Genomic DNA, 57,671 nt, shown 5'->3' on the forward strand with positions numbered 1-57,671 from the left:
ATGCCTGCGTGTTGCAGCCGATGATCATCCCGAAGTCGGGCACCCACTCCGTCGGGGTCGCCAGGACCTTTTCCTGGGAGCGGGGCCAGGCGGTGACCGCACAGCAGGTGGTCGGCGTGTGGGCGGTGTCCGCCACCACGGCGAGCCCGGTCAACTGGCGGCTGCACCTGCCCCCGACGCGGTCGCGCGGCCGGGGCGAACGGGATTCGTCCGGGCCCGAGACGGGCTACGACACGCCGGAGGATTCGATGGTCCGGGCATATCTGGAAACCGCCATGCGGCACCGAATACCGGATTGTCCGGTGGTGTTGAATGCGGAGCGGCTGGACGGCATCGGAGTCGTGTCGAAGCTGAGTGCGGCGGGCGTGTCGCACATATCCAAAATCGCCGAGGACACCTGGCTGCTCCCCGCCGACCCGGCTTTACCCGGGTGGGGCGACGAACCCCTCCAGGCAAGTCGGATCGCGCGGCTCGTCAAGGTGGGCCGGAAGCGTATGTTCCTCATTCCGTCGGGCACCGACGAGGCCGCCGAACTCGTCGCCACCGTCCGGGTCCGACTGCCGGCCGTCCCCGACGCAACCCGTCGTTCCCGCAGCGGGATCGGGGACTTCCTGTTGCTCGGTGTCGGCGGTATCGGCGGACAGTGGCCGGCGGAACTGTGGCTGACCGATCTGACCAACGCCGACCACGCCTCGTTGTTGCGCCTGATCCGGCTCAGTCGGCGGGTGGAGAGCCTCGGCATGCCGCGTGCCGAGCGGGTGGGGATCCGGGACTTCGCCGGACGATCATTCGCGGGCTGGCACCGCCATGCCACCCTCGCGTCGGTCGCGCACGCGGTCACCGAACTTGCCGAGCACAAGCTGAGCATTGCCTGACGTACGGCCGATTCGCCGTGCCCCCGGCACCGGTGCTTCCACGTGTTCGCTCCCGAGGCGGCCTCGCGGAAGTCACCGGCGCCGTCGGCGCGCAGGCGACCACGGCACACGTCCCGCAGCCGGCGCCTCGGCATGGAACGGCGCGCCGGCGGACACCAGGCGAGCAGGAACACCGGGCGAGCCCCGAATACCACCGGGCGAGCCCGCACATCGCGCGAGCCCGACCACCAGGCGAGCCCGAACCACCCCGACCGGACCGGAGAATTCGAGCACATGCGCGCAGCCTTCATCGACTCGCTGGGACCGGCGGAGAACATCCGATACGGCGACCTCCCGGCGCCCACACCGGGACCGACCGATGTCCTGGTGGACGTCCTCGGCACCACCGTGAACCCGGTCGACATCCTGCTTCGTTCCGGGGTCTTCCGCACGCCCGTCGGGTTTCCGCTGGTGATCAGCCGCGACCTGGTCGGCACCGTGGCCGCGACCGGGCCGGGCGCGCCGGGCTTCGCCGTCGGCGACCTGGTGTGGGCCAACAGCCTCGGCCACGGCGGTCGGCCGGGCGCGGCGGCCGAACAGGCGGTGGTGGCCGCCGACCGGCTCTACCACCTCCCGGCGGGCGTTGATCCGACGACGGCGGTCGCGGTGGTACATCCCGCCGCCACCGCGTATCTGGCCCTGTTCACCCACGGCCGGGTCACCGCCGGCGACACGGTCCTGGTACTCGGCGCGGCCGGGAACGTCGGCAGCGCCGTGGTGACGCTGGCCGTCGAGGCCGGGGCCCGGGTGATCGCCACAGCCGCCGCCGCGGACCTCGACCACTGCCGGGCCCTCGGCGCCGACGCGGCCTTCGACTACCGGGACCCGAAACTCGTCGACCTGATCGCCGCCGCCTGCCCCGACGGGGTCGACGCGCACCTGGACTGCTCCGGCCGCAACGATCTCACCGAGGCGGTCGAACTGCTCGCCCCGCGCGGCCGGATCGTGCTCCTGGCGGCGACCGGCACCGATCCGGTGTTGCCGGTGCGCCGCCTCTACATGAAGGACTGTTCGATCGCCGGCTTCGTCATCTCGCATGCCACGTCCGGCGAACTCGCCGAGGCGGCGGGCACCATCAACCGCCTCCTGGCGAACGGCCGACTGCGGGCCCGCACGCTCGAACGACAGCCGCTGAGCGCCGCCGCCGAGGTGCACCGGCGGATGGAGCAAGGCCGGTTGCACGGCAGACGGGTGGTACTCCTGCCCGGCGGCTGAACCGGTCGCCGGCCCACCTCACAGGAGACCGAGGCCGCGCAGGTCGGCGACACACTTGGCGAGGTAGTCCGGCGTGATCGACGGGACGGGCTCGCCGCCGACGGCGGCCAGCGCGGCGGTGAAGCGGGCGTTGGGGACGGCGCCCGCCGGTCGCGGTTCGCTCGGTCGAGCATAGGCCGGGAGCAGCGGGAGCAGTGAACCCCGGCGCTGCTCCTCGGGCAGTCCGCGCAGGGCCGCCTCGAACCGCATGCGCCACTGCTCGTAGTCGGCGAACCGGCGGATCGGGTGTCCGGCGGTGATCAGCCAGTCCACCATCTGGTCCAGGGAGACGCCGTCGTCGTTGGCGTTGACCGCGTGGTAGGTGCGGTAGCCGTCCGTGGCGTCGGCGCCGAGCGCGGCGATCGCCGTCGCGGTGAAGTCGACGGGCAGACCGCTGTAGTGCGCTCGGCGGCGTCGCCCGTCCGCGTCGAGGTGGTGGAAGGAGAGCGGCGCCATGCCGGTCGCCACCACGCTGAGGATCAGCCGGGTGAACCGGTCGGGCAGGTTGACCACACCCGGCAGCCGGCGGTGGGCCAGGATCATGTCCGGCCGAAATACCGTCACCGGCAGGCCCGTTCGCTCATGGGCGGTGCGCAGCAGCCCCTCGCCGGCCCACTTGCCGGTGGCGTATCCGTTCGCGTCGGAGCCGTCCAGCCGGCGCACCGGTGCCGCGGTGCGTACGTCGACGCTCTCGTCGAGCACCGATCCGTCGGGCTCCAGCGCGGCGGCGATGGTGGACACGAACGTGAACGGCTTCGCCGGGCCGGTGAGCGCGAGTTCGATCAACTCGGCCGTGCCGACCACGTTCGGGCCGAACAACCGGCCGTACGGCAGCACGTGGTTGACCAGGGCCGCGGCGTGCACGATGCGATCCGTCTCGGCGGCCAGCCGCCGCCAGGTCGACGTGTCCAGGCCGAGGCGCGGCGCGGACACGTCGGCGGCCGGCACCTCCAGATGCGGGGCGGCGACCTCGTCGAACCAGCCGGGCCGATCCGCCGACGCGGCACGCAGGCAGCGCACCACCCGCTCCCGGGCCGCCGCGTCGTCGTCCGCGCGGGTCGGACAGATCAGCCGGCCGCCGGTGTCGGCCATCCGCCGTAGCCACTCCACGGCCAAGAACGCGCCCAGATAGCCGGTCGCGCCGGTGAGCAGGACGTTCGCGGCCGGCGCCGCGGACGGCCGGCTCGCGGGGCGGCGGATCAGTCCCGCGTCCATGAACCGCTCGGGGGTCAGCTCGCTCGCGCGCACCTCGACGGCATCGCGGCCGTGGATCGAGGCGAAGGTGGGCCGGACCGGGTGCGATTCCCGGGCCGCGCCGAGATGGTCCGCGATGCGGGCCAGGGTCGCGGTGGGGCCGAGGACGAGCTGAACCGGGACCTCCACGTCGAAGATCTGCTCCAGCACGGTCGCGAAGGTGTGTGCGGACAGCGAGTCGCCGCCCAGCTCGGCGAATCCGGCGTCCGGGCGCAATGCCGACGCGGGATGCCCGAGGGTGACCTGTACCGCGGCGAGGACCGCGTCCAGGGGCGCCGCGTGCGGCCCGGCGGCCCGCAGTGCGGCGAACCGACCGGCCCGACCCGCCGCGATGTCCGCGTACAACCGCTCCAGGCGGGCGCCGTAGCGGGCGACGAGGGCGGGGCGCAACGGCTTGCCGATCCCCGACAGCAGCCCGTTGGCCACCGTGAACGGCTCGGGTTCCAGGATCACGTCGTGCGGGATTTCGTACGCCGCCAACCCCGCGTCGCGGGCCAGTTCGCGCATCGCGTCGAGGATCCTCGCCCGGGTCGTGTCGTCGTCCGCCGGCTCCGAGCTGTGGGCGGGGACCACCACGGCGAGCAGGAACGCCTGTTCCGGGCTGCCGTAGACGTGGATCTGCGCGATGTGCGGGCTGCTCGCGTACAGCGCCTCCAGCCGGGAGATCGCCACGAACTCGCCCTGGGACAACTTGACCACGTTGTTCGTGCGGTCGACGTAGACCAGGTGATCCGGGGCGAGTTCGGCGAACACGTCGCCCGTGCGGTAGTAGCCGTCCGCGTCGAACGCCCGGGCGTCGACCTCGGGTTGCCGAAAATAGCCGGGCACCATCCCCACCGACTTGAGCCGCAGTTCGCCGCGCGGGTGGGGCTTGTCCGTGCCGAAGTAGCCCAGTTCCGGGACGTCCACCAGTCGGTAGTCGAGCACCGGTGGCCGCCGTACGCGCCCGTCGACGACCACCGCCCGGGTGGTCTCCGTCGAGCCGTAGCAGTCCACGATCCGGGTGCCGAGCACCCGGGCCATGAACGTGTGCATCGCGGCCGACAGCGGCGCGCTGCCGCACAGGGCACTGATGATCCGGCCGCCGAGCATGCCGTCCCGGATCCGGTCGCGCGCGGTCGCCTCGGCGCTCGACGCGTCGGTGTCGGCGCCCGTTTCGGTCACGGCGCGCGAGACGCGGTCGACTTCGAGCAGGTAGCGCTGATGCACCATGTCGCAGATCCTCGGCACCAGACTCAGCACGGTGGGCCGGGACAGCCGGATGTCGTCGAACAGGGTGGACATGTCGCCGCGCGCGGCGAAGAACCCGATGCCGCCCGAGGACAGTCCGGAGATCAGCCAGGCCCGGCCGTTGACGTGGCTCATCGGCATGTAGTGCAGCACGATCGTCGGCAGCGGGGTGTCGGGGCTCGCCCCGGCGTTGGTCATGCCGCCGCGCCCGTTCTGCCACATCCGGGTGATCATCGACGCGGTGTAGATCGCGCCCTTGGGCGTGCCGGTGCTGCCGGACGTGTAGATCAGGCCGACCAGTCGATCCGGATCGCCGTCGTCCCGGGCCGGCACCGTGGGCAGCGTTTCCCCGCGCCGCAGTTCGTCGGCGAGCGAGACCACCGCGGCGCGCCCGGTCAGCTTGTCCGCGGCGGCGCGCAGCGCTTCCCGATGCGCGTCCACGCGGGCATCGTGGTCGAAGACCACCAGGCGCTCGACGGACGCGGATCGCAGTACGGTTTCGACCGCCACGTCGATCGCGTCCAGATCGGCCGCGAGGATCCGGGGCGCCGTCTCCGCGACGATCGGCGCCAGCCGCACGGCGGGGGAGCCGGTCGGCAGTGGGACCGCGACCGCGCCCAGGTACATGCAGGCCAGGTCGATCGTGGCATGGTCGACGCCGGTGAACCCGACCACCGCGACGAAGTCACCCATGCGTAGGCCGCCTTCGACACTCTCGGCCCACGCGCCGGCGAGCGCCACCACCCGCCGCCACACCTCGGCATAGCCGAACATCTCGAATTCCGGCAGCAATTCCAGCGTGGCGCGGCCGGTGTCGGGATCGTGGACGAGCCGTTCGGCGCGTCGGGCCAGCGCCGGTCGGTCCGCGTATCCGCGCATCGCGGCGGCGATGGTGCCCACGAGGCTGCCGTCGCACCCGGCGATGGCGTCGGCGACGCTCGGCGAGGGGATCGCGCGGGCGAATTCGGGGTCGTGCGCCCGAAGCGCGGTGACCCGGGCCGCGAGGTCGTGATCCGTCTGATGCTCAGGCATGAGTGCTCCGATGGGTGACGAGTCGGATGAATCGGCGGCCCGAGAGGCGGGAAGGACGCGGTTTCGGCTAGCCGGTGTGTGCGGGCAGTCGCCGCCCGCCGACGGCCGTGGCCACCGCCATCAGCAGGTAGACCACCACGGCCGCGGTGGCGGGCGCGGCGATCGTGTCGCCGGACTGGAGACCTCCGATCAGCGCGACGCCGATCATGGTTCCCGAACTGCGCGCCGCCGAGAGCAGTCCACTGGCGATCGCCGTGCGGTGCTCCGGGGCGGTCGCCATCACCAGGGTGATCTGCGGCACGGTCGCCAGACCGAAGCCGAGTCCGATGAAGGTGAGCCCGACACCGACGCCGATCGGGGTCTCGCCGCCGAGAAGGATCAGCAACACGCCGCCGATTGTGGTCGATACGGTCGCGATGGCCAGCACCCGGAAGGCACCCAGTCGGGCGTTGACCCGCCCGGCGACCAGGGGCATGAAGGTGATCGGCAATGCGGAGGGCAGGAAGCACAGTCCGGTGGCGACCGGCCCGTAGCCGTGCACCTGCTGGAGGAACACGCTGATCGCGAAGACCAGTCCGTAGTAGCCGACGAACAGCAGCAGACCCACCAGCACGAATTCGCGGAACCCCGGGGCCCGGAACAGATCGCCCGGAATCATCGGGAACGTACACGCCCGTTGCCACAGCACGAAGGCGACGAGCCCGACCAGCGCGATGCCGGCCGCCGTCACGGGCAGCGGATGGGTCCAACCCAGTTCGTGCCCCTCGGTCAGCGCCAACGCGACGCCGCCCAGTACGACGATGGCGAGCAACTGCCCGAGCAAATCCTGGGGTTCCCTGGCCGCGGGCGCTGCGTCCGGCCCCTTCTCACGCCCGGGCATGTGGCGGGCCGCGAGCCACAGCGTGATCACCACGATCGGCGCGTTGACCAGGAAGATGCTCCGCCAGCCGATCGCGCCGACCAGCGCCCCGCCCAGAACGGGACCGAACGCGACCGGACTTCCGGCCACCATCGCCCAGACGGCGACCGCCTTGGCGCGTTCGTTCGCCTCCTTGTAGGTATCGCTGAGCATCACCAGCGACGCGGGCACGAGCAACACCGCGCCCAGTCCCTGGCCGGCCCGCATCGCCACCAACACCGCGCCGTTCGGGGCCAGTCCGCACAACACCGAGGCCACCCCGAACACCGCCGTGCCCACACGGAACACGGACACCGACCCGTAGCGCCCGACCGCCGCGGCGCCGGCCAGCACCAGACTGGCCAGCACGATCACGTACGCGTCGACCACGAGTTGCATCGTGGCCAGGCTCGCGTGCAGGTCGGTGCGGATCGCCGGGATCGCCACGTTCACGATGCTGATGTCGATGACCATCATCCCGTAGCCCAGGCTGACCACCGTCAGTACGCGGCCGGGACGCGGCGGTGCGTGAGCCGTCCCGGGCGTGCGGTGGTCGGAACCGGTCGAGTTGGCCATGAGGTTGCCGTTTCGCATGAGGCGACGAGTGCGGGCGTGCGAACCGACGCGGTCTCGCGGACCGCCGAGCGGTGCCGGGCAGGGTCGATCGGTGCGCCGAAATCCTATCCGGGGGCAAACCGGGGACGTCAACCTGGAAATCTGTCGGACCCGCCCGAATGCGCGCCATTGATCCGATTCCAGGGTTCGCTCTAGAGGTTCCTCTGATTTCCGCGGGGCCCGCCGCCGGCTACGTTCGGGGCGCCGCCAACTGCGAGAGGAATTCATCGTGGGAGTGAGTGGAACGGGCTCACCATTTTCTGCGCCGAGACGGATCCCCGGTTTTCCGCAGCGTCCCTCGTCGATGCCGTTTCACCGCTACACGCGGGACGACCCGGTGTTGCCGACGGGCCGGGACGGTGGGGCGAGGGCATGGCCGGACCGGGTGCTCGACCGTGCGCCGGTGTGGGCTTCGGTCGACCTCAGGGACGGGAACCAGGCCCTGGCCGAGCCCATGGACCTGCGCCGGAAGAAGCGCATGTTCGACCTGCTGGTCGGGCTCGGTTTCAAGGACATCGAGATCGGATATCCGGCGGCGAGCGTCGACGATTTCGACTTCGTTCGCGAACTGGTGATCAAGAACGGAATTCCGGACGACGTCACCGTATCGGTTTTCACCCCGGCCAGAACCGAACTCGTCGAGCGCACCTTCGACGCCATTCGCGGCGCGGAACGTGCGGTGGTGCATTTGTGCCACGCGACCGCGTGCCTGTGGCGCGACGTGGTGTTCGGCATGTCGCGCGCCGAGGTGTTGCGGATGGCCGTCACCGGCGCGGAGGACCTGGTACGGCTCGCCGAGCGGGAGACCGGCGCGGACATCCGCTTCGAGTACTCGCCCGAGACGTTCAACGTCACCGAGCCGGACTTCGCCCTGGAGATCGCCGACCGGGTCGCCGCCGTCGTCGACGCGTGTCCGGACCGGCCGCTCGTGCTCAACCTCCCGACCACCGTGGAGACCCACTCGCCCAACGTCTTCGCCGACCAGATCGAGTGGATGCACCGCAACCTGGACCGCCGCGACTCGATCGTGTTGTCCGTGCATCCGCACAACGACCGGGGTACCGCCGTCGCCTCCGCCGAACTGGCCCTGATGGCCGGGGCGGACCGGGTCGAGGGCACGCTGTTCGGCAACGGCGAGCGCACCGGCAACGTGTGCCTGGTGACCCTCGCGCTCAACCTCTTCGGCCGTGGCGTGGATCCGGAACTGGAACTCTCCGACATCGACGCGGTCCGCGAGATCGTCGAGGACTGCAACCGCCTGCCGGTGCACCCGCGACACCCGTACGCCGGCGACCTCGTCTACACCGCCTTCTCCGGCACCCACCAGGACGCCATCGCCAAGGGCCTGGCGGCACTGGCCGCGCGGGCCGGTGGGGACCCGACGAACGCGCCGTGGCAGGTCCCGTATCTGCCGATCGACCCCCGGGACGTCGGCCGCGACTACGAGGCGATCATCCGGGTGAACAGCCAGTCGGGCAAGGGCGGTATCGCCTACGTCCTCAAGGCCGGCTGGGGGCTGGACCTGCCGGTCGGACTGCGTCGCGACTTCGCCGGCGTCGTGCAGGACGTCACCGATGCCACGGGGCGCGAACTGGACCCGCAGGACATCTGGCGGCTGTTCCGGGAGACCTACTGCGCCGAGCCGAGTGCCGTCTCCCGGGGCGCGGCCGACGAGCACGAGGTGATCGAGGAACTGACCGCCGCGTACGGCGTCGAGTTCACCCGGGTGCTGGTCGCCGACGCGAAGGACTCGACCGTCTGCTTCGTGGAACTCGGCACGGCGAGCGCCGCGTTCTGGGGTGTCGGCCTCGCCGGCGGGGCCACGGACGCGGCCCTGCGCGCGGGCCGCTCCGCGCTGCGCCGCGCCGGCGTGGACGCGGAGGCGGGCGGGGGAGCCGTCGTCGACACGGGCGGGACAGCGGCCCTCGACACCGGCGGCGCCGAGAGCGGACGAGGAGGATCGCGATGAGGACGAACGCCTTCCACACCGTCGCCCCAGGGACCTACCGGGAGGACGGCGGCCTGGAATACGAGGACTTCGTCCCCGACGAGGTCGTCGAACACCGACCCGGCCGCACGATCACCATGACCGACAACGTGTGGAGTTCGCTGCTCTGCCTCAACCAGCACCCGCTGCACATCGACGCCGTATACGCCGAACAGACCGGCTTCGGCCGCATCGTGGTCTCCAGCCTGGTCACCTTCGGCATCGTCAACGGGATGACCGTGGCCACGATCAGCGCCAAGGGCGTGGCCAACCTCGGCTGGGACAAGGTGCGGTTGTCCGCCCCCGTGTTCGTCGGCGACACCCTCTACGCCCGGACCCGCATCCTCGCCAAACGCGAGTCGAAAACCCGCCCCGACGAGGGGATCGTCACCGTGCACACCACGGGCCTGAACCAGGACGGCGTGACCGTGATCGCCTTCGACCGGACCATCCTCGTCCCCCGACGGAAGGAAGACCGATGATCCCGGTCGTCGACCTGACGGCAGCTCGCACGGACGCCGACGCCGAACGCGCCGTCGCCGAGGAGATCTCCCGGGCCTGCAAGGGCACAGGTTTCTTCATCGTGCGCGGCCACGGCATCGCCACCGACGTGTTCACCGACGCCTACGCCGCCTCGCTGCGCTTCTTCGGGCTCCCACTCGAGACCAAACACGAGTTCGCGATGCGCACCAGCACGGTGCGCGGCGACAACGACTACAGCCCCTACGGATACAGCGCGCTGTTGTCCGAGAACGCCTACGCCTACACGGGCCGGGCCGGCATGCCGTCGGACTACGTGGAGAAGTTCAGCGTCGGCCGACTGATCCTGGACGACGACGAGGAACTGCCGTTCCCCACCGACCCGGACGGCACGGCGCTGCGCGGCGCGCTGAAGCGGTACTTCGCGGCCTGCGAGAGTGTGTCCGACCGGATCGCCGAACTCCTCGCGCTGGCCCTGGACCTGCCCCGCGACTTCTTCGCGATCCGCACCGACACCTCGAACGACTCGCTCCGCTCGCACCTGTACCCGGGCATCGCCCCGGAGTTCGTCAATGACCAGGGCATGGGGCAGCACACCGACGGCACGCTGATCACCCTGCTCACCCAGGACGGCCCGGGCCTGCAGATCCGCGACCGCGCAGGCGAGTGGCTGGACGTGGACGTGCGCGAGCAGGACACGTTCATCGTCAACATCGGTGACCTGATGGCCCGTTGGTCCAACGACGAGTACGTCTCCACGCCGCACCGGGTCCGGCTGGACGTACGCCGCAGGCAGTCGATCGCGTTCTTCAAGCTGGCCAACGACGACACCGTCATCGACTGCTTCCCCGCGTTCGTCAAGGACCGGCCCGCCCGGTACGAACCGATCCGCTACGAGGAGTTCTCGCTGCGGAAGATGAATCTGCTGTTCGGAAGGGAGAGCGCGCGATGAGAGCGCACGCGAGCCTGCTCTACACCCCCGCACTGCGCGTGGCGTCGGTGGCCGAACCCGGCCGGATGCGCGCGGACATGCTGGTGTTGGACCTGGAGGACTCCATCCACCCGGCCCGCAAGGTCGAGGCGCGCGAGGCCCTGGCCGGCGCCGACCTGACCCGGGCCGAACTGCCCGCCCTCGGACTGCGGGTGAACACCATCGCCACGTACGACGGCCTGGCGGACATGCGGTTCCTGCTCGACGCCGACGCGATGATCGGCGGCGTCCCGGTCGACGTGGTCTTCATCCCGAAGATCGCCGGGGCGGGCGACGTGGCGGTGTATCGCTCGCTGCTCTCGCACACCTCGCGCCCGCCCAGTGTGTGCAGCTTCATCGAGACCGTCGACGCGGTGGAGAACGCCCTGGAGATCGCCGAGGTCAGCGACGGGCTGTGCTTCGGACAGGCCGATCTGACCGCCGAGTTGTACGCCCCGAGCGAGGTTTACCTCGACCACGCCCGGGCCCGGTTGTGTGCCGCGGCGTCCCGGTACCGGGTGCCCGCCATCGACACCAACTCCTTCGAACTGCACGACCCGGACCTGGTCGAGGCCCAGTGCCGGGCCGCCCGAAGCATCGGATTCACCGGCAAGGCGGCGATCCACCCCCGCCAGGTGGACGTGATCGCCGCGACCTTCGCGGTCGGCGCCGACGAACTCGCCGAATACCGGCGCGTGGTGGCGGACTACGACAGCACGCCCTACGGCTTCGCGGTCGAGAAGGACCGCGTGCTCGCCCCGCCGTTCGTGCTGCGCGCCCGCCGCATGCTCGCCCTGCACACGGCCGACGCCGACGCCGCGTCGTAACCCGACGCCGCCTCGTAACCCGCACTCGTGAATCGGGAGATCCCAGTGAAGATCCTGCCGCAGGACACGATCGTCGACGTGTCGGCCTACCGTACGGAGTACGTGGACGGCCGGTTGCACGCGGTCGGCGACGAACTCGTCGACGAGCTCGTGAAGTTGGTGGCCGAGGGCCACGGTGTTGCGGTCTGCCGCGGCGTCGCGCGAACCCTGGCCGCCCACGGTCTGGACGTCCACGACGAGCACCACGCCGCGGTCGCTCGCGACTACCTCGAATCGTTGTTCCGTGCCTTCGGTGAGCGGGTGGACGTGGCCGCGTTCAGTCCCGTGGCGATCGGCTACGACCGGATCGCCGGGATGGACGTGGACGGATTCAACAAGAACCGGCACTTCACCCCGAACGACGACCACACCACCGCCCGTGAGTTCCTGACCACCAAGTGTGTGCACTTCGACGCCGCGACCCCGTTGATCGCCAACATCTACGGACCCAACCTCAACATCGTGGGCGGTCTGCCGGTGATCTGCGACACCCGCGCCTACCTCCGCGACGCGGAGGTCTCGCCCGCGGATCTGATCGAGCTGATGCCGCACAGCTTCAACGTGGCGGTCAAGGAGGAGCACGCGGAGCGCATCCTCGCCGACTACGCCGCCGCGGCGGATGTCGACCTGGACGCCGACCTGGTGATGATCGTGCTGTTCAACGAGGTGGACGGCGGACTGGCGCACGCCGGTTCGGCCCCGCGACCGGTCGACGCGCAGCAGCCCTCGCGCCGGCCCATCCGGCACTTGGAGTACCAGTTCCCCGACGCCGACGAACTGGCGAAGTGGTACGCGCACTACCGCCTGGAGGTCCCGGCGCCGGGTCTTGAGGTCCCCGACGAGGCCGCGCACGAGCGCTACCACCGGGGCGTGGAACGGGTCGGCGCCGACGGCGGGAACCCGCGATGACCACGGAGCGCACCGCGACCGGCGTGCCCACCATGTCGGAGCGGGACACGAGCGAACTGGAGGCGCTGCTCGCGGCGCTCACGGAGCGCGACTGGCCCGAGGACATCGACGAGGCCCGGGTGCACTACGACACCTGGGGCACGCCGATCGCCGCCGACATCGAGGTGACGGTGCGGGCCGGCGGATACCTGCTCACCCCGCCGAACGCGGAGGGCACCCGCACCGGTCTCTACCTGCACGGCGGCGGCTACGTGTACGGATCGTTGCGCAGCCACGGCGGCATGGTCGCCGAACTGGCCCGGGCGACCCGGTGCCGGATGTTCTTCGTCGACTACCGGCGTGCCCCCGAACACCCCTATCCCGCCGCGCTGGACGACGCGGTGGCGGCCTATCGCGAACTCCTCGCCGACGGCGTGGCGCCCTCGGACGTGGTGTTCGCGGGCGACTCGGCCGGCGGCGGGCTGACCCTGACGACCCTGCTCAAGGCCCGCGACCTGGGCCTGCCGCTGCCCGCCGCGGCGGCGTGCGTGTCGCCGTGGACCGACCTGACCGCCTCGGGCGAGACCTACCGCACCCTGGCCGCCGAGGACCCCCTGGTCAGCGCGGACGTGGTGGCCCTGGTTACCCGGTCCTACCTGGCCGGTGCCGCGCCCACGACTCCGTACGCATCGCCCCTGTACGCCGACCCGAGCGGACTGCCGCCGATCCTCGTCCAGGTCGGCAGTCGGGAGATCCTGCTCAGCGACGCGGAGCGTTTCGTCGCCGCGCTCGACCGGGCCGGATCCACCGGGGTGCTCGAAGTGTGGCCCGGCATGGTGCACGTGTGGCACCTGCACTACGCCCGCCTGGCCAAGGCACGCGAGGCCATCGACCGGCTCGGCGACTGGCTTCGCTCCCGAAGCGGGGCGGGCCGGTGAGCGAGGACGTCGTGGGACCACACCGCTTCCGCAACAACCGCACGATGGTGCCCGCGGCGGAGGCCGCCTGGGGGTTGTCCGAGAAGAACGGCATGCTCGGCCTGGTCGTCGAGGCCGTCGACGGCCAGAACCGGCTGCGCGAGCGCAGCTCCGGGCACGAGTTCGCCAACCTGTCGTCGTGCTCCTACCTGGGGTTCAACAGCCACCCCGCGGTGATCGAGGCGGGCCGCGCCGCGCTCGCCGAGGAACGCATCACCGGCCTGTCCATGGGCGAGTTCCGCATCCGGCTCGGCATCCTGGAACGCCTCGAAGCCGAACTGGCCGAGCACTTCGGGGCACACGTACTGCCGTCGGTGTCCTGCGGCGTGCTCAGCGCGGCGATCCTGCCGCTGCTCGCCTCCGGCCATCTCACCGACGGTGAACCCCTGGTCGTGGTCTTCGACCGGTTCGCGCACTTCTCGATGAACTTCCTCAAGCCGATCGTCGCCGACGAGACGCTTGTGCTCACCTGCCCGCACAACGACATGCAGTTCCTGGAGGACGTCTGCAAACGCCACCCGCGTGTGGCCTACGTCTGCGAGGGCGTCTACTCGGTCGGCGGCCAGGCCGACCTGGCCGGGATCCGCGAACTTCAAGACCGCTACGGCATGTTCGTCTACCTCGATGATTCGCACGCGCTGTCCGCACTGGGCGATCGCGGCGAGGGGTACGCCCGCCCGGTGTTCGCCGACCTCGGCTCCCGGACCCTGATCGTCGCCTCGATCGCCAAGGCGTTCGGCAGCACCGGCGGCATCGCGATGATCGGCGAGCGCGACGTCTTCGAATTCCTCTACCGGTCCGGACCGCTGGCCTGGTCGCAGGGGCTGCGCACGGCCGCGGTCGGCACCACCCTGGGCGCCCTGGACCTGCACCGGAGCCCGGAACTTCGCCGCCGTCAGCGGCAACTGGTCCGCAATATCGCCCTGTTCGACGAACGCCTGCGCGGACACGACCTCCGGGGCACCGGATCACACATCAAGTTCGTCACCGTCGGCGACAACGACCGGGCGGTCCGGCTGTCCACCGAGCTGTACCGGCGCGGCTACTACTGCTCCGCGATGTTCTTCCCGATCGTGCCGCGCGACCAGGCCGGCGTGCGGATGATGCTGCGCGGGGACATGCCGACCGCGCTGACCGAGCGGTTCGCCGACGACCTCGCGGACATCCTGACGGGGCTGGGATGACCCGCGTGCACACCGACGTCGCGACCACCGACGTCACCGCCGTGGCCGGGCTGATCCGCGAGGCGCTGCACAGCGGTGCGGTACGGCGGATGACCGTACCGCTGCGGCAGACCGTCGAGGACGCGCGAGGCGTGAAGTACCTGTCCATGCCCGCCGTTTCCACCGACCTCGGCCTCTACATCGCCAAGGTCGCCACCATCGCGCACGGGCCCGGGTCGACCGTGACCTCCGTGGTCCCGGTCTTCGCCACCTCTACCGGTGCACTGCTCACGGTCCTGGACGGCGCGCTCGTCACCAACCTCAAGTGCGCCGCGGTGACCGCCGTGGTCACCGACCGGTGCGCCGCTCCCGACGCGGCCGTGCTCGGCATCGTCGGCGCCGGCGTCCAGGCGTGGCAGCAATACCTCGGTGTCCGTGCCGTACGCGACATCGCACTCGTACGGGTCCACTCCCGCACCCCCGCGCACGCCGAGGCGCTGTGCGCGCGGATCCGGGCCGCCGGGCGGGCCCGGGCCCTGGTGTGCGCGTCGGCGGCGGAGGCCACCTCGGGGGCCGACGTGGTGGCCACGGCGACCACCTCGGTGGACCCGCTGCCGATCGCCGCGGACCTCCCCACGCATGTGCACGTCAACTGCATGGGCGCGCACACCACGACCTCACGTGAGGTCTCCCGCGAACTGCTCGCCTCCGCCACCCTCGTCGTCGAATCGATCGAGACCGCCGTCGCCGAAGCCGGCGTGATCCACCGTACGGCGCTGGACCTGGAGGCCCTGGAAACCGGTGACCACCCCGGCCTGGCCGGCCGCCCGACCGTGTTCAGCTCCACCGGCCACGCCGCACTCGACCTGATCACCTGCGCCCATCTGGCGCGCCCGTACCGCTGATCGCCGATCACCGATCGCCCGATCGTTTCGAAGGGAAGACCGCACGTGGGAAACGTCGGCAAGGAAGAACTCACCGGGGCGCACGACAACGACATCCCCGCCGCGTTCGTCGACTACATGACGGGCAACTGGCGCGAGCAGGAGACGACACTCGTCCCCGTGCCGCACGCGGAGCGTACGGCCGCCCGGCGCGCCGCACTGTCGCACGCCTTCCCGGGCGAGACCCTGGTGGTGCCGACCGGGCGCATCCAATGGCGCAGCTACGGCGCGCCCTACCCGTTCCGGGGCGGCAGCGACCTGATCTGGCTGACGGCGGATCAGGACCCGAACTCGGTACTGGTCCTGCACCCGATCGGCGGCGGCCACGACGCGGTGTTGTACGTCGACCCCCGGCACGGCCCGGCGTCGGGCGTCGGCTACCTGGACCGCATCCTCGGCGAGGTCTGGCAGGGGCGCTGCCTGTCGCCGGAGGAGAAGTCAGCGGTACTGGGCGTGCAGGCCCGCCCGATCGGCGAACTCCCGGCGGTACTGGGCCGGATCACCGGTCCGATGCGGGTTCTGCGCGGCTACGACACCGGCATCGACCGGGAGTTGTTGCCCGCGACCACCGAGAACGCCGTCCGGGACGCGCTGTTGGCGAGCGTGCTGGCCGAACTGCGGTTGCCCAAGGACGACTGGGAGCTGGCACAGCTCCAGGAGGCCGTCGACATCACCGTGCGCGGCTTCGAGGACGTCGCCCGCGTGCTGCCGAGCGAACGCGCCGTCTCGGAGCGGCTGTTGGAGGGCATCTTCGCCACCCGGGCGCGCCACGACGGCAACGGTGTGGGCTACGCCTCGATCGTCGCCGCCGGTGCGCACGCCACCACGCTGCACTGGGTCCGCAACGACGGCGAGGTGCGGCCGGACGGGCTGCTGCTGATGGACATGGGCGCCGAGGCGCGCAGTTGCTACACGGCCGACGTGACCCGGACCTGGCCGGTGTCGGGCGGGTTCAGCGCCGCCGAGCGGGACGTCTACGACATCGTGCACGCGGCGCGCGACGCCGGCCTGGCCGCGATCGCCCCCGGGGTCGCGTTCGAGGACATCGACCTGGCCTGCAAGCGGGTACAGATCGAGGGGCTGCGCGACCTGGGCCTGGTCAAGGTCGGCGTGGAGGAGGCGCTCGCCGACAAGCGGCAGCCGTACCGGCGGTGGACGCTGGCCGCGTTCGGCCACATGCTCGGCCTGGACGTGCACGACTGCGGCCACGCACGGCCCGAGCACTACGCCCAGGGGGTGCTGCGCGAGCGCCACGTGCTCACCATGGAACCGGGCATCTACCTGCAACCGCACGACGAACTGGTCCCGGAGGGGCTGCGTGGGATCGGCGTGCGGATCGAGGACGACGTACGGGTGACGGCCGACGGCGCGCGGGTGATGTCGGACGCGCTGCCGGTCGCGGCGGCCGACGTCGAGGCGTGGCTGGCCGCGCAACGCGAGGCGGGCCCGCGCCTGCCCGGCGACGATGGCCGCCCGGCGTGAGCGCCGACTCCGCCGCAGCCGGCGCCGAGCGGGGCGCCGAAGCCGCCGAAGCCGCCGAAGCCGCCGAGGCCGGAGAGGTCGGCCAGGTCGCCGATCGGGAGTTCGCCGTCGTGCTCGCACGGCTCGGTATCGACATTCCGCCGGATCTGGCCCCGGGCGTCCTGGCCGGCTACCGCTCGCTGCGGGCGCAGATGGAGCTGCTGCGCGAAAGGGAAAGGGGGAGCGCCGATGTCTGAGCCCGAGACTGTGCCCGACACCGTCCCGTCCCGTCCCGGCGGGCTCGCCGCGCTCTCCGTCGCGGAGGCCGGCGCCCTGCTGCGGGCCGGGCGGCTCACCTCGGTGGACCTCGTCGAGCACGCGCTGAGCCGGATCGAGGCGCACGACGCGACGCTGCACGCCTTCGTCCTGGTCCTGCGCGAGCAGGCGCTGCGCCGCGCCCGGCAGGCCGACCTGGACCTGCGCGCGGGCCTGGACCGCGGCCCGCTGCACGGCATCCCGTACGCGCTCAAGGACATCTTCGCGGCCGAGGGAGTGCCGACCACCAACCAGTCGTGGCTGACCGTGTCCGACACGGCCACCGAGGACAGCGCCGTCGAGGCCCGGCTGCGGGCCGGCGGCGCGGTGCTGCTGGGCAAGCTGGCCACCTACGAATTCGCGCTCGGCGGACCGAGCCGGGACCTGCCCTTCCCGGCGGCGGTCAATCCGTGGAACCCGGAGCACATCCCCAGCGGTTCGTCCTCGGGCGCGGGCGTTGCGGTGGCCGCCGGGTTCCTGCGCGTCGCGTTCGGATCGGACACCGCCGGCTCGATTCGCGGGCCGGCGTTCCACTGCGGGGTGGTCGGCCTCAAGCCGACCTATGGCAGCGTCTCCGGTCACGGCGCCACCCCGCTGTCGTACACCATGGACCACTTCGGGCCGCTGGGCTGGACGGTCGCCGACACCGCCGCGGCGTTCCGGGCCGTGGCCGGCCCCGACACCCGCGATCCACGCACCCGCGACGCACCGGTGGGGGAAGGGCCGGATCGACTCGACGGGGACGTGCAGGGGTTGCGGGTGGCGTACTCGACCGCCTGGTATGCCGCCGACCCGGCCACCCGGCCGGAGATCGTCGCGGGCATCGAACGTGCCCTGACCCACCTCGACCGGCTCGGCGCGATCGTCGAGGAGTGCGAACTCCCGCCCTACGAAACGCTGAACGCCTGCGGTCGGATCATTTTGGCGGCCGAGGGCTTCGCCGTACACGAGCACAATCTGCGCGGCTTCCCCTGGTCGTACGGGCGGTACACCTACCAGAAGCTGATGCCCGGAGCCGGGATCGGCGCGAGCGACCTGCTGCGCGCCCTGGCGGTGCGCGGGCAACTCGTCGAGGAGTTTCGGCACCGGGTGTTCGCCGAGCACGACGTGTTGATCACCGCCTGCGGCCAGGCCACCGCGTCCCGGTTCGACGACTTTCCCACCGACTGGCCGCCGCCGAGGCTGGCCAACGACATGCAGACGATCCCGTTCGCGGTCACCGGACATCCGGCCATGTCGCTGCCGATCGGGTTCGCCGGCAACGGCCTGCCGATCGGATTGCAGCTCGTGGGGCGCGAGTTCGGCGAGGCCGACCTGTTCCGGGCGGGCGCGGCCATCGAGGCCGGGTTCGGCCGCCGCGACGTCCGGCCGCCGGCGTTCGGGACCGGCCCGGACACCACGCGCCGCCGACCCGACCCCGATGCGGAGCCCGCCGATGTTCGCCGCTGAGAACCGCCCCTTCCTGACCGAGTTGTCCGCCGCCCACAAACCCGACGAACTCGCGCTGGCCCGCGCCGCCTCCGACCGGCACCTGCGCGATCTCGGCTTCCTCTTCCCGACCCTGCCCACACACTTCCGGATGGATCGCGGCACACACGACGAACTGCACACCGCCACCGTCCGGTTGGTCTCGGCGCACGAGAAGGTGATGCGGCACGTATGCGCGACGTTGTCGCCCACCGAACTGGCCGAGACCTTCCACATCCCGGCGGCGATGGCCGGACACATCGACTGCGCCCGGCTGGGCCCGGGCCTCGCGCTGGCCCGCGCCGACATCATCCCCACCGAAACCGGCTACGCCTTCTGCGAGTTGAACACCTTCTCCGGTGTCGGCGCCGGCGAGTGCCACCACAGTGCGAAGTTGTACGCCGACCTGCTCGGCCGTCCCGTCGCGGGCGGGTCGCCGTTTCTGGACCTTGCCCTGCACTACGTGGACCGGTGCAACCGGCTGGGCCTGGAACGCGTGGTCGTGCTCGACTGTGTGCGGCACGCCCGACGCGGCTACGGCCGGGACCAACCCCTGATGGACTATCTGCGGCTGCTCGCACCCGACCTCGAAGTCGCCTACCGCGACGAGACCACCTATCCGGCGCAGTGGCTGCGTCCGGAGCAGGCCCGGAAGACCCTCGTGCACCGGCTGATCACCTTCGGCGACACCGACGACGAGGGCGCCTTCCTCCGGTCGGTCGCCGACAGCGGTGCCACCGTCACGTCCCTGTTCGAGGCGGAACTCGGTATGCACCGCCGGTGGTTCTCGCTGCTGTGCGATCCCGACCTGGCCCACCTGCTGGACGCCGACGAACGCGAGACGGTGCGCCGGTACGTGCCCACCACCTTCGACCTCGACCCGGACACTCTCGACGACGTGCTGGCCGCCCGCGCCGACTACGTCTTCAAGCACAGCTACAGCTACGGCGGCGACGGTGTGCTGATCGGCGCCGAACACTCCGAGCCCGCGCTGCGCGCCCGGATCGTGGCCGACGGCGTCGGCACCTGGACCGCGCAGCGTATGGTGCGCGCGGCCACGCTCGACCTGCCGACCGCCGACGGCGGCACCGCCACACACCGGTTCGTGCTCGGCGTCTACGCCTACGGCGACCGTACGAACGGGGCGCTGGTGCGGGCCTCGGCCGCGTCCACGGTGGTCAACGCCTCCCGGGGGGCGGTGTCCTGGGCCTTCACCGACTGACCGCGGACGGCGGTGGGTCGTTCGGGGTCCGGCGCCCGTCCCGGTGCCCGAGTTCGGTGAGTTCGCGGTGTACGAGCGCCACCAACTGGACCCGGGAGCGTACCCCGAGCTTGCGGTAGATCCGGGTCAGCATCGCCTCGACGGTCTTGACGCTGACGTAGAGGGAGTTCGCGATGTCGCGGTTGCCGCGGCCGTCGGCGACCAGGTCGACGATCCGCTGCTCCGCCTCGGTCAGTCCCGCGAGCCCGGCCGGCGCGCCGGCGCGTTCCGGCGGGGCGGGCGCCCACAGCGGCGCACCCGCGGCGCGGAAGACCGCCTCGGCCGCTGCGTACGACTCCCGGGCCCGGGCCGGGCGGCGGCGCCGATGTTCGACGGCCGACCGGGCCAGCAGGACCCGGCCGCACTCCAGCGGATAGACCAGGCGCTCGAAGCCGGCGAGCGCCGTGGTCAACAACTGCTCGGCGGGAGTGAACCGGCCCGCCGCCGCGTGGCACAGCGCCTCGGCCCGGTCCAGCGCGGCCAGTACGCTCGGCCGCGCCAACTCCGCCGCGCGATCCCGCACTTCCGCGACCGTCCGGGTCGCGGCCTCGACATCGCCGGCGGCGACCAGGGCCTCGGCGAGATCGGCGTGGTAGGGGATCGCGGCCGGATCCCCGATGCACAACTCCCGGGTCAGGTCCCGGACCCGGAGCAGATCGGCCAGTGCGCCGGCGGTGTCGCGCCGGAACAGGCGGACGGCGCCGGACAGGTGCAGGCAGTGCGCGGCGAATACCGAATCCGTTTCCTCCTCCGAGGCGGCCAGGCCCAACTCGGCGTAGGTGAGCGCCTGTTCCAGGGTGCCGCCGGCGAGTTCGGCGGTGGCCGCCGCAAACCACGGCGGGCCGGGGGAGGCGCCCACCTCCCGGGCCAGCGCCACGAGCCGGGCGGCCTCCTCACGGGCGGTGCGGCCGTCGCCGGTGTGTGCGTGGAGTTGCACCGCGCTGCCGAGCAGCCGGACCAGGTCGGCGGGGCCGTTGCCGTCGCCGACCAGCGGGCGGAGCCGGCCGAGCAGGCGCTCGGCCTCGGCGGGGCGACCCTCCAGAAGCGCGAAGCAAAGGGCCACGCGACGGGGGTCGTGGATGATCCGGGCTCCGGCGGTGGTCGGGTCGGGGCCGTGGTCGGTGATGGTGGAGGCCGAGCCCGGGGCGGGGGAGGCGTCCCGGCCCGGGCTCGGGCCGTGCCCGGTGCCCGGGGCCGGGGTGATGCCGCCCCGCGGCTCCGGAGCGTCCCCGCCACCGCGCTCCGGGGTCCGGCGCAGGGGCACGGGGCGCCTTCCTTTCGGGTCGCGCCCGCCGGTCGCCTCCGCCTCCGCCTCCGCGCCCGCCGCCAGTGCGCGGCGCAGCGTGTCGACGTGGTCCGGGGTGCCCCGGCCCTGTTGGATCCGGGCCGCCATGGTCAGTGCCGCGGCTCGGCCCGCCGGGTCGCCGGCGCGTTCGGCCCACGTCACGGCGTGCTCCGCGTGGGTGAGGGCGTCGGCGGGATATCCCCGGTCCAGGTGCGCGCTCCAGGCCAGCCGCAGATGGGCCGCCGAGACCAGCGCCGGTTCGGCGGCGGCGGTGGCGTCGGCCAGGGCCTGCGCGGCGACGTCGGCGAGCAGGGCGGCGCCTCGCCCGGCGGCGTCGAGGACGGCGAATCGGGCCCGGGCCCGTGCCGCCGGTCCGGCCCGGCTGCGGACCAGGCGGTCCAGTGCGGTTCGGGCCAGGTCGAAGCGCCCGGCCGCCTCGGCGTCCCGGGCGGCGGTCACGAGCAGGTCCGGGCGACCGCCGCCGGCCCGGTCGACCGCGAGGAGTGCGAACTCGGCGGCCCGGATGTGGTCGCCGCGCCCCCGGGCGGTCGCGGCGGCGGCGGCGAGGCCCGGCACGAGGTCCGGCGCGGTCTCGGTCGCGCCCAGTGCGCACGCCGCGTGCCAGGCCCGGTCGTCGGCCGCGAGCGAGGCCGCCGCCAACACCCGGTGTGCCCGGCGTACGGCCTCGCCGCCCGCCTCGGCGACGATCCCCTCCCGCACCACCGGCGCCGCGAAGACCACCGCCCCGGCCGTCACCCGGACCACCCCCGCGGCCTCCGCGGCGGCCAGCGCTGCCTCGGCCGACGATCCCGCGGCGCGACGCACACCGGCCGGCGTGGGATCCGCAGCGAGCGCGGCCAACAGCAATACCCGGCGCACCGGTTCGGCCAGATCGGCCAACCGGGCGCGCATCGCATGGCGCGCGTACGGGGCCAGCGGCGTGGCGTCCAGGGCGCCGATCGGGATCCCGGCGCGGGCCAGCCCGGCGGCGATGTCCGAGACCAGGCGCGGACTGCCACCGGTCGCCGTGTGGATCCGGGCGGCGGCACGCAGCGGGATGCCGAACGAGCGCACCACTGCGACCGATTCCTGCGGCCCCAGCGGCGGGATGCCGATCTCGACCGCGCCGCCGCCCAGCACGTCGTGCGGCGACGGCCCGTCCGGGCGCAACGCGGCAAGGAGCGAGACACTGCCCCGGCTGCGCCGCGCCGCGAACCCGAACACATCCAGACTGCCCGGGCCCCACCACTGCACATCGTCGGCGGCGAGCAACGGCCGGGCCCGCCGCCCCCAGGCATGCAGGCAGGACAGCACGGTGACCCGGAAGGTGGTGGTGTCCGGCTCGGGCCCGCCCACCCGGCGCAGTACCCAGTCCATCGCCGACCGCTGGAGATCGGACAGTTCGCCGCGTACCTCGGCCGGACACGCGGAGAACAGATCCATCAGCGGTGCGTAGGCGATCTGCGCATCGGCGCGGGCCGAACTGAGCCGCACCACCGGATCCCCGGCCGCCTGCCACGCGGTGCAAACGTCGTCCAGGACCTGCGACTTGCCGAACCCGGTGGGCCCGACCACCGCCACCGCGCCGGCCCGCCGTAACTGTCCGCCTACCTGATCCACCAGCGGGCGGCGCGTGGTCATCGCAGCGACGCCATCCAGGACTCGACCTCGTCCGCGCCGCGCGGCAGTCCGGCGGACAGACACAGCGCCCCGTCGGCCGTGATCAGGAAGTCGTCCTCGATCCGGACCCCGATGCCGCGCAGTTCCTCCGGGATGGTCAGATCGTCCGGCTGGAAGTACAGCCCGGGCTCGACGGTGAGCACGTGGCCGGCCTCCAGGGTGCCGCCCAGGTAGTTGTGCCGGCGGGCCGCGGCGCAGTCGTGGCAGTCCAGGCCGAGCATGTGGCCGGAGCCGCAGATGGTGAAGCGGCGGTACAACCCCGAGCCGGGCGCGAGCGCCGCCTCCGCGCCGCCGGGCAACAGGCCCCAGTCGTCCAGTCCTTCGGCGACCACGCGCATCGCGGCGTCGTGGAAGTCGCCGAACGGCGCGCCCGGGCGCAGCGCCGCGATGCCGGCCGACTGGGCGGCGAACACCAGGTCGTAGACCCGGCGTTGCACGTCGCTGAAGCGTCCGTTGACGGGCAGGGTGCGGGTGACGTCGCCGGTGTAGAAGGAGTCGGCCTCGATCCCGGCGTCCAGGAGCAGCAGTTCGCCGTCGCGCACCGGGCCGTCGTTGTGCATCCAGTGCAGGACGCAGGCATGCGCGCCGGCCGCCGCGATGGTCTCGAAGCCCAGGCCGTAACCCTCCAGACGGGCCCGCCGGTTGAACGTGCCCTCCACCCAGCGCTCGCCCCGGGCCAGGGTCGTGGCATGCCGCAACTCGCCGACCACGTCGTGGAATCCGGCGACCGTGTAGTCCACGGCCGCGCGCATCTGCTCGATCTCCCACTCGTCCTTGACCAATCGCGACTCCGACAGCCAGGTGAGCAGCTCGGCCTCCGCCTCGGCCGGCCGCACCGCCGGGATCAGCGCGTCGACGAGCGTGTCCTCGCCGCGTACCACCCGGGTCGGCACGTTCCCGCCGAGGGCGCGTTCCAGGTTCTCGCGCGGGGCGGCCTCGATCCCGAGCGCGTCCGAGGTCTCCGACAGCGTGCGCCGGCGGCCGACCCAGAACTCGCCGTGGTGCCGGTCGCTGTACAGTTCCGCGCCGCCCGGTCCGCCGCGCGGGGAGCGCTGCCGGGTGAACAGCACGACCGAGTGCCCGGTCCCGGTGGGCTCGAAGACCAACACGCTGTCGGGAACGGCCTGGGTGCCCTGCTCGGCGGTGAGGTGTACGAACGCCGAGTGCGGACGGAACGTGTAGTCGAAGTCGTTGCTGCGGGTCTTCAACCCGCCCGACGGGACCACGATCCGCTCGCCGGGAAATCGCTCGGACAATGCCGCGCGCCGCTTGGCCGCGTACGCGGCCCCGGGTAGGGGAGGCAACTTCCGGCTGGTGTCCGCCCACCCCTGCCGGAAGGACGCGGCCAGCGCGGCCGACACCTCACGGTCGTGACTCTCGATCCCGTCGGTCTCCTGCTGCCGCTCCACCGTGTGCCCCGAATCGTCGTCGCCTGGTTTCGAAGGACGGTACCATTTCACATGTGACACTTCTATGGCCTTGAAGGCTTTGCCGCGCGGCCGAACGGCGGTCGATCGGGGGCGGTGCGTCGAGCGGTGGAGCCGTTGCCCGGGTGGGCGGGTGGCGGCGCGCCCGAGTCGTCGGGCGCGTGGCGCGCGGGTGCGCGGGCGCGCGCGTGCGTGTTCGGCCCACGCGGTCCGGTGCGGTCGCATACCCACGGGAGACCTGTCGTGGCGGTGTGGGAGCATCGTGCCGGCCAACGCGACGACGGGGAATCGAGAACATGCTCATCTGGGGTTTCAAGACCATATTCAGAACACTTTCGGGGGGCGTCTTCCACTGCCCGCAGTGCGGAGGTGATCGGCAGTATCACCTCAAGCAGGCCCGCCGCTGGTTCACCCTGTTCTTCATCCCGATCTTCCCGTTCAAGCAGCAGGGCACCCACGTCGAGTGCGCGACGTGTGGCGGCACCTTCCACGACACCGTGCTGCAGGGCGCGACCAGCGCCCAGATCTCCGCGCAACTCGCGCAGGGCATGCGGGCGTTGGCGGTGGCCGTGCTGCGGGTGACGGGCATGCCGTCCACCGCGGCCCGCACCGTGGCCGCGGGTGCCGTGGCCGAGGCGGGCGTGGCCGGGTACACGGTCGCCCAACTGGACGCGGACCTGGCCGGCGCGCCGGTCGACCTGCCGCCGATCCTGGTCCCGCTCGGCGACCAACTCCAGCCGCAGGGCCGGGAATGGCTGCTCTCCCGGGCGGCCTTGATCGCCGCGGCCGACGGCGGCATCGGCTCCGCCGAGCGGGCCCTGCTCGACCAGGTCGGCGGCCTGCTCCAGATGACCCCGGCCCACGTCACCGGCGTCGTCGAGACCGCGCAGCGCAACGTGCCGCGCGGCTGACCGCACTCTCGCCCGACCGCCGAGGTCCCGCCTGCCCCGTCGAACGGGCGGGCGGGATCTCGGCGTTCAACGGGACTGCGACGGTCGGGTACGCCCGCCGGCCGGATCCGGTGCACCCCGATCGGCCAGGATCCGGCGGGCCTGGCGGCCCAGGGCGAGCAGGCGCCCGTCCGCCGTCCATACCGCGCTGTCGTCCAGAGCCCAGCCGTTGCCGGCGTGCTCGGTACGCATCCGGACCAGCGCCCACCCGGACACCGGGCCGTCGTCGAGCGCGTTGCCGAAGTGCACCGTCAACTCGGCCGACGGGGCCGCCCTGGGCCGGGTCCACCGGGCGAACAGCGCGGGTGGCAGGGCGTCCGCCAGGATCACCACGGCCGCCGCGTCCAGTGCGCGCCGGTCGGCGAACCGGATCCACGCGAGCAACTCCGGGTCGGCGGCGCCGGACAGCGGCAGGTTCGGCCCGGCCGGGCGGATCTCCAGGTGCTCCCCGAACGCGACCAGGCCGGCCGGCAGGGCGAGCGCGTCGCAGCGGTCCGGCGGCGGCACGGTGGGCGCGGGGGAGCCGGCCTCGTCCGGCCCGGGACGCCGGGCGCCGAAGACGGCCGAGCCGAACAGCACCGGGGCGCCCTCCTGCGCGGCGCGGAACGAGGCGACCGAACTGCCCCGGCCGGCATGCTCCACCGTGCCGGTCAGCCGGAACGGGCGCTCGTCCACCGGCCTGAGGAAGTGCGCGTTGATCGTCCGCGCGGACCGGTCCGTGCCCGACCGCGCGACCACGTCGTCCCGCATCGCCTCCAGCGCGAGTGCCACCAGGCTCCCGCCGTGCGCACCCTCCCACGACCACCACGACCGGTCCACGGTGAACTCGCGCACCGACGAGGAGGCCACCTGCGCCACCGCCGTCCCTGCCTGCTCCATACCGGCACCTCCCGACAACTGGGTTGGAAATCCAAACTCACTATATCCCTGGGCGTGCCCGCCGGTTCGGATGGGGGCCTACGCGGTTCGCCACCCACCGGGGCTGCGCGAACTGCGTCCCTTCGCGGTCGAGTTGCCTCGATCGGGCGGGTGGAGCGTGCCGCCGGCCCGGTCCGACGGCCCGATTTCGCCCTCCGGGCCGGGGAATTGGGGTCGCGGCGGACAAAGTGACGGGTTGTTCGCCGTCGGCGGAGGGTTCGGGGCGTCCGGGTGGGTATCGAAGGAGCAGGTGGCGCGCGTCGCGTACACCGCGGCCTCTGCGCCGGACCGGGAACGACCAGGAGGACGCGGCCATGACACGGATCAGGATCGTCAAACGTCCCGTTTCCCCGCGGCCGCAGCCGCCGGCGGATCTGCGCACACCATCCGGGCGCCCGATGCCCTATTGATCCCGATGCCGACTCGGCGAGGGCCACCGGGTGTGCTGATCACGACCGTCGCGATCACCACACTCCACTGACGGGCGCCCGCAGGGTGGTGTCCACACGTCCGCGACCTGCTCGACCGTCGCGGTCGCCGATACCGTCGCCCTGGCCTTGGTGCTCGCGCGCGGCGAGGACATCATTGCGCCGGTCGGCGCACCGTCGGGACCGGTTGACCGAGGCCCTGGGCACGCTCGACGTCGCGAACCGGGCCGGCGCCGAGATCGCCCGCCGCGTCGACGGCCGGGGCCTGGCGCATCACCCATTCATGCCGCCGACCGTCCCCTTTTGCGCGAATCGGACAGTGGGTGGACCGGCTGTGTGGGGTTTGACCTGCTCTATGCCGGGGGGCGAGCGGAGGGCTGGATTCCTCTCTAGTCTGGGGCGATGAGGAATCGTCCCCCAAATGGCCCATGATGGTGGTCACGTGCGGAGTTTGGTGGGGTGTGTGCCGGTCGTCCGCGGCACGCGTGGCATGCTGTGCCGTCAAAGTTTCGCCGGATGGGGGAACGGCGGCCGTCCCGGGGGGAAATCGATGAAACTGGCCTTCCTGGTCGAGGAGCACTACCGCCATGACGGCATGCCGCTCGACGTGATCCGACAGCTCGACGCGTGGGGGCACCACGTGGACATCGTGCGTCCCGGCAGCTCACTGATCGGCCTGTCCGACCTGATCCGGGCCGGCTCGCACGACGCGTGGGTGCTCAAGACCGTCTCCGGCGGCCCGGGACTGGGTCTGCTGGAGGCCGCGGCGGCGCTCGGGCTCACCACGATCAACGACGCGCGTTCGATCCGGTCGGTCCGGGACAAGGCGGTGGCCGCGGTGATCGCGCGCGCACACGGGCTGCCCATGCCGGACACCTGGTTCGCCGCGATCCCGGACCTGCTCGGCGCGATCCCCGCCGACCGCTACCCGCTCGTGGTCAAGCCCGCCGACGGCAGCTCCGGCCGGGCCGTGCACCTGGTGTCCGGCCCCGAGGACCTGGCCGGCTTGGCCGCCGAACTGGTCGACGAGGGGCCGCTGTTGGCCCAGGAATACGTACCCAATTCCGGGCAGGACCTGAAGGTGTACTCCGTCGCCGGCGAGTTGCACGCCACCGTGCGCCGCTCGCCGCTGCATCCGCAGCAGCCCGTCCGGGAGAGCCGGGTGCCGCTGCCGCCCGGAACGGCCGCGCTGATGCAGCGAATCGGCGCCACCTTCGGCCTCGACCTGTTCGGGGTCGACATCATCGAGGGGCCGGACGGCCCGATGGTCGTGGATGTCAACGACTTCCCCAGCTTCCGGTGCGTGCCCGACGGCGTCGCCCGGGTCGCCCGCGCGGTACTCGACCTCGCGGCCGGAGGCACCGGCATCGGCACCGGGGCGGCCCAGGGTACCGGCCCGGTCACCGCCGTGCGTCCGCCGCTGCGCGCCAGGTCCGTGGTCACCCCCGCCCGCGCCGCCGCGAGCCCGATCGTGGACGCCGCGCCGGCCGCGTACGTCGGCTGACGGGGCGCGTGCACATTGCGGATCTGCCTCGTTACCGACCGCCCCGACCACCCGCTTCTCGCGGACACGCGCGTGCTGTTGACGCCGCGTCACGAGGTCGTCGCGGTCGACCCGGACACCGTCACCGCCGACCATCCGATCACCGCCGACGTCTACCTGCTCAAGGCCCGTACCGCCCGGGCGCTCGCGTTCGCCGAACGGGCCGAGCGGCATGGTGCGAGGGTCCTCAACTCGACGGCGGCCACCCACGCCTGCCTGGACCGGGTTCGGATGGCCGAACTCGCCTGGGCCGCCGGACTGCCGTTCCCGGACACCACCGCCTTCGCCTCGCCCGCCGAGCTTCTCGACACCCGACCGGCGTTTCCGTTGATGGTGAAGAGCCGACGCAGCCGCAGGGACGACCTGGTGGCCCGGGTCGACGACGCGCCTTCGTTGCGGGCGATGGCCCGGGAGTGGCCCAATGAGCCCATCGTGGCCCAGGTGTTCGTCGACAACGGTGGCTGGGATCACAAATTGTGGGTGGTCGACGGGCACGTTTTCGCGGGCCTGCGCCGCACCGCGCTCGACGGCCCCGCCGAGACCAAGCCGATCGCCCCGCAGGACCTGCCGACCGGCTGGGCCGCGCTCGCCCGCCGAGTGGGCGAGGCGTTCGGTCTCGACGTCTACGGCGTGGACATCCTGGAGGTCGACGGGGTCCCGTCGATCATCGACGTGAACGCCTTCCCGGGCATGCGCAACATGCGCGGCGCGCCCGAGGCCCTGGCGGAATTGGCCACCCGAACCGGAATGCCGCCGAATACCCGAATGTCGGCCGAGGCGGAGTTGTCCGCCTCCTGTCCGACCGGCGCAATGCGCGTGGAACGGGCAAAACCCGTCCGCTGATCCAAGGCCACTGCACACGTGTCGAAGACGGTGCGCGTCGACTGCGGCAATCGACTGCGAAGATCGCGGGCGTGCCGATAGGTTACGGATCCGTCGTCGATTCGGCGGATTCCGCCCCAACTTTTTGTGGGAAAGGCTGCACCATGGCGTTTTTTGACTTCTTTGCGACCTTCATGATGGGCGCCGGCGACTACCTGGAGCCGTCCACCCTGCTCCTGCTCCTCGCCTGAACCCACCACCCTCACCGGCCCCTCGCCACCCCCCTCACGCCTCACCGTCGATGCGCCGCAGGGCGGCCTTGGCCTCGTCCGCCTCGGCCGAGGCGGACGAGCCGGCCACCCCCAAGCGCTCATAGCCCGCCAACGCGGACGACCAGTGCGCACGGGCGGCGGCCGCGCCATCGATCGCCTCGGTCGTGCGAGCCAGCCCGGCCAGCGCCCGCGCCTCCTCCAGCGCCGTGCCCATCCTGCGGGCCAGATCCGCACTCGTGCGGTACTCCGCCCGCGCCGCGGCCACATCGCCCAGGTCGGAGTACGCCTGCGCGAAGCCCGCGGCGGCCCGCTGTCGGTGCAACAGGTCGCCGATTCGCTCGGCGATCTCGCGCCCCCGGGCGAAGTGCGCGAGCGCCTCGCCCGGGTCGTGCAGGGCCAGATGTGCGAGACCGACGTTGATCCGGGTGTCCGCCTCGGAGCGCAGATCGCTGATCTGCCCGTAGACGTGCAGCGCCTGCGCGTAACGACGCAACGCGGCGAGCGGATTCCCGCGTGCCTGTTCCACCTGACCGAGATTGTTCATGAGGATCGCGTATTCGGCCCGCGCATTGCTTTGGCGGGCCGCCTCCAGCGATTCCAGGTAATACCGCTCCGCATTGTCCAGATCATCCCGCAGCAGAAAGATCTCGCCGACGTTGTTGAGCACCTTCACCAATTCGCGCCGCTCGCCCAGTTGTTCATAGATGTCCCGTGCCGCGAGTAGCAGACCCGTCGCCCGATCGTATTTCCGCAAATGCCCGTTCAGCACACCGAGATGCAGCAGAATTCCGGCCCGGCCATGCGGACTGTCGATCTCCCGATGTATCTCCAGGGCCCGATCGAGGTGATCCTCGGCGTCCTGGAAACGGCCCGCCCGCAGGTGTGTGGCGCCGATCTCGGCCAACGCCTCGGCCCGGCCGCGCCGATCCTTCGCGCCCTCGGCGAGCATGAGCGCCTCGCTCGCGTCCAGGAACGCGGCCTCGTGGTCGCCCAACCGCCACTGGATGGACGCCCGTTCGATCAACAGGTGCGTCGCGGCCCGCGCCCTGCCCGGACCGGCCGCGCGCCATTCGTCGAGCGCGGCGGAGTACAGATCGCGCGCGAGCCCCCACGAACCCCACTTCAGCAGCGACCGCGCCAACACCTCGGCGAGGTGACGTGCGTGGTCGGACGCCACGCCCGTGACCGGCCGCGCCGCCGCGATCAGGTTGAACCGCTCCCGATCCAACCACTCCTCGGCCTCCCAGGGCGTCCCGAACGGGACTTCCGTCCGCCGCGCGGGCGCCGGCACCAGGCCCGATCGGCGCCCGTGCGGATAGGCCAGCCGGTCCGCCCGATCGGCGAGATCCAGATACAGATCGAGGACCCGTGTGACCGCCGCCATCCGCTCGGGCGCGGACTCCTCCCGGTACGCCGTGTGCAGCGCGAAGTCGTGCACGAGGTCGTGGAAGCGATATCGATCGTGCGCCGGTTCCTCCAAGAGATGCGATTCCACCAACTCGTCTATCCCGTAACCGACTTCGTCGGGCCCGAGACCACATATCGCCACTGCCGCGGTCCGGCCGACATCCGGTCCCGGATGCAGCGCGAGGCGCCGGAAGACGAGCCGCGCGACCGAACCCAGTTCCGTGTAGGACAGGTTGAACGCCATCGAGATCCCCGGCGGCGCGTCGATCACATCCAATGTGCGCGGTGCCTCGGCCAGTCGGGCCGCCAGATCGTGCACCCGCCCCGCGCGATGACGAAAACGATTCGCGGTGAGCTGGACGGCCAGCGGGTGATTACCGCACCGTTTCACGATCTCGGCGACCGGCGCGTGATCCGCCTCGGCCAACTCCCGAGACTCCTCGGCGATCCGGGTGAACAGGGCCGCCGCGTCCGCCGCGTTCGGCACCCGCAGGGACAACGAGCGCGCGCCTTCGAGATCGGTGAGCCGGCGTCGACTCGTCACCAGGACCCGGCAGCGCGGACTGCCCGGCAACAACAGCCGTACCTGTGCGGCGTCGCGGACGTCGTCGAGCACGATCAGCGCCCGCCGATCGGCCATCGTCCGCCGCCACTGCGCCGCCCGCAGATCGGGCGTGGTCGCCAGTTGCGCGCTCGGCACACCCATCTCGTTCAGCAGCGAGCCCAGCGCCTCGGCCGGTTCGATCGGCGACTCGTGCGCGTCGTGTGCGTGCAGGTGCAGATACAGGCGCCCGTCCGGATAGTTCGCCCGCATCAGGTGCGAGGCATGGATGGCCAGACAGGTCTTGCCCACTCCGGCAAGGCCGGAGATCACCGTCACCGGCAGTGCCGTCCCGACCTCGTCCTCGCGTAACAACTGGGCCAACTCGGCGCGGCGGCCGATGAAGTGCCGGGTGTCCCGCAGCAGCGTGTCGGGCGCGCTCGGCGCCGACCGCTCGGGCAGGGCCTCGCGCGTCACGGATCCACCGGACACCCGAGCGGGGATGGCCAACGCCGGATCCCGACGCAACAACCGGGTATGCAGCCGCTCCAGGTCCGGTCCCGGATCGGCGCCCAGTTCGTTGCTCAGTCGGGCCCGGGTGCGGCGATAGGTCTCCAATGCCTCGCCGTAGCGCCCGCATCGGTACAGCGCGAGCATCAAGTCGGCCACCACCGGCTCGGCGACCGGATGTTGCGCGGCCAAGTCGCGTAACTCGACGACGACTTCGGCATGTCGGCCGAGTCCGAGCTCCAGGTGAACACGTCGCTCACGGATCTGTCGGCGCTGCTCTTCGAGGCCGCCCCGGATCGTTTCGATCCACAACCCGGGCAGCCCGGCGAATGGCTGGCCGCGCCACAGGCGTTCGGCCTCGCGCAACAACTCCGCGGCCGACGCCGGATCCTCGGTGGCGTTGGCCCGTTCGCGCAGCAGCCGAAAGCGGCGGAAGTCGACCTCCTCGGGCTCCACCTGGAGCCGATACGTCCGGGAATCCGAGGACAGGCGGGTCGCGTGGCCGGTGGTGCGCAGGCGCCGGCGCAGTCGGGACACATACGTGCGCAGCGTGTCCAGGGATGTGGGCGGCGGCTCGTCGTCCCACACCCGGGCGATCATCGCGTCGGTGGAGACCGCGGCGCCCTCCGCGCCCAACAGCACGGCCAGCACGCATCGTTCCTTGATCGATCCCAGGGGCTGCCGGGCGTCGCCCACCCACAGTTCCATCGGGCCCAGGGCCCGGATCGATAGCACCGCGTTATCCCCCCGCCCCAGTCCCTCCTGGCCAACGCGCCCGGTGCCGAGGTGTCGTGTGACAACTGTGGCACGTCCTGCCACAGGGCCACCAGAAGACGACGGCCCCGATCCGTCCGGAAATCGCCCATCCGCAAGGGGGCATTCCGGTTGCGCATGGGTGATGCAACATGACTGCCGGCAACCTGCAAGGAATTCACCCCACCGGTCGGGGATGTCCCGGTTGTCGGCGGCAACGGCCGTTTCGACCCCACTGATCCGCTCGGCCACGGGGGAACGGGGCCCGTCCGGTGGTGACGATGCTCATGGAGGCGCGAATGACGATCCTGTCCGGCAGCGAGCCCAGACCCGTACCGGTCCGACCGGACGCGGCGCGGTGGACGACCCGATCGGCGGAGCGGGGGGTTCTGGTCGTGGTGCACAACGTCACGTCGGGACAACGCCTGATCGACGCGGTCAGTCTGCTCGAAGGAGACCTGCGGGTCCAGGTCTTCTTCACGATGGCACCGACGATCTTCACCTCGGGAGTCGCCGAGTTCCTGGACCGGCTCGGCGCCACCACGGTGCCGTGGCACCGGGCCGTGGACATGCGTTTCGACCTCGCGTTGGCGGCGGGGCACGAGGGACTGGCCGAACTCGACGCGCCCGTGGTCGTGATGGCGCACGGCGCGGGACACAACAAGCTGGTCCCCGCGCCGCGCGGCGGACGGATGGTGGCCGCCCGGGGGACGTACGGGCTGGCCCCGCAGGATCTGATCCGGGACGGTCGGTTGGTGCCGGCCACCATTTTGCTCGCGCACGCCGAGGAGTTGGCCCGGCTCGGCACGACCTGCCCCGAGGCGGTGCGCGCCGCCGTGGTGGCGGGGGATCCGAACTACGACTGCCTGCTGGCCAGTCGGGCGCATCGGGCGCGCTATCGCGACGCGCTGCGGATCGCGCCCGGCCAGCGGCACATCGTGGTCACCTCCACATGGGGCGGCAACTCGCTGCTCGGCCGCACCCCGGAGCTGCTGCACCGGATGACCACCGAACTGCCCCGGGACGGCTACCGGGTGACCGCGCTGATGCACCCGAACGTATGGAGCGGTCACGGCGCCTGGCAGGTGCGGTCCTGGCTGGCCGAGGCGTTGCGCGAGGGCCTGGTGCTGATCCCGCCGGAGGACGACTGGCGGGGCGTCCTGGTCTCGGCGGACTGCGTGGTCGGCGATCACGGTTCACTGAGCCTGTACGCCACCGCCACCGACGCACCGGTGGCACTGGCGACCTACCCCCGGGCGGACATCGATCCGGCCTCCCCGCTGGGCGACCTGGCGCGCTTCGCGCCGCGGATCCGGCACCGGCGCTCGATGCTCGCCCAGTTGTCCCGGATTCCGGCGGACCATCGGCGGGCGGACTACGCCCGGGTGGCCGCGCGGATCACCTCCCAGCCCGGGTCCTTCGCGGGAAACATGCGCCACCTGATCTACCGTCACCTCAAGCTCAAGGCCCCGTCCGCGCGCCCGAGGGTGCGGATCGCCGATCTGCCGGGGGCACCGCGATGACGGGGTGTGTGCCGGGCGGGGGCCCGGATCCGTTCCGGTGCCGGCCGGGTCGCGGCCCGGGGTCGGTCCGGTCGGCCGGGGCCGGGGCGGTCTCGGTGACCGTGGTGTTGCGGGGCGGTGATGGCCGGACCGTGGTCGACGAGCACGTTCGGGTCGAACTGCCGTCGCCGCGCGCGGCGTTGGCCGATGTGTTGGTGGTCGCCGACGGTGGGCGGCCGTCGTGGGCGGGACTGGGGGAGCGGGACCGGGAGTTGGCGGCGGCGCATCCCGGGGCCCTGGTCACGCTGATCGTCCGCGGGCCGAACCTGGCCCTGGTTCGGATCGGTGCCGCGTCGCCGGGGCGGGTACGGCGCGGCGACGCCGATCCGCCCTGGCCCCGCTATGCGTCGATCCTGCACGCGTTGACCGTTCTCAGCGCGGCGGGTCCGGGCTGAGCCGGACCGTCACCCCGGCGGATCGAGGCCGCGCAACCGCGCGCGTACCGTCTCGGCCGCCGGGGCCCGCACCGCGTCCAGCAGGCCCAGCGCCTCGCCGTACCGGTCCCGGGCCTCGGCGGCTCGCCCCTGTCGCTCGGCGGATTCGCCGAGCGCGGTGAGCACGTGTGCCACCTCCACGCTCGCGTTGTGTCCGCGCAACACCGCGAGCGCGGCGAGCAGATGCGGATCCGCCCGATCGGGTCGGCCGTCGGCCACCAGCCCTCGGCCGATCAGGGCCCGCGCCCGCGCGGCGTTGTACGCGTCGTCGACCCGCTCGAGCCCGGCATGTGCCGCCTCGGCGTGGGCGATCGCGTCGGCGGCCCGGCCCGCGCGCAGCGCCACATCCCCCCGATTGAAGCGGGCCAACGCGGCGGGACGCGGGTCGCCGAGGGCCAGACACCGGACCTCGGCCTCGCGAAACGCCTCGTCGGCCTCGTCCAGCCGATCCAGGCCCAGCAGCGCCAGACCGGTGTAGTTGCGCGCCCTGGCCGCCCCCACCGCGTCGCCGGACCCGGCGCACACCTCGGTCGCGGCGGCGAACATCTCCAACGCCCGGGCATGCCCGCCGCAGTCCAGCTCGCACAACCCGCCCGAGGTCAACATCCGCGATTCCGCCGCCGGGTCGGCACAGGCGCGGGCCGCCTCCAGGCCCAACCCGTGCGCCGCGCGGGCATCCTCGAAGTACTTGCCGCGCAGGAACAGCGGCCACAGCGCGTCGGTCAACTGCCAGACCACGCTGTGCAGTTCGGCGGTCGCGGCGGTGCGGATCGCGGCGACCAGGGTGACCCGCTGTCGCTCCAACCAGGCCAACGCCTCCGGACCGTCGGCGAAGTCCACCCGAGGCACCTCGGCGGTCGCGTAGTCCCGGGCCAGCGACCGGTGTTGGGGTTCGAGCAGTTCCTCCGCCCGGGTGGCCGTGGCCAGGTAGTGGTCCAGGATCGCGCGCAGTGCCTCTGTGCGTTCGGAGCCCGAGCGTTCGGACATCTTGTCCACCGCGTGTAGTCGGATCAGGTCATGGAATCGGTAACGTTCGTCGGCGGTCTCGGTGAGCAGATTACGATCGAGCAGGTCCTCCAGGACGGCCGGCGGCCCGTTCACCTGCCGGGTCCCCAGCACCGCCGTCGCCACCACCGGCCCGAAGTCCGGGCCCGGATGCACGCCGAGTCCGCGATACAGCCGCGCCGCCGCGTCCGGCAACTCGCGGTAGGAGACGTCCAACGCGGCCCGGACGGTGTGGTCGCCGTCCAGGGCCAACGCGTCCAGGCGCCCGCGCTCGTCCGCCAGGGCGCGCACCATCGTGGTGATCGGCCGGGTCGGCCGCGACGCCAGTCGGGCGGCGGCCACCCGGACCGCGAGCGGGAGTCGGGCGCACAGCTCGACCAACTCGGCGGCCTCGGCCGGTTGCTCCCGGACCCGGTCGTCGTTCATCGTGGCGGCCAGGAGCTGCACCGCGGCGGCCCGGTCGAGCGGTTCCAGCGGTACCGGCACACCGCCGTTCACCAGCAGCCCCGACAACCGGCCGCGACTGGTGACCACCGTGAGGTTGGCGCCGGCCGGCAGCAGCGGGCGGACCTGGGCGGCGGTCGTCGCGTCGTCGAGCAACACCGCCAGTCGGCGTCCCTCCGTCAACGAGCGGTACAGGCCGAGTTGTTCGGCCGGGTCACGCGGCACCCGATCCGCCGGCACCCCGAGTCCGCGCAGGAAGCCGCCGACGATCTCGCTCGGCACGGCCGGGCGTTCGCCGCCGTGGCCGCGCAGATCGGCGTACAGCCGGCCGTCGGGAAACGCGGCGTGCAATCGACGCAGCCAGGTCAGCGCGAGCGTGGTCTTGCCGACCCCGGGCTGCCCGCCGAGCAACACGAGCCGCGTCCCGGCCGCGCACAGCCGATCCAGCGCGTCCAGTTCGCGCACCCGATCGACCATCGGCGGGGCCGGCGGCAGTTGCCACGGCACCACGGCGGCGTCGGCGGGGCCGATGGACACGTGGATGCCCCCGTGTACCGTGCCCGCCTGCACGCTGGGTCCGTGAACCGTCCCGCCGAGTTCGTTGTGGCTGCCCACCGCCCCCGGCGACGGGCCGTTCGCGTGCCGATCGTCGACGCCCGACACGGACCCCCCGTTCGTAGCGGCCGAAACCGCCCGTACGCATGGCCGAATCCGGCCCCGGCGGACGGGCGGGCACAGTGGATGTTTGTCGCCGGACGAGATCGCGAAACATTTCGCACGGGTTCGCGGGGCTTCGTTCCCGGCGTTCCGGGAAACGACAGCTGCCCTCGCGTGGCCTCAACTCCGCTTCGGCAGCAGCCGTTCCAGATCGGTCAGGACATGGTCGGCGGCCGTGTAGCCGGTGCCGACCATCCAGTATTCGTCGTCCACCTCGTGTGCCCGACCGGCCTTGACCGCGCTCAGCGTCTTCCACAGCGGGCCGCCGGTGACCTTGTCGTGGTCGGTCTTGTCCTTCGGACCGTACGTGGCCACGAAGATCACGTCGCCGTCCGCCTGTTCGATCCGCTCGGCGCTCACCTCGACCATGAAGGTGTCGACGTTCTGCGCGGCCGGGCGACTCAAGCCGATCTCGCTCAGGATGGCGCCGACGAACGTGGCCTTCCCGTACAGCCGATTCTGGCCCGCGACGAAGCGCAACACGCTCACCTTCACCGCGCCCGGGTCGCCCTGCGCGCTGCCCAACGCCTTGGCCCGCGCGGTGAACGCGGCCACCACCCGGTCGCCCTCGGCCTTCTTGTTCAACGCGTCGGCGTCGAGCAGGAAGTTCTGCCGCCACTGGGTGCCGGCCTGCTCGGAGAAGACGACCGGCGCGATCCGGCTCAGCGCGTCGTAACGATCGGCGTCGCGGACCAGACTGCCCAGGATCAGATCCGGCTTCAGCGACTCGATCACCTCCAGGTTGGGCGCCCCGATCGCGCCGACCTCCTTGATCCCCGCCGTCTTGTCGCCGTGATACTTCGGGAACCCGGCGCCGGGACTGCCCACCACCGAACCCACGGGCTTGACGCCCAGGGTGAGTGCGGTGTCCAACTCGCCCATGTCGAGGGTGACCACACGCTTCGGCGTGACGGGGACCTTGACCACGCCCTTGGCGGTGCGCACCTCGCGGGTGGCGGCCGAGCCGGACTCGGCGCCCTTGCCGCCGTCGGCACCCTCGGAGGAGCACCCGGTCAGGACGAGCGCGGAGACCACGCCCAAGGCGGCGGCGACGCGGGACAGGGAGGCGGATCTCATCGGAACTCCTCGAAGAACGGCGGCGGGCGGCGACCGTGATCGCGCACGACCGGCGGGCCGAACGGGAAGCGCGTTCGCTACCCGATCTTTCGGGGTTGCCCCGGAACCACCATCGGCGCACCCGTCACGGGGCAGGGGATGACCACACAGTCGAGCCCGAAGACCTCGCCGACCAGATCGGCCGTGACGATCTCGCCCGGCGCGCCTTGGGCCACGATCGCGCCGGAGCGCATCGCGATCAGGTGATCCGCGTAGCGGCACGCCTGGTTGAGGTCGTGCAGCACGGCGACCACCGTGCGCTCGCGCGTGACGTTGAGCTCGCGGACCAGGTCGAGCACCTCCACCTGGTGGGCGATGTCGAGAAACGTGGTCGGCTCGTCGAGCAGCAGGATCCCGGTGCCCTGGGCGAGCGCCATCGCGATCCACACCCGCTGGCGCTGCCCGCCGGAGAGTTCGTCCACGTAGCGGTTGGCGAGTTCGACCACGTCGGTGCGCCGCATCGCGTCGGCCACCACGTCCTCGTCCTCGTCCGACCACTGCTGCCACCAGCGCTGGTACGGCTGCCGGCCGCGCGCGACCAGGTCGGCGACGGTGATCCCCTCCGGCGGCACCGGGCTCTGCGGCAACACGCCGATCCGCCGGGCGATTTCCCGGGTGGGCAGGTCGCGAAGCGCCGCGCCGTCGAGCAGCACGCTGCCGCCGACCGGCTTGAGCAGCCGGCCGAGCGAGCGCAACAGGGTGGATTTGCCACAGGCGTTCGGGCCGACCACCACGGTGACCCGGCCCGCGGGCACGTCCAGGTCCAGGTCGCGGACCACGATCCGGTCCTCGTAGCCCAGGGTGAGCTCCCGCGCGGCGAGCTGATGGGTGGTCACGAGGCGCCTCCGGAACGGGATCGGGTCAACATCCACAGCAGGTACGGGCCGCCGACCGCGGCGGTGAGCACGCCCACCGGCAACTCGGCGTCGGAGATCAACATTCGTGCGCCGATGTCCGCGACCACCACGATCAGCGCGCCGAGCAGCGCCGAACACACCAGCGGCACCTGGGGGGTTCGGGTCAGCCGGCGGGCCACCTGCGGCGCCACCAGGGCGACGAAGTCCACCGGCCCGGCGGCCCCGGTGGCCACCGACGCGAGCAACACGCCGACCACGACCAGGCCGAGCCGGATCCGGCCGAGCCGGATGCCGAGGGCGATCGCGGTGTCGTCGTCGAACCCGGCCGACCGCGACGCCCGCGCGGCCCACACGATCGCCGGGGTCAGCGCGAGCAACACCCAGAACAGCGGCTCGCCCTGGGACCAGCCGCGCCCGTTCAGGCTGCCCGACATCCACACCTTGGCCTGCTGGGCGAGGGCGATGTCGGCCTTGGTGAGCAGCAGGTTGGTGACCGAGTACAGGGCCACCGACACGCCCACGCCGATCAGCACGAACCGCTGCGCGTTCAGCCCGCGACGCCAGGCCAGCACGTACACCAGGAAGGCGGCGATGGTGCCGCCCGCCACGGCGGTGAGCGGGGTCGCGGTGGGCCCGCCGTAGCCGAAGACCAGGCCGAACACCACGGCCGCGGCGGCCCCGTGCGAGACGCCGATCACGTCCGGGCTGGCCAGCGGGTTGCGCGCCACGGTCTGGATCAGCGCGCCTGCGATGCCGAAGGACAACCCGACCAGGAGCCCGACGGTGGCGCGCGGCAGCCGCAACGTCTCGACCACGAAGCTGTCGTCGGCGCCGACGAGCACCTTGAGCACGTCGCCGGGAAGGATGAAGCGCTCACCCACACAGAGGCTGAGCAGGAATCCGGCCGCGAGCAGCACCGCCACGACGCCGGTCACGACGACGGAACGGCGATGCAGGAGGAAGGAGAAGCTCGGGCGACGGAGCAGGAGGTGACCGTAGGGGCGATAGCTCGGGTGGCCGGGGCGGCTCGCTCGGCTCGGGTGGCCGGGGTTGCTCCGGCGGCTCGGGTCGCTCTGGTTGCTCTGGATGCTCGGCTGCTTCATCCGGACACCACCGGCTTGCGGCGCACCAGTGCGACCAGGATCGGTACGCCGATCAGCGCGGTCATCGCGCCCACTTCGACCTCGGCGGGCGGGAACAGGACCCGTCCCAACACGTCGGCGACCAGCAGCAGGATCGGCGCGAGCAGCGCGGACATGGCCAGCACCCACCGGTGATCGGTGCCCACCAGGGCTCGGGCGGCGTGCGGAACGGCCAGGCCGACGAAGGAGATCGGGCCGGTCGCGGCCACCGCGACGCCGGTCAGCACGGTCGCGCCGAGGCCGCCGAGCACCCGGATCCGGTTCACCTTGTGGCCCAGGCCCTTGGCCACGTCGTCGCCCAGTGCGAGCGCGTCCAGACCGCGCGCGGTGGCCGCCACCAGGAGCACGCCCACGCCGAAGAACGGCAACATCTGCCAGGCCACCTCGTCGGTACGCCCGGACAGCGAGCCGACCAGCCAGAACCGGTACTGGTCCAGAGTGCCCTGATCGGTGGTCAGCACCATGGTGATCACCGCGCCGAGCGTGGCCGCCAAGGCCTGCCCGGACAGCGCCAGCTTCACCGGCGTGGCACCGCCGCGCCCCCGCGCCGCGACCGCGTACACCAGTACCCCCGTGCACAGCGCACCGGCGAAGCCGAACCAGACGTAGCCGGTCAGGCTGCTCACCCCGAACACCGCGATCGCGGTCACCACGCCGGCGGCGGCGCCGGTACTGATGCCCAGGATCCCGGGCTCGGCGATCGGATTGCGGGTCAGCCCCTGCATGCAGGCGCCGGCGATGCCGAGGGACGCGCCGACGAGCAGGGCCACGACGGTACGCGGCACCCGCATCGAGTTCACCACGATGGCGTCGGTGGAGTCGCCGCCGTGCACGAGCGCGTCGAGCACCACGCTCGGGGCGATGCCGCGACTGCCCACGGCGAGGCTGAGCAGACACGCGGCGGCCAACACGAGCAGCACCGAGGCCATCAGGAGGGCTCGGCGCCGCGTCGTTCGACCCCGCGTCGGGAGGACGTTCACTGGAGCAGGTTAGGCTGGCCTAATATGTCCGGCCCAGGCGGGGGGCGGGTTCGGCGCGGGTCTCACGCAGGGTCGCCACGCGACTGCGCCGACGCGTGCGCGGATCGCGGGCGAGGGGTTGCGTCGGGCGGTGTGAACGCCTAGGAGTGAGCGTCATGACCATGACCTTGTTCCGCGGCACCATCCGCACGGGTGCGGGTGCGGGTGCGGGTGCGGGCTCCGGCTCTGGCGCCGGCTCGGGTTCGGGCTCGGGCTCGGGCTCGGGTTCGGGTTCGGGTTCGGGTGACACCGATGCGCTGGCGGTGCGCGACGGCCGGGTCGTTGCCCTGGGTGCGGATGCGCTCGCCCTCGCGTCCGTCGCCGACGAGATCGTCGACCTCGGCGACGGCCTGTTGCTCCCGGCGTTCGGGGACGGACACGCACACCCCCTCTTCGGCGGCCTTGAACACTTCGGGCCGCGGATCAAGGGGCTAACCGGTGTCGAGGCGATCGCCGCCGAGGTGGGGCGCTGGGCCGCCGAACACCCGGACGAGGAATGGATCGTGGGCGCCAGTTACGACCCGACCCTGGTCCCGGACGGCGAGTTCGACGCCCGCCGGCTGGACGCGGCGGTGGCCGACCGGCCGGTGGTGTTGCGGGCGTACGACTATCACACGGTGTGGTGCAACACCGAGGCGCTGCGCCGGGCCGGGGTCGGCGACGCGACGCCGGAGCCGCGACTGGGCCGGATCGTACGGCGCCCGGACGGCTCGCCGATGGGCACGCTGCGCGAGTGGCACGCGTGCGACCTGGTGCTGGATCGGGTGCCGGGCCGGCCGCTGGACGAACTGGTGGACGCGCTGCGGGTGGCCGGCGAGGCGTACGCGAGCGCGGGGCTGACGTGGGTTCAGGACGCCTGGGTGGAACCGGAGATGGTGCCGGCCTATGTCGAGGCGGCGCGGCGCGGGACGTTGGCGTTCCGGGCCAACCTGGCGTTCCGGGCCGATCCGGATCGTTGGCGCGCGCAGCGGGCCGAGTTCGTCGCGGCGCGGGCGACGGTGGCGGCCGAGGGCGGGCCGCTGTTGTCCGCGCGGACGGTGAAGTTCTTCGCCGACGGGGTGATCGAGGGCGGCACGGCGGCGATGTTGGCGCCGTACTGCGACGCGCCGCACAGTTGTGGGATGCCGGTGTGGACACCGGCCGCGTTGGCCGCGGCGGTCACCGCGTTCGACGCGGACGGGTTCCAGGTACACATCCACGCGATCGGCGACGCGGGGGTGCGCGCCGCGCTCGACGCGATCGAGGCCGCCGCGTCGGCCAACCCGGAATGGGATCGGCGGCCGGTGATCGCACACGTACAGATCGTCGACCCGGCCGACCTGGTCCGATTCGGCCGGCTCGGGGTGATCGCCAACTTCGAGCCGCTGTGGGCCCAACTCGACCCGCTGCAAGTGGAGTTGTCGATCCCGCGCGTGGGTGCCGAGCGGGGCGGACGGCAATACCCGATGCGCGGTCTGCTGGACTCGGGCGCGCCGGTGTCGTTCGGCAGCGACTGGCCGGTGAGTTCGCACCGGCCGATGGAGGGCATTCAAGTCGCGGTCACCCGACGGACGTTCGAGGGGGCGCCGGAGCAGGGTTGGGCGCCGCACGAGCGGTTGACGGTGGATCAGGCGCTGGACGCGTATACCGACGGGGTCGCCTATCAGGCGTTTGCGGACGACCGGCGGGGTCTCATGGTGGGCGCGCCGGCCGATGTGGTGTGGCTGAGCGCGGATCCGCGCGGGGTGGATCCGATGACGCTGCGGGAGGTCGCGGTGCGGGGGACGTGGTTGGCGGGGGCGCGGACGTACTGAGCGGGTCGCGGGTCGCGGGTCGCCCTACCTCTGCCGTTCTGCCCTACGACTCCCGCTCCATCCCACCCACCGATTTTTGGGTAACTTTCGGATGGCTGTGCATATTTGGTCGGCGGGTGACCCGTTCGAGTGAATTGAAGGGCTATTCGGGCCAAAGCCGATGATTTGACGAGACGATCGCTGCCATGAGCGCATGGGGTCGGGCGCGCCGGTGGGGGTGCGTGGTCGGGGCGGGGGCCTTGTTGGCCGCTCCGGCGAGCGTCGCGTGGGCGGGGTCGGGTGCCGGTGGTGGTCATACGCCCGGAGCGCATGTGGATGTGTGCGTTTCGATCGGTGGGTCGCCCGGGGCGAGCGTTCGGGTCGATGTGACGCCGGCCACCGGGCCGCCGACCGGGGGGATCGGGCTCACAGTCGATTTCCGGTTGTTGCGCAACGGGTCCTGCCGGCCCACGGCCGGCCCCAGGCCGACGCCCACGACGCCCAGGCCCACCACGCCCAAGCCGACGCCGCCTCCGACGAAGCCGACGCCGGTGCGGAGCACGCCGGCTCCGCCGGTGGAGCGCGCGACGCCGATGGCGCTGGTCGTACCCAAGACGACGCCGCCTCCGGCGCGGACGACGCCACCACCGCCGCCGACCACGCCGCCGCCGACGACCCCGCCGGTGGTGGCCCCGCCGCCGCTGCAACCGATCGCGGTGCGGCGGCCGTTGGCGCGGCCGGCTCCGGCGCCGCCTCCGGTGCGGGGGAACTCGCTCGTCACCACGACGTTGCTGATCACCGCGCCCGCGATTCTGGCCGGTGCCGCGCTCAAGCCGCGCGGCCGGGCGGGGGCGCGCGGATCGGGTGGCGGTGGCGGCGGGCGCGGCTGAGGCGCCGAGTTCGCCGCCACCCCGGCTTCCGACTCCCTGGATCCCTTGCCGTTTTTGCCCCGGAGGTCATCCGTGACGCATTGGGTTGTACTGGCACTCGCGATGGTCGCGGTGTGCGCGGTCGTCCTCTCCGTCGTCGTGCTCAAGCAGCGGCGGTTGCCGGACGACGACGACCCGTCGGCCACGCCGGACGTGCTCGAATACATGACGATGATGATCGGCGTCGTCTACGCGATCGTGCTCGGTCTCGCGATCGCCGCCGTGTGGGAGGGGCGGAGCGCGGCCGAGGACGAAGTGCGTCACGAGGCCCAGGCGTTGCACGAGGTCAGTGAGCGGGTTCGGGTCTATCCGCCGCAGGTGCGTGATCAGATCCGAGCGGACATCGACGCCTATGTGAAGTACGTGGTCAAGAACGAATGGGGCTACATGGCCGACCACGGCGAGTTGTCCCCGCGCGCTTCGCAGCTGTTCGCGACCGTACGCAACGAGGTGACCGACTACGCGCCGCAGGGCGACCAGGAAACGCAGATGTACCAGCCGATCCTGGACCAGATCGCGATCGCGGACGACGCGCGTCAGGCACGGGGTGGGCAGGCGGGCGCGTCGATGCCGGGGCTGGTGTGGTTCGGCCTGATCACCGGGGCGATCGTTACGGTCGGGATGATCTTTACGCTGCAGATCCGCAGATCCGCACCGGAGTTGATCGTTGCGGGGTTGTTCAGTGCGTTGATCGCGTTCCTGCTGTTCCTGATCTGGGACCTGGACGCACCCTTCGGACAGGGGATGACGGCGGCCTCGGACGCGTTCGTGTCGTTGTTCCCGGGGGCGAAGTAGGGGCGAGGGGGGAGAAGGGTCCTGATAACGGGCCCACTGGATGGGCTGCCCTCCTGAGGTCCACTACTTGCCGAGGTCCACTGCCCCGCCGAGGTCCGCTACCCCGCCGAAGTCCACTGCCATGCCGACGGGCCCGCCGTGCGGCGCCGCGATCACCTGCTCGGCGAGACCGTCGATCGTTGGGCGGGTCAGTGCACTTCGGTATGGATGACGCGGTAGGTGCCGACGGCCAGTGGGGTGAGTAGCCAGATGGCCATTGTGGTGGTCAGCCTGGCCCATTCGACGCCGCTGATACCGGTGCCGTAGAGCGGGTCGAGGGCCGGGCCCGGGTTGACCCAGCGATTGACGGACTCCATCGCGGAGACGAGGTCGGCCAGGATCCCCAAGACGCTTGGCACCATGAAGAAGGTGACGATCGCGAGCGGGGCGTTCAGGAACAGCACGCCGAACGCCACGCCCAGGGTGATGCTCAGGATCGCGGCGAGCAGCACCGAGGCGAGCATCGGGCCGGGGATGGACCAGTTTCCGGCGCCTCGGTCGGTGCAGCCCGCGACTGCCCGACCCAGCGTGGCGCACAGCAGCCCGAACACGACGCCGAACAGGGCCAGGACCACCCCGGCCGCGACCTTCGCACCGAGCACGCGACGCCGATCGGGGACCAGGGCGAAGGTGGTCAGCGCCGTGCGCTGGGACCATTCGGAGGTCACCGCCAGGATCCCGACCACCGGGAACAACACCGCCACGCCGGCCTGCGAGGAGGTGAGGAACGACCGCCAGGTGCGGTCCTCGCGGGGCGCGGCGGTCAGGGTCACGACGACGAGGGCAACGGCGGCGAATGCGACCACGGCGAGCAGCCAACGGCCTGCGCGAGTGTCGGTCATCTTGCGCAGCTCGACCTCGGTCAGCCGGAGGAGAGTCGTTGCGGCGACGGGCGCGGCGGCGGTTGCAGTATCAGTAGCGGTAACGGGTGCGGCGGCGAAGGTCACGACCCGACCTCCTGCGGGACGGAGCCGAGTCGGCTCAGGAACATCTGCTCGAGTCCTTCGTGTTCGGCGGGACGCAGTTCGCGCAGTACGACCCCGGCACTCGCGGCGGCGCGGCCGACCGCCTCGGCCGAAGCGTCGACCAGGAAAGTGCCGGTCGGGTCGGTCGGGTGGTGGGACAGGCCGGCCGTGGTGAGCGCGGCGTGCAGCGCGGCCGGGTCGAGGGCGGCGACCAGGGTGCCGGCGGGGGCGGTGAGGAGTTCGCCCTTCGTGCCGTCGGCCACGACACGCCCCTTGGCGATCATCACGATGCGATCCGCCACCGCCTCGATCTCGCGCAGTTGGTGCGAGGACAGCAGGACGGTGCCGCCGCGGTCGGCGAAGTCGCGGAGCAGGCTGCGCATCTGGAAGACCCCTTCGGGGTCCAGGCCGCTGGTGGGCTCGTCCAGGATGAGCACGGCGGGGTCGCCGAGCAGGGCCTGGGCGACGCCCAGCCGCTGACGCATCCCGAACGAATAGCCGCCGACCCGACGCCGCGCCGCGGGTCCGGACAGGCCGACCAGGGCGAGCAGTTCGCCGACGCGGGCCCGGTCCACGTCCAGGATGCGGGCACACAGGGCGAGCGTCTCGCGGCCGCTGCGCCCCGCGTGCTGGGCGCCGGCGTCCAGCAACACACCGACGTGGCGCCCGGGATTGGCCAGTTGCCGATACGGAACACCCCGGATGGTCGCGCCCCCGCCGCTCGGCGGCGTAAGCCCACAGATCATCCGCATCGTGGTGGACTTCCCTGCCCCGTTGGGCCCCAGGAACCCGGTCACGGTCCCCGGCTCACACCGAAAGGAAACCCCGTCGACGGCAACGTGCTCCCCGTAGCGCTTGGTCAATCGCTCGACACTGATCATGCCCCCAGCCTGACCACCCCAGACGGCCCCCCACAGCGCCCAACGGTCCACACTCGCCGGCCTTGGTCTACACCTCACCCAACCAAGGACACACCGGCAAATGCCGGACGGCGCGGTCGGTTGGGCCGGTGGGGCGGGGGCGGGCCTGAAGGAAGGGCGTGGCCAGAGGACATCGAGAGCGCCGACGCCGAGCAGCCTGAAACGGCGCATGGGCGCCGGGCGGCCGGGGTTCTCAGGCGAGAGGTTGCGTTGCCCCGGAAAGGGCGCCGGCGCCGGCGGCGACTGTGGCGTGTGGCGGTGGCGGCAGACTGCGCGGGCGGGCGGCGGGGTCGAGCGCGCTGGGATGCGTCCCCGAGTAGGTGGGGCGTTTCCGGCGGGCGCTGCGCTTGCGGTTGCGGTTGCGTGTGGCTGATGCGGGGCCGGTCAGAGTCGGTGGTGGGCCGCCGCCGGCGTGCGGGGCTGCGAGACCTGAAGCTCCCGACGAGACAAGCGTGTTGGTCGGCGAAAAAGCGGCCGGCAGCGGCGGGCGGGGTGGGTGCTCGGGTTGGGTTCGCCGGGTGTGCGTTCCCGAGTGGGCCGGGTGTTTCCGGCTCGCGTTGCGCCTGGGGTTGCGGGTGGCTGGTGCGGGGCCGGCCAGAGTCGGTGGTGGGCCGCCGCCGGCGTGCGTGGCTCCGAGACTTGGGGCTCCCGACGAGGCGGGTGTGTTGGTCGGCGAAAACCGGCTGGCCGCGGGGGAGCAGAAGGGCAGCCGGGTTGAGTCCGCCGGGACGCCTTTCCGAGTGGGTCGGCCGGTTTCCGGCGGGCGTTGCGCTTTTGGTTGCGGGTGGCCGGTCCGGGGCTGGTCTGAGTCGGTGGTTGGCCGCCGCCGGCGTGCGGGGCTGCGAGACCTGAAGCTCCCGACGAGACAAGCGTGTTGGTCGGCGAAAAAGCGGCCGGCAGCGGCGGACGGGGTGGGTGCTTGGGTTGGGTTCGCCGGGTGTGCGTTCCCGAGTGGGCCGGGTGCTTCCGGCGGGCGTTACGCCTTGGGTTGCGGGTGGCCGGTGCGGGGCCGGTCAGAGTCGGTGGTGGGCCGCCGCCGGCGTGCGTGGCTCCGAGACTTGGGGCTCCCGACGAGGCGGGTGTGTTGGTCGGCGAAAACCGGCTGGCAGCGGGGGAGCAGAAGGGCAGCCGGGTTGAGTCCGCCGGGACGCCTTTCCGAGTGGGTCGGCCAGTTTCCGGCGGGCGTTGCGCTTTTGGTTGCGGGTGGCCGGTCCGGGGCTGGTCTGAGTCGGTGGTGGGCCGCCGCCGGCGTGCGGGGCTGCGAGACCCGAAGCTCCCGACGCGATTTGCGTGTTGGTCGGCGAAAAAGCGGCCGGCAGCGGCGGGCGGGGTGGGTGCTCGGGTTGAGTTCGCCGGGGAGCGTTTCCGAGTGGGTTGGGGTGATTGGGGGCGTTTGGAAAGGGGTTGGGGTTCGGAACCGGATCGCGGTGTGTGGTTTCGGGCTTCGGGCTCTGATCACCTGCGGTTTTGCGGGGTCGGGGGGCACAGTTGGGCGTCGAGTACCGGTTTCGTGCGCTCCGACGCCCTCGACGCCACTGTGGGGCCGAAACTGCGCAGTGGACGTCGACTTCGCGTGCTGCGCCCTCACAAAGGCCATCGAGGAGACCGAAAGTGCCCAGTGGAGGTCGAAACCGGATCCCGAGGCACCCGCAAACCACTCCCAGCAACGCTGACCTGCGGTTTTCTCTCACCCAAAGGCTGCGGCACTCCACGGGATCCGGTTTCGTGAACCGACGCCACCCACCACCCACCGAAATTACCCGACGCACCCGGGACGCCTCTCCGGCAGCCCTGACCCGAGTCCCCTCCCGGCCACTGCCGGCCCGGTTTTCGCCGACCAACAAGCCCGTCTCGTCGGGAGCTTGGGGTCTTGGAGCCCTGCATGCCGGCGGCGGCCCATCGCCGACTCTGACCGGCCCCGGCCCGGCCACCCGCAACCAAAAGCGCAACGCCCGCCGGAAACCGGCCGACCCACTCGGGAAGGTCACTCGGCGGACTCGCCCCGAGCCCCCTCCCTGCCCGCCGCTGCCGGCCGCTTTTTCGCCGAGCAACACGCTTGTCTCGTCGGGAGCCCTCGTCTCGGAGCCCTGCATGCCGGCGGCGGCCCATCGCCGACTCTGACCAGCCCCGGCCCGGCCACCCGCAACCAAAAGCGCAACGCCCGCCGGAAACCGGCCGACCCACTCGGGAAGGTCACTCGGCGGACTCGACCCGAGCGCCCTCCCTGCCCGCCGCTGCCGGCCGCTTTTTCGCCGAGCAACACGCTTGTCTCGTCGGGAGCCCTCGTCTCGGAGCCCTGCACGCCGGCGGCGGCCAACCACCCGACTCTGACCGGCCTCGCACCAGCCACACGCAACCCCAGGCGCAACGCCGGCCGGGAACACCCGACCCACTCGGGAAGGCATCTCAGCGCACTCGACCCGACCGCCCGCCGCACACCCCACCCACCCCACCCCGCGTCCGCTGTGCGCTACGTGTCGTTCGATGCGTCGTGTACCAGCAGCGCGATCTGTACGCGGTTGTTGAGGTCCAGCTTGGTGAGTAGTCGGGAGACGTAGGCCTTGACCGTGGCGATGCTGATGGAGAGTTCCTTGCCGATTTCGGCGTTCGTGTGGCCCTTGCCGACCAGCGTGGCTACGGCGCGTTCGCCGTCGCTCAGGTGGGCGAGGGCGGATTGGGCTCGGGCTCGGCGGGAGTCGATGGTCGTTGTGGCGACGTAGGTCATCATGCGGCGCAGCACGTCGGGGGAGAGCATCGGTTCGCCGGCTGCGACGCGGCGGATGGCCTCGACGATGTCCGGCGGCGGGGTGTGTTTGAGCAGGAAGCCGCCGGCGCCGGCCCGCATCGCCTTGAGGATGTGGTCGTCGGTGTCGAAGGTCGTCATCACGATCACCTCCGGCGCCTCGGGGCGGGCCCGCAGGGTCGCGGTGGCGGCCAGGCCGTCCACGCGGGGCATCCGGATGTCCATCAGCACCACGTCGGGCCGGTGTTCGTCGACCGCGCCGAGTACGTCGGCGCCGTCGGACACCTCGCCGACGACGCGGATGTCGGGCAGCCCGGACAACATCATGGACAGTCCGGCTCGAACCAGCGCGTCGTCGTCGACGACGAGGACCCGGACACAGCCTTCGGTGCTTTTCACTTGGCCAACGGTAGCCACACGCGCAGGCTGAAGTCGCCGTCGGTGGTGGGGCCGTGGTCCAGGCGCCCACCCACCAGGGCGACGCGTTCGCGCAGGCCGATCAGGCCCGCGCCCGCGCCGGGGATGGCGGTGGGGCGGTGGCCGTGGGGGAGGCGGTTGACCACCTCGATGGCGAGGCCGTCGTCGGGGGCGGGGGCGACGAGGACCCGGACCCGGGCGCCGGGGGCGTGTTTGCGGGCGTTGGTCAGCCCCTCCTGGACGATCCGGTACGCATGCCGGCCGGTGCGTCCCGATACCGAAGGCAGGTCGGCCAGGTCCAGGTCGACGGTCGCGCCGGCCAGTCGCGATTCCTCGATCAGCGCGGGCAGGTCGTTCAGCACGGGCTGGGGCCGTTCGGGCCCGCCGTCGCCGTCGTCGTCGGGGTGGGCCCGCAGGACGCCGATCACCTCGCGCAGGTCCTCCAGGGCCTCGAACGCGCATTGGCGGATCACCTCGGCGGCGCGGGCCTCCTCCGGCGAGGCGCCGGCCCGGTACTCCAGCGCGCCCGCGTGGATCGCGAGCAGCGAGATCCGATGCGCGAGCACGTCGTGCATTTCCCGGGCCAGCCGCTCGCGTTCGAGGTGGCGGGCCTCCTCCACACGCAGCCGCTGGCCCTCCTCGGCCTGCCGGGCCCGCTCGCGCCAGGACGCGGTCAATTCGTGTTGGGAACGGATCAGCATCCCGGTGGCCACGGCGGTGCTGACCAGCAGCGTCATGGCCAGGACCGACGACCAGTAGGAGCGGGTCGATTCGGCGCCCACCCAGAACGTGCCGGAGACGAGCGCGATTTCCAGGCCGGCGACGGACGTGGTGACCCGCCACGGTCGCCGGATCGCCAGGCTGAGCAGGACGACCGGCGCGGACCCGGTGATCGCGGCGGAGAAGAAGCCCACGAGTACCCAGGTCACCGCGAGCCCGGTCGGCCGGTTGCGGCGCTGCAGCAGCATGGCCACGAGCATGATCCCGCCGAGGACGGTCTCGATCACGACGTTCGGCGGGTGGTCGTCCTCCTGGATGGCGGTCACGAGGATCATCGCGCCGAGTCCGAACGCGCCGAGCGCGTAGCCGAGGTCGATGCCCCATTCGCGACGGGTCCGCTCGGGAACCAGGGTGCGGAGCACTGAGGTACGCGACACGGAGGTGCGAGCCCCCGTGGTGGGGGCGGCTCGGCGGAGGCGGCTCTTGATCACGCTCCAGCCTAGGCAGCGCCGTCGGTGCTCCGGCAGTGACCGGGAGTCGACGCCGCCATCGACTTTGGTCGGTCGTTCGCCGGCCGTCGGACCGCTACCGTCCCGCCTCCACCCGATCTGGCTCCACCACCGCCCGCGCCCCGCTTACGCTCCGCCGCGCCCCCGGGATCGACCACGCCAGCACGGCCGCCAGGAGGCAACCGACCCCGAGCATGCCGAAGCAGACCAGGTAGCCCGTCAACCCCGGCGCGTGGGCGACGCCCGCGGCCCGGGCCGTGGCCGCGCCCGCCGGGCTCGCGCTCAGGATCGCGCCGAGTATCGCCGTCCCGGTCGCGCCGCCGACCGTGCGCAGCACCGCGTTCATCCCGTTGGCCACCCCGGTCATGTCCGCCGGCACGTGGTCGTTGATCAGCGCCGGCATCGCCGAGAAGGCCAGTCCCAGGCCGAACCCGAACAGCACGCCGACCATCGAGAACGCCCACCAGTGCCCGTGCAGCGGCAGCAGCAGGGCGAACGCCGTACCGCTGAGCACCGGCCCCAGGACCAGCGCCGGTTTGGGGCCGTGGCGATTGGTCATCCGGGCGGCGACCGGCGCGGCGGCCAGGTTGCCGAGGGTGCCCGGGAGCATGATCAGGCCCGCGATCAGGACCGACTTGCCGAAGCCGTAGCCGAGCGCCGACGGCGCCTGGATGAACGGCGGGAACAGCAGCGACGAGCCGTACATCGCCATGCCCGTGAAGATCCCCGACAGGTTGGCGAGCAGGACCGGTCGGCGGGCCATCACCCGCAGGTCGACCAGGGGTTCGGGGTGGTGCAGGGCCCAGCCGATCCAGGCGGCGAACAGCAGTACGGCCAGGGCCAGGCCGCCGACGACCAGCGGATCGCCCCACCCGGATCGGCTGCCCGTACTGACCGCGGCGAGCAGCGCGGCCAGCCAGCCGGACAGGGTCAGCGCGCCGATCAGGTCCACGTGGCCCTGCCGCCGCTCGGCGGTGTCCGGCACGACTCGCCACACCATGGCCATGGACAGCAGCGCGACCAGCGCGGAGAGCCAGAACAGCAGGTGGTAGTCCCAGCGGTCGGCGATCAGTCCGGTGCTGACCGAGCCGAAGGTGGCGCCGACGCTGATCGTGGCGCCGATGGTGGCGATGCTGCCGGCGGAGCGTTCCTTGGGGAACTCGTCGCGGACCACGCTGAGGGCGAGCGGGACCACGCCGCCGCCCATGCCCTGGAGTACGCGCCCGGCGATCAGCATCACGTAGGAGGTGGTGCACGCGGCCAGGATCGAGCCGAGCGCGACCGCGGCCAGCGCGTACAAGAGGAAACGTTTGCGCCCGCGCAGGTCGCCGAGCCGGCCGAGCAGCGGGGTGGCCACGGCCGAGGCGAGCAGGTTGCCGGTGAGCACCCAGGCGATGGCCGAGCTGGAGACGCCGAGCCGGTTTTGCAGTTGGGGCAGGATCGGCGAGACCACGGTCTGCATGACCGCCATCGTGGTCGCGGCGAAGGACAGGGCGACCAGGATCGTGGTCGGGCCGTGGCGTTTGGTCGATGTGCGCCCGGCCCCCTTCGGATCGGTGCTCATGCCGTCAGCGGCCGGTCCTCGACCCAGTCACAGTGCAGGGTGCGGGTCTCGATGCGCCAGCCCTCGTCGGTGCGCACGAACGTGTCCAGGTAGCGGATGGACATCACCCGGTCGCGGCGCACGCCGTCCGACTCGTAGATGTGGTGTGCGGTGCAGTACGTCTCGCCGTCGGCGCGGTCGCCGTCGGGGGCGAAGGTGATCAGCTGATTGGCGATCAGGTGGGTGGTGACCAGGTAGCGGTCCAGGCTCGCCAGCGCGCGGGCGATCTCGGCGCGGCCGGCGCGTACCGCGGGGGGTTCGGTGGATCCGGGGTCGCGGTGGATCACCAGCCGGCCCTCGGGGGTGAACATCGAGGCGACGAGGTCGGGCTTGCGGCGATCCGCGCCGTGTGCGTATGTCTGCACCAGATCGCGGAGTTCGCTGCGATCGCGCAGTCGGCTCGGCGTGTGCGCAGCGGGCGAATCCGCCTCGTCGTCGTGCATGTCCACCCTTTCGGCAACCGTGTTCGCATGCTGGCAGCAGTTGGATGACACACGCAAGTTAATCTGACGTTGCGTCAGTTACACTGCCCGCGCCATCGCACCACGTCACGGCGGTACAACGGCCCCGAACCCCCCGAACCCCCGGCCCGCCTCACCCCTCCTGTGCCACGAACACCACATCCGGCTCGCCCCGAACAACCGGCACCCGCTCCACCCGCACCCGCCCGAAGTGTTCCCGCAGCCGGTCGGCGAAGCCGGGGGAGGCCGTCGCGCTCCACACCGTCAGTACGCCCCCCGGTGCCAACCGATCGCGCAGCGCGGCCAGTCCGGCGTCGTCGTAGAGCGAGGCGTTGCCGTCGGTGACCGTCCAGTCCGGCCCGTTGTCGATGTCCAGGCACAGCGCGTGGAAACGTTCCTCGCCGGCCCCGGAGCGCACCCAGGCCACCAGGTCGGCGGTGACCACCTGTACCCGCGCGTCGTCCAGCGCGTGGCCGGAGAAGGGCGCCAGCGGTCCGCGCCCCCAGCGCACGACGGCCGGTTCGCGCTCGATCACACGCACGTGCGCGACGCGCGGGTCGGTCAGCGTCTCGCGCAGGGTGAAGCCGACGCCCAGGCCGCCGACCAGCACGCGCAGGTCGCCCGGCGCGGTCACGGCCGCGAGCGCGGTGCGCGCGAGCAGGCGCTCGGAGGCGCCCGCGCGAGTGTCCATCAAAAAGCACCCGTTGCTGATGATTTCGTAGTGTTCGCCCGCGCGGCGCAGGGCGAGTTCGCCGTCCGCCGCCGGAACGCGTTCGATCTCTTCCGCGTTGGTGGTCGGCTCGAACGTATGCATCGATTCACTGACTCCTTGTCGCTTTATGGAGAACGGGTGTCGTCGTGTCGCCTTTTCCGTGCCGCCGTATCGCTTCGAATGCCTCACGAACCCCTCGGGTATCTCCCGGCACCAATTCTCCGCACCTCGTAACAGTGCCATCACGAAGCCCGGAAACGACCGTCCGTACGGTCCGATCGGTGACACGTGTGTACTCGTGCACCCCACCTCGTATCCGGCTTCGTCAGGGCTGCCGGCCAGCGGTTTTCGCCGGTTCGGTGACCCTTGCACCCTGTAGGACACCCGGTTAAGGTCCCGGCCATTGCTTCATGGCCCATTAACTGATGGCATGTCAGATCCAGTCGCGAGGATGCCTCGCAGACGGGGCGGAAGCACAAGACGTGAACAACGCGAGCACAGCGCAGGAGAAGTACGTGAGAGCGCACCGGGCCCTCGGCCCGGCCCGCGGAAACGAAGTGTCGGGAGGGCTGATGGCATCAACTTCCGCCGGGCGGCGCGGGATGCGCCGACGAGCGGCGGCCGGCTTGCTGGTCGTGCCGCTCCTTGTGGCGGTCGGCTGTAGCCGCTCGGGCGAGGACGCGGTGGCCAAGGGACCGGGATCGGGCGGCGGCGGCCCCGCGGCCACCGGTACCAAGGACGGCAAGGCCCCCGTCGGCACCGGCGCGCCGGGCGACTTCGGCACGCTCAAGGACGTGTGCGGCAAGGGCGACGGCAAACCGCTGACCAAGAAGGCCGATCGGGGCGTGACCGAGAAGCAGATCTCGGTGAGCGTGACCGGCGACCCGGGCGCTCCCGCACAACCGGGCCTGGGCAAAGAGTTCTTCGAGATGGCCGACGGCTTCACCAAGTGGTGCAACGGCCTCGGCGGAATCAACGGCCGCACCATCAAGCTGACCCAGCGCGACGCCGCGCTGAGCAACGTGGGCACCGTGATGACCGCCGCCTGCCAGAACGACTTCATGGTCGTCGGCGGCGGCAACCCGTTCGACAACGACGGCGTCAAGGCCCGTACCGGATGCAAGCTCGGCGCCTTCCCCGCCTACGTGGTGGGCGAGGAGTCGGCCAAGGCCGACCTGCAGGTGCTCGCGGTGGGCCTGCCGACCACGACCACCGTGGTGGGCGCCTACAAGGCGGTCTTCGCGGCGCGTCCCGAGGTCAAGGCCAAGGTCGGCCTGCTCGGGCAGAACATGGCTTCGCTGCGGCCCGCGATGGCCCGCTACAAGGCCGGCGTGGAGGCGGCGGGCGGCACCGTCGTCTTCAAGGAGGACGTCCCCGTCATGCCGCCCCCGGGGCGCACGACGCTGGAGAAGATGAAGCAGGCCGGCGTCGAGATGCTGATCACCACCTGGCTCGCGGTGGATTCGGCGTCGATGTTCCGCGAGATGGACGCGATGAACTGGCACCCCAAGGTCATCGTCAGCGACGCCTCGGCATACAACCGCTACACCCTGGCCTCCGCCAAGAACTCGAAGATCCCGGACACCTACATCTACCCGACCTACGTGCCGCAGTCGCTCGGTGACAAGAACCCGGCCGTGCAGAAGGCACTGGAGATCCTGCACCTCGCCGAGCCGAGCAAGGACCTGGAGTTCTTCCACATGTCGGGGATCAACTCCTGGCTGCTGTGGGCGAGCGCGGTCAAGGAGTGCGGTACCGAGCTGACCACCGAGTGTGTGCTGGCCAAGGGCAAGCGGGCGAACTGGGACGCGGGCGGCCTGTTCGCCCCCGGTCCGATCGTGGAGACCAAGGACGTACGCGCCTCGGACTGCTTCACCATGGTCAAGGCCACCGCCAAGGGCTTCGAGTACGACGCCGCGCTGACCAAGCCGAACAAGGCCGAGTTCTTCAACTGCGACCCGGGCAACGTGGTCGCCGTCGCCGCGGGCGCGCCCAGTGCGCCGCCGTCGGCCCCGGCCACGACCCCGCCCGGCGACGGGGGAACCGCTCCGCCGCCCGCCGGCGATTCGGGCACCGGCAACCCGCCGCCCGGCGACGGGGGCGAGCCGCCGCCGGCCGCGCCGCCGGAGGAAGTGACCTCCTAGCCCCGGCCCACGGTGACCTCCCGAGCCCACCGGGCCGGGAGCACACCCCCACTCCACGCGTCACCGGAAGCACCGGAAGCACCCGAAACACCGGATGCACCCGCAGCACCCGCAGCACCCGCGACACCCCGTCGCCCTCTCGCCCCGCACCGGGCGGGAGGGCGGCCCCGCGGCCCTGACGACCTGTCAGGCGCCGTGCCGCACCAGTCTCCGAGACCGATCGCCCCGCGACACGGCCCGGCCCGAACGGAGGGCGCGTGCACGAGTTCATCATCCTCACCATCAGCGGCCTGGTCACCGGCGGCATCTATGCCATCACCGCCGGCGGCCTGACCCTGACCTACACCACCACGGGCATCTTCAACTTCGCCCACGGCGCCACCGGCGCGCTCGCCGCCTTCACCTACTGGCAGCTGCACTTCGACTGGGGTTGGCCGGTGTGGCTGTCCCTGCTGGTCGTGCTCGGTGTGCTGGCCCCCGCGTTCGGGGTGTTCCTGCACTTCGCCATCATGCGCAGGCTCGAGGGCACGTCGGAGACCACCCGCCTGATGGTCACCGTCGCGGTGCTGCTGAGCCTGCTGGCCGCGGTGATGTGGATCTGGGATCCGCAGACCCCGCGCAACGTGGTCAACTTCTTCCCCGGCGAGTCCGTGGACATGGCCGGCACCCGGGTCTCCTACCACGACCTGATCACCCTGGCCGTCGCGCTGATCGTGGCGGTCGGCCTGTGGGTGCTGCTGCGCTCCACCCGCGCGGGCGTGGCCATGCGCGCCACCGTCGACGACCGCAACCTGGCCGTGCTCAACGGCTCGCGCCCCGAAGTGCCCGGCATGCTGGCCTGGGCCACCGGCACCATGCTGGCCGCGGTCGCGGGCATCCTGATCGCCCCCAAACTCTCCTTCGCCGCGCTGCCGCTCACGCTGCTGATCGTCAACGCCTACGCCGCAGCGGTGATCGGCCGGCTCAAGAGCCTGCCGTGGACGTTCGTCGGCGCGATGATCATCGGCCTGGTCACCGAGTACGGCAAGGGCTACCTCACCGAGACCCGCTTCCCGACCGCCGGCCCGTACCTGTCCGGCCTCAGCGACTCGATGCCCGTCCTGGTGCTGTTCGTGGCGATCATGCTGCTGCCCACCTCCCGGCTGCGCGGCCACGCCTCCTCCCGCACCAGGGAGATCTCGCACCGCCCCACCTGGACCGGCTCGCTGGTCTTCGCCGCCATCGTGATCGCGGGCGCCGTGGTCGCCGCCAACTCCCTCGCCGCCGCCGACCTGTTCGCCAGCACCCGGATGTGGGGCTTCGCGCTGATCGGCCTGTCGGTGATCCCGCTGGTCGGCTACGCCGGGAAGATGTCGCTGGCCCAACTGGGCTTCGCCGGCATCGGCGCGATCTGCGTCTCACACCTGGGCTCGGGCGGCAACCCGCTGGGGTTGTTGTGGGCCGCGCTGATCTGCGCCGGCATCGGCGTGCTCGTCGCGCTGCCCGCGCTGCGCCTGTCCGGGATCTATCTGGCCCTGGCCACCGCCGCGTTCGCGGTGATGCTGGACCGGTGGATCTTCGGCCTGCCCGCCTTCACCTGGGGCGACACGAAGATCGACCTGTTCAACAGCGGCACGCTCAACTTCGAGCGCTTCGACTGGCCCGGCGTCGACATCTCCTCCGACCGGGCCTACTTCATCTTCGGCGCGGTCTTCTTCGCACTGTCCTCGCTGGTCGTGGTGTGGATCCGGCGCGGCGAGTTCGGCCGCAGGCTGCTGGCCATGAAGGACAGCCCCGCGGCCTGCGCGACGATCGGGATGAACCACAAGCTGACCACGCTCACCGTCTTCGGGCTCTCCGCCGCGATGGCCGGCGTCGGCGGCGGCATCCTGGGCGGCGCGGCCGGCACCCTGTCCCCGGTCAACTTCGACTTCACCGCCGGGCTCTCGGTGCTGATGCTGATGGTGATCGCCGGGCTCACCTCCCCGGGCGCCGCGCTGTTCGCGGGCATCTTCCTGGGCACCCCGCTGATGACCAACCTCTTCCCCGACTACGCCCAGCTCACCACCATCCTGATCGGCCTCAACGGCATCGCGCTCGGCAAGAACCCGAACGGCTTCATCGCCGCCAAGATCCGCCCCGAATGGGAGCCCGC

Annotated in this window: 43 protein-coding genes (2 of these 43 cut by a window edge); 24 read left to right on the forward strand and 19 right to left on the reverse strand. The window is 71.9% G+C overall.

Translation table 11 applies throughout. The features are described 5' to 3' along the window. Both ACFXKZ_RS05845 and ACFXKZ_RS05850 read left to right on the forward strand, forming a co-directional pair. Positions 1–875, forward strand: partial view of an IS701 family transposase gene (locus ACFXKZ_RS05845; protein WP_379996776.1) — the 3' portion only. 346 nt of this gene lie to the left of the window's left edge; the window shows 875 of its 1,221 coding nt (coding positions 347–1,221); its start codon lies beyond the left edge, outside the window; it ends in the stop codon at positions 873–875. A gap of 273 nt (positions 876–1,148) precedes the next feature. Continuing rightward, positions 1,149–2,129 (forward strand): NADPH:quinone reductase, encoded by a 981-nt coding sequence (locus ACFXKZ_RS05850; protein ID WP_379996778.1) that lies wholly within the window; start codon positions 1,149–1,151, stop codon positions 2,127–2,129. Positions 2,130–2,147: 18 nt separating this feature from the next. Here ACFXKZ_RS05850 and car read toward each other — a convergent pair whose 3' ends face one another. Together car and ACFXKZ_RS05860 are read right to left on the reverse strand one after the other, a co-directional pair. Then, positions 2,148–5,684: a carboxylic acid reductase gene (gene car, locus ACFXKZ_RS05855; protein ID WP_379996780.1), complete on the reverse strand. Its 3,537-nt coding sequence runs from the start codon at positions 5,682–5,684 to the stop codon at positions 2,148–2,150. A gap of 67 nt (positions 5,685–5,751) precedes the next feature. After that, complete coding sequence (locus ACFXKZ_RS05860; protein ID WP_379996782.1) at positions 5,752–7,176, reverse strand: MFS transporter; 1,425 nt, start codon at positions 7,174–7,176, stop codon at positions 5,752–5,754. 325 nt (positions 7,177–7,501) lie between these two features. Between ACFXKZ_RS05860 and ACFXKZ_RS05865 the strand changes: the two genes are divergently transcribed. Genes ACFXKZ_RS05865 through ACFXKZ_RS05920 form a run of 12 tightly spaced genes read left to right on the forward strand, consistent with a single transcriptional unit; the run spans position 7,502 to position 19,937 of the window. Continuing rightward, on the forward strand, positions 7,502–9,166 hold the full coding sequence (locus tag ACFXKZ_RS05865) for a 2-isopropylmalate synthase (RefSeq protein ID WP_379996784.1): 1,665 nt from the start codon (positions 7,502–7,504) through the stop codon (positions 9,164–9,166). Beyond that, on the forward strand, positions 9,163–9,666 hold the full coding sequence (locus tag ACFXKZ_RS05870) for a MaoC family dehydratase (RefSeq protein ID WP_379996786.1): 504 nt from the start codon (positions 9,163–9,165) through the stop codon (positions 9,664–9,666). The genes ACFXKZ_RS05865 and ACFXKZ_RS05870 overlap by 4 nt, the downstream gene beginning before the upstream one ends. Continuing rightward, positions 9,663–10,616, forward strand: a complete 954-nt coding sequence (locus ACFXKZ_RS05875) for an isopenicillin N synthase family dioxygenase (protein ID WP_379996788.1) — start codon at positions 9,663–9,665, stop codon at positions 10,614–10,616. Before ACFXKZ_RS05870 ends, ACFXKZ_RS05875 begins: the two co-directional genes overlap by 4 nt. Continuing rightward, complete coding sequence (locus tag ACFXKZ_RS05880) at positions 10,613–11,461, forward strand: HpcH/HpaI aldolase/citrate lyase family protein (protein ID WP_379996790.1); 849 nt, start codon at positions 10,613–10,615, stop codon at positions 11,459–11,461. Before ACFXKZ_RS05875 ends, ACFXKZ_RS05880 begins: the two co-directional genes overlap by 4 nt. Before the next feature lie 45 nt (positions 11,462–11,506). Then, entirely contained in the window at positions 11,507–12,409 is a 903-nt protein-coding gene (locus ACFXKZ_RS05885; protein WP_379996792.1) for a hypothetical protein, read from the forward strand. Next, a complete protein-coding gene (locus ACFXKZ_RS05890) occupies positions 12,406–13,326 on the forward strand; it encodes an alpha/beta hydrolase (protein ID WP_379996794.1) in 921 nt (306 codons plus the stop codon). The genes ACFXKZ_RS05885 and ACFXKZ_RS05890 overlap by 4 nt, the downstream gene beginning before the upstream one ends. Beyond that, positions 13,323–14,549: an aminotransferase class I/II-fold pyridoxal phosphate-dependent enzyme gene (locus ACFXKZ_RS05895; RefSeq protein WP_379996796.1), complete on the forward strand. Its 1,227-nt coding sequence runs from the start codon at positions 13,323–13,325 to the stop codon at positions 14,547–14,549. The genes ACFXKZ_RS05890 and ACFXKZ_RS05895 overlap by 4 nt, the downstream gene beginning before the upstream one ends. Further along, positions 14,546–15,433, forward strand: coding sequence for an ornithine cyclodeaminase family protein (locus ACFXKZ_RS05900; protein ID WP_379996798.1), 888 nt, complete (start codon positions 14,546–14,548; stop codon positions 15,431–15,433). Before ACFXKZ_RS05895 ends, ACFXKZ_RS05900 begins: the two co-directional genes overlap by 4 nt. Positions 15,434–15,478: 45 nt before the next feature. Further along, positions 15,479–16,954 (forward strand): aminopeptidase P family protein, encoded by a 1,476-nt coding sequence (locus ACFXKZ_RS05905; protein WP_379996800.1) that lies wholly within the window; start codon positions 15,479–15,481, stop codon positions 16,952–16,954. Continuing rightward, positions 16,951–17,190 carry a hypothetical protein gene (locus ACFXKZ_RS05910; RefSeq protein ID WP_379996802.1) on the forward strand — a complete coding sequence of 80 codons (240 nt, stop codon included), beginning with the start codon at positions 16,951–16,953 and terminating at the stop codon, positions 17,188–17,190. Before ACFXKZ_RS05905 ends, ACFXKZ_RS05910 begins: the two co-directional genes overlap by 4 nt. After that, positions 17,183–18,697: an amidase gene (locus ACFXKZ_RS05915; protein WP_379996804.1), complete on the forward strand. Its 1,515-nt coding sequence runs from the start codon at positions 17,183–17,185 to the stop codon at positions 18,695–18,697. Before ACFXKZ_RS05910 ends, ACFXKZ_RS05915 begins: the two co-directional genes overlap by 8 nt. Further along, complete coding sequence (locus ACFXKZ_RS05920) at positions 18,684–19,937, forward strand: hypothetical protein (RefSeq protein WP_379996806.1); 1,254 nt, start codon at positions 18,684–18,686, stop codon at positions 19,935–19,937. The genes ACFXKZ_RS05915 and ACFXKZ_RS05920 overlap by 14 nt, the downstream gene beginning before the upstream one ends. Here ACFXKZ_RS05920 and ACFXKZ_RS05925 read toward each other — a convergent pair. Both ACFXKZ_RS05925 and ACFXKZ_RS05930 read right to left on the reverse strand, forming a co-directional pair. After that, positions 19,927–22,902, reverse strand: coding sequence for a LuxR C-terminal-related transcriptional regulator (locus ACFXKZ_RS05925; protein WP_379996808.1), 2,976 nt, complete (start codon positions 22,900–22,902; stop codon positions 19,927–19,929). The genes ACFXKZ_RS05920 and ACFXKZ_RS05925 overlap by 11 nt on opposite strands. Beyond that, the gene (locus ACFXKZ_RS05930) at positions 22,899–24,323 is read right to left on the reverse strand and encodes an aminopeptidase P family protein (RefSeq protein WP_379997318.1); all 1,425 of its coding nucleotides are present in this window, start codon (positions 24,321–24,323) and stop codon (positions 22,899–22,901) included. Before ACFXKZ_RS05930 ends, ACFXKZ_RS05925 begins: the two co-directional genes overlap by 4 nt. A gap of 341 nt (positions 24,324–24,664) precedes the next feature. Here ACFXKZ_RS05930 and ACFXKZ_RS05935 point away from each other — a divergent pair, with 341 nt between their 5' ends. Further along, positions 24,665–25,279: a zinc ribbon domain-containing protein gene (locus ACFXKZ_RS05935; protein ID WP_379996810.1), complete on the forward strand. Its 615-nt coding sequence runs from the start codon at positions 24,665–24,667 to the stop codon at positions 25,277–25,279. Between the two features lie 66 nt (positions 25,280–25,345). Here the strand turns inward: ACFXKZ_RS05935 and ACFXKZ_RS05940 are convergent, their stop codons facing one another. Next, positions 25,346–26,197, reverse strand: a complete 852-nt coding sequence (locus ACFXKZ_RS05940; RefSeq protein ID WP_379996811.1) for an acyl-CoA thioesterase — start codon at positions 26,195–26,197, stop codon at positions 25,346–25,348. Between the two features lie 1,017 nt (positions 26,198–27,214). Here ACFXKZ_RS05940 and ACFXKZ_RS05945 point away from each other — a divergent pair. The 3 genes from ACFXKZ_RS05945 (at position 27,215) to ACFXKZ_RS05955 (ending at position 29,280) form a co-directional block, all read left to right on the forward strand. Continuing rightward, complete coding sequence (locus ACFXKZ_RS05945; RefSeq protein WP_379996813.1) at positions 27,215–28,168, forward strand: RimK family alpha-L-glutamate ligase; 954 nt, start codon at positions 27,215–27,217, stop codon at positions 28,166–28,168. 72 nt (positions 28,169–28,240) lie between these two features. Next, positions 28,241–29,050, forward strand: coding sequence for a RimK family alpha-L-glutamate ligase (locus tag ACFXKZ_RS05950; protein WP_379996815.1), 810 nt, complete (start codon positions 28,241–28,243; stop codon positions 29,048–29,050). A 71-nt stretch (positions 29,051–29,121) separates the two neighbouring features. Continuing rightward, entirely contained in the window at positions 29,122–29,280 is a 159-nt protein-coding gene (locus tag ACFXKZ_RS05955; protein ID WP_379996817.1) for a hypothetical protein, read from the forward strand. Between the two features lie 34 nt (positions 29,281–29,314). On the opposite strand, the gene ACFXKZ_RS05960 is transcribed toward ACFXKZ_RS05955, so the two are convergent. Further along, entirely contained in the window at positions 29,315–32,467 is a 3,153-nt protein-coding gene (locus tag ACFXKZ_RS05960) for a BTAD domain-containing putative transcriptional regulator (RefSeq protein WP_379996819.1), read from the reverse strand. A 344-nt stretch (positions 32,468–32,811) separates the two neighbouring features. On the opposite strand from ACFXKZ_RS05960, the gene ACFXKZ_RS05965 reads away from it, so the two are divergent. Both ACFXKZ_RS05965 and ACFXKZ_RS05970 read left to right on the forward strand, forming a co-directional pair. Then, on the forward strand, positions 32,812–34,035 hold the full coding sequence (locus tag ACFXKZ_RS05965; protein ID WP_379996821.1) for a hypothetical protein: 1,224 nt from the start codon (positions 32,812–32,814) through the stop codon (positions 34,033–34,035). A gap of 95 nt (positions 34,036–34,130) precedes the next feature. Then, complete coding sequence (locus ACFXKZ_RS05970) at positions 34,131–34,469, forward strand: hypothetical protein (protein WP_379996823.1); 339 nt, start codon at positions 34,131–34,133, stop codon at positions 34,467–34,469. A gap of 9 nt (positions 34,470–34,478) precedes the next feature. On the opposite strand, the gene ACFXKZ_RS05975 is transcribed toward ACFXKZ_RS05970, so the two are convergent. The 5 genes from ACFXKZ_RS05975 to ACFXKZ_RS05995 all read right to left on the reverse strand — a co-directional run bounded on the left by ACFXKZ_RS05975 (position 34,479) and on the right by ACFXKZ_RS05995 (position 40,718). Continuing rightward, positions 34,479–36,620 (reverse strand): ATP-binding protein, encoded by a 2,142-nt coding sequence (locus ACFXKZ_RS05975; protein WP_379996825.1) that lies wholly within the window; start codon positions 36,618–36,620, stop codon positions 34,479–34,481. 174 nt (positions 36,621–36,794) lie between these two features. After that, positions 36,795–37,751 carry an ABC transporter substrate-binding protein gene (locus tag ACFXKZ_RS05980; protein WP_379996827.1) on the reverse strand — a complete coding sequence of 319 codons (957 nt, stop codon included), beginning with the start codon at positions 37,749–37,751 and terminating at the stop codon, positions 36,795–36,797. Positions 37,752–37,828: 77 nt separating this feature from the next. Then, positions 37,829–38,626, reverse strand: coding sequence for an ABC transporter ATP-binding protein (locus tag ACFXKZ_RS05985; protein ID WP_379996829.1), 798 nt, complete (start codon positions 38,624–38,626; stop codon positions 37,829–37,831). Then, positions 38,623–39,750 (reverse strand): FecCD family ABC transporter permease, encoded by a 1,128-nt coding sequence (locus tag ACFXKZ_RS05990; protein WP_379996830.1) that lies wholly within the window; start codon positions 39,748–39,750, stop codon positions 38,623–38,625. Before ACFXKZ_RS05990 ends, ACFXKZ_RS05985 begins: the two co-directional genes overlap by 4 nt. After that, on the reverse strand, positions 39,747–40,718 hold the full coding sequence (locus tag ACFXKZ_RS05995; protein ID WP_379997320.1) for a FecCD family ABC transporter permease: 972 nt from the start codon (positions 40,716–40,718) through the stop codon (positions 39,747–39,749). The genes ACFXKZ_RS05990 and ACFXKZ_RS05995 overlap by 4 nt, the downstream gene beginning before the upstream one ends. Before the next feature lie 206 nt (positions 40,719–40,924). Between ACFXKZ_RS05995 and ACFXKZ_RS06000 the strand changes: the two genes are divergently transcribed. Beyond that, entirely contained in the window at positions 40,925–42,601 is a 1,677-nt protein-coding gene (locus ACFXKZ_RS06000) for an amidohydrolase (protein ID WP_379996832.1), read from the forward strand. 292 nt (positions 42,602–42,893) lie between these two features. On the opposite strand, the gene ACFXKZ_RS06005 is transcribed toward ACFXKZ_RS06000, so the two are convergent. Next, positions 42,894–43,379 carry a hypothetical protein gene (locus ACFXKZ_RS06005; protein WP_379996834.1) on the reverse strand — a complete coding sequence of 162 codons (486 nt, stop codon included), beginning with the start codon at positions 43,377–43,379 and terminating at the stop codon, positions 42,894–42,896. A 163-nt stretch (positions 43,380–43,542) separates the two neighbouring features. Between ACFXKZ_RS06005 and ACFXKZ_RS06010 the strand changes: the two genes are divergently transcribed. After that, positions 43,543–44,304 carry a DUF4239 domain-containing protein gene (locus ACFXKZ_RS06010; protein WP_379996836.1) on the forward strand — a complete coding sequence of 254 codons (762 nt, stop codon included), beginning with the start codon at positions 43,543–43,545 and terminating at the stop codon, positions 44,302–44,304. Positions 44,305–44,492: 188 nt separating this feature from the next. Here ACFXKZ_RS06010 and ACFXKZ_RS06015 read toward each other — a convergent pair whose 3' ends face one another. The 7 genes from ACFXKZ_RS06015 to ACFXKZ_RS06045 form a co-directional block, all read right to left on the reverse strand. Continuing rightward, a complete protein-coding gene (locus ACFXKZ_RS06015) occupies positions 44,493–45,290 on the reverse strand; it encodes an ABC transporter permease (RefSeq protein ID WP_379996838.1) in 798 nt (265 codons plus the stop codon). After that, positions 45,287–46,189: an ABC transporter ATP-binding protein gene (locus ACFXKZ_RS06020; protein ID WP_379996840.1), complete on the reverse strand. Its 903-nt coding sequence runs from the start codon at positions 46,187–46,189 to the stop codon at positions 45,287–45,289. Before ACFXKZ_RS06020 ends, ACFXKZ_RS06015 begins: the two co-directional genes overlap by 4 nt. Positions 46,190–48,698: 2,509 nt before the next feature. Further along, on the reverse strand, positions 48,699–49,370 hold the full coding sequence (locus ACFXKZ_RS06025; protein WP_379996842.1) for a response regulator: 672 nt from the start codon (positions 49,368–49,370) through the stop codon (positions 48,699–48,701). Then, positions 49,367–50,530 (reverse strand): sensor histidine kinase, encoded by a 1,164-nt coding sequence (locus ACFXKZ_RS06030; RefSeq protein WP_379996844.1) that lies wholly within the window; start codon positions 50,528–50,530, stop codon positions 49,367–49,369. Before ACFXKZ_RS06030 ends, ACFXKZ_RS06025 begins: the two co-directional genes overlap by 4 nt. A 163-nt stretch (positions 50,531–50,693) precedes the next feature. After that, a complete protein-coding gene (locus tag ACFXKZ_RS06035; protein ID WP_379996846.1) occupies positions 50,694–52,181 on the reverse strand; it encodes an MFS transporter in 1,488 nt (495 codons plus the stop codon). Further along, positions 52,178–52,663: a nuclear transport factor 2 family protein gene (locus ACFXKZ_RS06040; RefSeq protein WP_379996848.1), complete on the reverse strand. Its 486-nt coding sequence runs from the start codon at positions 52,661–52,663 to the stop codon at positions 52,178–52,180. The genes ACFXKZ_RS06035 and ACFXKZ_RS06040 overlap by 4 nt, the downstream gene beginning before the upstream one ends. Positions 52,664–52,814: 151 nt before the next feature. Then, complete coding sequence (locus tag ACFXKZ_RS06045; protein WP_379996850.1) at positions 52,815–53,495, reverse strand: spermidine synthase; 681 nt, start codon at positions 53,493–53,495, stop codon at positions 52,815–52,817. A 470-nt stretch (positions 53,496–53,965) separates the two neighbouring features. Here ACFXKZ_RS06045 and ACFXKZ_RS06050 point away from each other — a divergent pair, with 470 nt between their 5' ends. After that, the gene (locus tag ACFXKZ_RS06050) at positions 53,966–55,537 is read left to right on the forward strand and encodes an ABC transporter substrate-binding protein (protein ID WP_379996852.1); all 1,572 of its coding nucleotides are present in this window, start codon (positions 53,966–53,968) and stop codon (positions 55,535–55,537) included. Positions 55,538–55,794: 257 nt separating this feature from the next. After that, on the forward strand, positions 55,795–57,671 hold the 5' portion of the coding sequence (locus ACFXKZ_RS06055) for an ABC transporter permease (protein ID WP_379996854.1). It continues 352 nt past the right edge of the window; 1,877 of the gene's 2,229 nt are visible here — the first part of the coding sequence; its start codon is at positions 55,795–55,797; the stop codon falls past the right edge of the window.

The sequence above is a fragment of the Embleya sp. NPDC059237 genome, assembly GCF_042754105.1.
Lineage (GTDB): Bacteria > Actinomycetota > Actinomycetes > Streptomycetales > Streptomycetaceae > Embleya.

Excerpts from the sequence above, each read along its gene's own strand:
- ACFXKZ_RS05990 (WP_379996830.1), bottom strand. The coding sequence starts at position 39,750 with ATGAAGCAGCCGAGCATCCAGAGCAACCAGAGCGACCCGAGCCGCCGG.
- ACFXKZ_RS05945 (WP_379996813.1), top strand. The coding sequence starts at position 27,215 with ATGAAACTGGCCTTCCTGGTCGAGGAGCACTACCGCCATGACGGCATG.
- ACFXKZ_RS05980 (WP_379996827.1), bottom strand. The coding sequence starts at position 37,751 with ATGAGATCCGCCTCCCTGTCCCGCGTCGCCGCCGCCTTGGGCGTGGTC.
- ACFXKZ_RS05940 (WP_379996811.1), bottom strand. The coding sequence starts at position 26,197 with ATGGAGCAGGCAGGGACGGCGGTGGCGCAGGTGGCCTCCTCGTCGGTG.
- ACFXKZ_RS05865 (WP_379996784.1), top strand. The coding sequence starts at position 7,502 with ATGCCGTTTCACCGCTACACGCGGGACGACCCGGTGTTGCCGACGGGC.
- ACFXKZ_RS05960 (WP_379996819.1), bottom strand. The coding sequence starts at position 32,467 with ATGGAACTGTGGGTGGGCGACGCCCGGCAGCCCCTGGGATCGATCAAG.
- ACFXKZ_RS05925 (WP_379996808.1), bottom strand. The coding sequence starts at position 22,902 with ATGACCACGCGCCGCCCGCTGGTGGATCAGGTAGGCGGACAGTTACGG.
- ACFXKZ_RS06050 (WP_379996852.1), top strand. The coding sequence starts at position 53,966 with ATGGCATCAACTTCCGCCGGGCGGCGCGGGATGCGCCGACGAGCGGCG.
- ACFXKZ_RS05965 (WP_379996821.1), top strand. The coding sequence starts at position 32,812 with ATGACGATCCTGTCCGGCAGCGAGCCCAGACCCGTACCGGTCCGACCG.
- ACFXKZ_RS06040 (WP_379996848.1), bottom strand. The coding sequence starts at position 52,663 with ATGCACGACGACGAGGCGGATTCGCCCGCTGCGCACACGCCGAGCCGA.
- ACFXKZ_RS05860 (WP_379996782.1), bottom strand. The coding sequence starts at position 7,176 with ATGCGAAACGGCAACCTCATGGCCAACTCGACCGGTTCCGACCACCGC.
- ACFXKZ_RS06045 (WP_379996850.1), bottom strand. The coding sequence starts at position 53,495 with ATGCATACGTTCGAGCCGACCACCAACGCGGAAGAGATCGAACGCGTT.
- ACFXKZ_RS05880 (WP_379996790.1), top strand. The coding sequence starts at position 10,613 with ATGAGAGCGCACGCGAGCCTGCTCTACACCCCCGCACTGCGCGTGGCG.
- ACFXKZ_RS05920 (WP_379996806.1), top strand. The coding sequence starts at position 18,684 with ATGTTCGCCGCTGAGAACCGCCCCTTCCTGACCGAGTTGTCCGCCGCC.
- ACFXKZ_RS05890 (WP_379996794.1), top strand. The coding sequence starts at position 12,406 with ATGACCACGGAGCGCACCGCGACCGGCGTGCCCACCATGTCGGAGCGG.
- ACFXKZ_RS05850 (WP_379996778.1), top strand. The coding sequence starts at position 1,149 with ATGCGCGCAGCCTTCATCGACTCGCTGGGACCGGCGGAGAACATCCGA.
- ACFXKZ_RS05915 (WP_379996804.1), top strand. The coding sequence starts at position 17,183 with ATGTCTGAGCCCGAGACTGTGCCCGACACCGTCCCGTCCCGTCCCGGC.
- ACFXKZ_RS06020 (WP_379996840.1), bottom strand. The coding sequence starts at position 46,189 with ATGATCAGTGTCGAGCGATTGACCAAGCGCTACGGGGAGCACGTTGCC.
- car (WP_379996780.1), bottom strand. The coding sequence starts at position 5,684 with ATGCCTGAGCATCAGACGGATCACGACCTCGCGGCCCGGGTCACCGCG.
- ACFXKZ_RS05875 (WP_379996788.1), top strand. The coding sequence starts at position 9,663 with ATGATCCCGGTCGTCGACCTGACGGCAGCTCGCACGGACGCCGACGCC.
- ACFXKZ_RS05900 (WP_379996798.1), top strand. The coding sequence starts at position 14,546 with ATGACCCGCGTGCACACCGACGTCGCGACCACCGACGTCACCGCCGTG.
- ACFXKZ_RS05870 (WP_379996786.1), top strand. The coding sequence starts at position 9,163 with ATGAGGACGAACGCCTTCCACACCGTCGCCCCAGGGACCTACCGGGAG.
- ACFXKZ_RS06035 (WP_379996846.1), bottom strand. The coding sequence starts at position 52,181 with ATGAGCACCGATCCGAAGGGGGCCGGGCGCACATCGACCAAACGCCAC.
- ACFXKZ_RS06000 (WP_379996832.1), top strand. The coding sequence starts at position 40,925 with ATGACCATGACCTTGTTCCGCGGCACCATCCGCACGGGTGCGGGTGCG.
- ACFXKZ_RS05935 (WP_379996810.1), top strand. The coding sequence starts at position 24,665 with ATGCTCATCTGGGGTTTCAAGACCATATTCAGAACACTTTCGGGGGGC.
- ACFXKZ_RS05995 (WP_379997320.1), bottom strand. The coding sequence starts at position 40,718 with ATGGCCTCGGTGCTGCTCGTGTTGGCCGCCGCGTGTCTGCTCAGCCTC.